Here is a 55,277-nt window from a genome sequence, read left to right as displayed (position 1 = left end):
CGTCCTTCCAGGAATTGCCGTCGAAAACCTCCGTCTGCGGAACGATTTGTTTGGCGTTCTGCCCGCCCATCGCGACCAGCTTGTCGCCTACCACCGCTGCGGCCGGCGCCGCACGCGCATGCGTCAGGTGGGGCAGCTCGACCCAATTGCCGCCGCGCAGAGCGAACATCTTGTCGGATGCGTCGGCGAGCTGATCGCTCGCGCCGCCGAGGACCACCACCTCGCCGCGGTACGTCGTCGCCGCCGCGTGATGCAGCGGGATGGGCAATGGCGGCCCGGTCTGCCAGGTGCCCGTGTGCGGGTCATAGCTCTCGACGGTCTGCAGCGCGACGCCGTTCCGCAGGCCGCCGACGATCCAGATCTTGTCGTTGACCACGGCCCATGCCGTCATCAACCGGGGCGTCGGCGCGTCCGGCAGCGACCGCCACTGCGACGCCGGCTGGATCCGGCGGGCCGGCAGCTTCAGCGCTTCGGCCGACGACGTCAGCTGGCCGTCGCCCACGGCGGTCGACCCGCCGATCGCGTACACAGACTTCTCCACCGCGTCGACGGCCATGCCGTGCCGCGCGGTGGTCATGTCGGGCAGGGCGGACCACGCCTTGGTCATGAGGTCGAAGGCGGAGACGCTCTTGAGGAGTTGCCCCGCAGACACGCCGCCGACCGCGACCAGGCGCCCGTCGACGATCGCCACGCCGAGGTCGCTGCGCGGCTGGCTCAAGACGGGCAACGGCGTCCACGTCTTCGCGGCCGGGTCGTACGCCTCGACCGTCGCCAGGTCCGTAGTGCCGCTGGTGCCGCCCACGGTGTACACCAGCTTCCCGTCCGAGGCCGCGGCCAGCATCTGACGCGGCGTCGGGATGGGCGCGCCGAGGGTCCAGGTGTTGCCGTCGAACACCTCGGTTGTGTTCAGCAGCGCGCCGCTCGCGTCGACGCCGCCCGTGACGATCAGCCGGTCGCCGACCACGGCCGCCGCCGCGGCCGCCCGGGGCTGCAACAGGTGCGGAAGCTCGACCCAGCGGCTGTTGATGACCCGCCAAACCTGATCGCTCGCAACGTTTTTGCCGCCCTCGGACCTCCAGCCGCCGAGCACCACCGGGTTGCCCTGCCAGGTGACCGCCATCGCGTGCGAAACGGGGACCGGCAGGTCGTCGCCGCCCTTCCAGCTGTCGATGACGGGGTCGTAGCCCTCCTGCAGTCCGGTCAGGCCACCGTCGCTGCGGATGCCGCCGAAGATCCAGATGGTGCCGTCGGCCTGCGTGGTGGCCGCGGCGTCCCGCGAAATGCGCGCGTTGGTGATCGGCTTCCATTGCATGGGTGGCTGCGCGGTCGGTTGCCCGGACGCGCTTTTCGACCCGGCGTTGTTATCCGGCGAGAGCGCTAAAAATGCGCCGCCGATGATTAACAGCACGACCGCGGCGACCGCTCCGGCCACCAGCGCGATGCGGTTTCGCTTCTTCCCCGGCTCCGCGAACCACGCGGCGGCCCGGTCCCGGGGACTGCGCGGCGGGCCCTGGGCGCCGCCGGTTCGGCCCGACGGCGGGGCAGCGTTGGGCGGCCGCACCTTCGGTTGCGTCGCCGACCCCTGTCCGCCACGCAGCAAGCTCGCCAGCTCAGCGGGTGCCGACCGTGGAAGGGCCGCCGTTTCCAGCGCATGTTCGTGCCCGAGCGGGGCGCTGATCGCGGAGGTCGGGTCGTCGTGCCCTCTCGGCCCACGCGTCGGTGCGGGCATGCTCGACGTGTTGGGGAGGGGTGGGTGCGCCACCTCGCTGTGGCCGCCGGGCGGGACCGGCGGGACCAACGGGGCATCCGCCGCCACGGCCGAGGGCCGTCCGGTGATGGCCATCGCGTCGGGTTTCAGCCCGTTGCGGCGCTGGGCGGCCTGTAACTCGCGGCCGAACTCCTCGGCCGACGCGGGTCGCTCGGCGGGGTCGATCGACATCGCCCTCTCGATCGCCGAGCACACCGCGTCCGGGATGCCGTCGGGCCGCATGTCCGGGATCCCGGTGGTGCTGATGCGCAGATATTGCGCGATCAGATCCTCGCCCTTCTTGCGCTCGTGGGCGGCGTTACCCGCGATGAGCGCATACAGCGTGGCGCCCAGCGAATACATGTCGGAGGCGACGGTCGCCGGGTTGCCCGTCATGACCTCGGGCGCGGTGAAATCGATCGTCCCGGAGAAGAACCCGGTCGCGGTCTCATACCCGCCTTCGATGTGGGCGATGCCGAAATCGCTCAGTTGCGGCTCGCCATAGTCATTGACGAGGATGTTGGCCGGCTTGATGTCGCGGTGCAGGGTCCCGGTCCGGTGCGCGGTTTCCAGTGCGCCGCAAAGCTTTACGCCGATGTGCAACGCCTCGGGCCAGGCGACCGGCCCTTCTCGGCGCAGCCGGACTGCCAGCGAGTCCGCCGAGTGGTAGGGCATCACGATGTAGGGCTTGCCGCTCGGGGTCACGCCGACCCGCAGGATGTTGACGATGTTCGGATGGCCGGATAGTCCGCCCATCGCGTAGCCCTCGCGCAGAAACCGTTCCCTGCTGTCGTCGTCGATGTGGGACGGCAGCACCTTCACCGCGACGCTTCGCCCGAGCGCGGTCTCATAGGCGCAGTAGATGACGCCCGCTCCGCCGCGGGCTACCTGGCGCGCATCCTCGAACCCCGCGGCCGCCAGCTCCGCGGCGATGCCACTCGGTACCGGTGCGGCATTGTCGGAATGGGGCTCTTCAGGCATTTGCTGGCGCTCAACCCTCCGCGAAATATGTGATAGGCGAGCTCAAGGTTAAGCGCTCGGGACCTCGCCCGGTGTCTCTTTCGCCAACCTTCGTTCACCCGGCCAGGGCCGGGGCCGGGAGAGTTAGCCGACGACGCGCGTCGGCCGCGCTCAGGCGTCGATGGTCGGCGGGCCCTCATAGGGCCGTTGCAGCGCGGCGAATTCGGGCATGTCGGCGATCGTGAGCACGGCCTCCAGCAGCCGGACACCGTCCTGCGCGCTGGGCGCCCGGGTCAGGACAGGGCCGGAGAACGCGTGTCCGTCAATCGCGATGATCGGGCTGCCTGCCTCGTCGCCCAACGCGTCCTGACTGGCTTGGTGTGCCTTTCTGACCGCTTCGTCGAAGCCGCTGTCGTCGAGCGCTTCGGCGAGTCGTTCCTCGAGGCCGTTCGCGGCGAGAGCCTCCCGGATCGTGGCCGGGGTGGGTTCCTCCCGGCGCACATGAATGCGCCGGCCTATCGAGTCGTACAGGCCTGAGAACGCGTCGGGCCCCCGCTCGGCGACGGCCGCGGCGAACAGGCGTCCCAGCCGCGTCGACCGCTCCATCATGTGTCGCTGTTTTTCGTCGTCGGCGTCCTGACCCTCGTTGAGCACCGCCAGGCTCATCTGGCGCAGGGCGACCGGCGTGTGCGTCGATTCCGCGGCGTCGCGCAGCCAGCGCGCCGTCACCCAGGAGAACGGACAGACGGGGTCGAGGTAGAGGTCGACGTGGGTCATGTGTTCCTCCTTCGTGCCGGGGCCTGGGCTAGGGAACGGCATACCCGCTAGCGGCCGTCGCACGCCTGCAGACGGGGTTGGCAGCAGAATGGCCCTATGATGCTGAACTTGGGCGAGTACTTCGATCGCATCGGCTATGGCGGCGACGCGGCGCCCAACCTCGACGTACTGCGGGCCCTGGTGAGCGCGCACACCAAGGCGATTCCCTTCGAAAACCTCGATCCGGTGCTGGGGGTGCCGGTCGACGACCTGAGTCCCGGCGCGCTCGCAGGCAAGCTGGTTCACCGGCGCCGCGGCGGCTACTGCTACGAGCAGAACGGCTTGATGGGATATGTGCTGACCGAGCTGGGCTTCCGCGTGCGGCGCCTGGTCGGCCGGGTGGTGTGGATGCGGGCGCTCGACGCGCCGTCACCGCCGCAGACGCACACCGTGCTGGCGGTGACGTTCCCGGGCTCGCACGGTTCATACCTCGTCGACGTGGGCTTCGGTGGCCAGACGCCCACCTCGCCACTGCGCATCGAGACGGGCAGCGTCCAGCAGACGACGCACGAGCCCTACCGGCTGGAGGACCGCGGCGACGGCCTGGTCCTGCAGGCCCAGGTCCGCGGCGAGTGGCAACCGCTCTACGAGTTCAGCACCCGGACCGCGCCGGAGGTCGACCTGGAAGTGGGCAGCTGGTTCGTCTCAACGCATCCCTCGTCGCACTTCGTCACCGGACTGACAGCCGCGCGCGTGACCGACGACGCCCGGCTCAACCTGGCCGGCCGGAACCTTGCCATCCACCGCGCCGACGCCAGCGAGAAGATCCGCCTGGACGACGCGGCCGCGGTGGTCGACGCCCTCGTCGGCCGGTTCGGCATCAACGTGTCCGACATCGGTGACCGCGGCGTGCTCGAGGCCCGCCTCGACAAGATCCTGGACGCCTAAAGCCAGGGCCCGATCCGCTGCAGGGCCTCTTCGATGTCGCCCGTCGGCCCGGCGAACGACAGCCGGACGAACGAATTGCCGTGCACGGTGTCAAAATCGATCCCCGGGGCGATGGCAACGCCGGTGTCGTCCAACAGTTTCGAACAGAACGCGATCGAGTCATTGGTGCGGTCCGACACGTCGGCGTACACGTAGAACGCGCCGTCGGTGGGCGCAAGCCGGTCAATGCCGATCTGGCGCAGCCCATCCAGCAGCAACGCGCGATTGGTCGCGTAGTGGTGCAGGTTGCCGTCGGCTTCGGCGATCGACTCGGTGGTGAAGGCAGCCACCCCGGCGAGCTGCGACAGCACCGGCGGGCAGATGGTGAAGTTGCCGGTCAGGCGGTCCACCGCTCGCAGCAGCGCCGGCGGCACCAACATCCAGCCCAGCCGCCAACCCGTCATCGCCCAGTACTTCGAAAAGCTGTTGACCACCAAGGCATCTCGTGATGTCTGCCAGGCGCAGCTGGTCTGCGGTGCCCCCTCGTACACCAGGCCGTGGTAAACCTCGTCGCTGATCAGCCGCACCCCCGACGTCTCGCACCAGGACGCGATCGCGGCCAGCTCCGACGGCGCGATGACGGTTCCGGTGGGATTGGCCGGGCTGGCGACGATCACGCCCTGTACCGGCGGATCTAGTTCTGCCAGCATCTGCACGGTGGGCTGGAAGCGGGTCTGTGGTCCGCAGGGGATCTCAACCACCTCACATCCCAGCGCGGACAGGATGTTTCGGTAACACGGGTAACCTGGACTGGCCAGCGCCACCCGGTCGCCCGCGTCGAAGCATGCCAGGAAGGCGAGCAGGAATCCGCCGGACGAACCGGTGGTGAGCACCACGTCGTCGGGTTCGACCCGGAGCCCGTGCAGGCGTTGATAATCCGCCGCTATCGCCGCGCGCAGCTCGGGGATGCCCAGTGTCACGCTGTAACCCAGCTCGTTGAGGTGGAGGGCGGCGGCCGCCGCCGCCCGCACCGGCTCCGGCGCTCCCACGCTGGGCTGGCCGGCCGACAGGTTCACCAAGTCGCCGTGGCTGCGTTGGCGTTCCGCGGCGGCCAGCCACACGTCCATCACATAGAACGGCGGGATGGCGGCGCGCCGCGCGACATGGTCGTTCACGACGGTTCGAGCACCTCGGCTTCCAGTCGCGCGAGCAGTTCGTGCGGTGTGCTGAGCAGATGCGCGCTGCCGTGGGCGCGTTTGAAATACAGGTGCATGTCGTGTTCCCAGGTGATCGCGATCCCGCCGTGCAGCTGGATGCCTTCGGCGGCCGCGGCGCACAGCGCTTCGGTGGCGGCCAGGCGCGCAGTGGCCGCGTTGGTCGGGGTGGGGTCGTCGCACGCGTCCGCAACGACGGCCTTCGCCGCGGCGATCGTGACGTACAGGTCGGCCATCCGGTGTTTGAGGGCCTGGAAACTGCCGATCGGGCGGCCGAATTGCACCCTGTTCTTGGTGTATTCGACGGTGAGTTCCAGGCAGCGTTCGGCCGCGCCGACCTGCTCGGCGGCCAGCAGGATTGCCGCGGCGTGGGCGATGCCGGGGTCGGTGCCGATCGGTTCGGCCTCCTCCGGCCGTAGCCGCGCGAGCCGCCGGGTCGGGTCCATCGTGGTGACCGGCTGCGCGCCGAATCGGGTCCACCGGCTGAGCTCACCGTCGTCGACGGCGACCACGACGTCAGCGATATCGCCGTTGACCACGTAGTCGGCGTCGAGCACCAGCGCGCCTATCGAGGTGCCCTCGGCGAGGCCGCCCAGCATCTCGGCGTCGGGCTCGGGCGCGGCCAGCACCGCCAGCTCCGCCAGCGTCGTGCCCAGCAGCGGCGAAGGGACCAGGGCCCGGCCCAGCTCCTGCAAAACGGTTGCGGCATCGGCCAGTTCGCCGCCCGCGCCGCCCAGCTCCTCGGGGATGACCAGCGCCGCGGCCCCCACCTGCTCGCACAACAGCTGCCACAGCGACTCGTCGTAGCCGCGTTCGGACTCCATCGCCGCGCGCACCGCCGCCGGGGTTGCGTGCTTGGCCACCAGCGCCGCGACGGTCTCCCGCAGCATCTCCCGTTCTTCAGTCATCAGAGCGCCGCTCCTCTCCCCCGCAAGCGGGTGGTGCCCCCACATCGTTACGTTCTGCATCGTCGCGGCGCATCAGAGCGCCTCCAGCACTCGCCGCCGATGCGCCTCGGGGGTACCCCAGGCCGATCGCAATGCTTGCACCCGCAGCAACCATAGGGAGAGGTCGTGTTCCTGGGTGAACCCGATCGCACCGTGGGTCTGCAGCGCCGACCGCGCGGCCAGGAGGCCCGCCTCGGACGCCGCCGCCTTGGCCGCGCTGACGTCGCGGTTCTTTAGCGTCAGGGCCGCGCCGTACAGCAGCGGCCGGGCCAGCTCGATCGCGATGTGCACGTCGGCGAGCTTGTGTTTGATCGCCTGATAAGAACCGATCACCCGGCCGAATTGCGACCGCTGCTTTGCGTATTCGACGGTGTCGCGCAGCAGCGCCTCGGCCGCGCCGACCAGCTGCGCGGCGGTGGCCAGCGCTCCGAACGCGTAGGCGCGCTCGCGATCCCCCTGCCAGACCTGGCCGGTCGCGGTCACGTCGTAGAGGGGCCGGCTCGGATCGACCGACTCGTGCCGGTCACCCGGGGTGGCTTCGGCGACGCCCTGCTCGGTGGCGACCAGCACCAGCCCGGCCGTGTCGGCGTCCACCGCGCGCGGCGTGTGCGGCGGCAGCGCGACGGTGGCGATCAGCTCACCGGAGGCCAGCGCGGCGCAACGCTCGGCCTGATCATCGGAGGCGAGCAAAACCGGTGCCACGGCAATGGATTCGGCCACAGGCCCGGGCACACACCAGCGCCCCAGCCTTTCGAGCGCGACCACCAGGTCGACGGGGTGCGCCTCGATGCCGTCGAACTTCTCGGGCACCGCCAGCGCGGTGACGCCGAGGTCGGCCAGCTGCCCCCACACCTTGCGGCCCGGTGCGGTATCACCCGCGGACCACGCGCGGACCACGCCGGGCAGGTCGGCCGCGCCCAGGGCGGCGTCGATGCTCGCCGCGAAGTCGCGCTGCTGTTCGTCTAATGCGAAGTCCATTACCGCTTCTCCCGGGGCAGGCCCAGCAATCGTTCCGAGATGATGTTGCGCTGAATCTCGTTGGTGCCGGCATAGATCGGCCCGCCCAGCGCGAACAGCAGGCCATCGGTCCAATTGCCGGCGAGCTCGCCGTCGGCGGCGAGGACGTCGAGCGCTGTCTGGTGCAGCTCCACGTCGAGGTCCGACCAGAACACCTTGGTCACCGATGATTCGGCACCCAGCTCACCGCCGGCGGCCAGCCTGGTCACCGTGCCGAAGGTCTGCAGCCGGTAAGCCTGCGCCTTGATCCAGCCGTCGGCGACGCGGTCGGCGAACGCCGGGGGCGATCCGTTGTCCTTCCAGAGCTTCACCAGCCGCTCGGCGGTCGCCAGGAAGCGGGCCGGGCTGCGCAGCGACATGCCGCGCTCGTTGCTCGATGTGCTCATGGCCGCGCGCCAGCCCTCGTTCGGGGCGCCGATGACGTCGTGGTCGGGGACGAACACGTCGTCGAGGAAGATCTCGCCGAAGCCGGTGTCACCGCCCAGCTGGACGATGGGACGCACGGTGACGCCCTTTGCCTTCAGGTCGAACATGAAGTAAGTCAGGCCGTTGTGCCGCTCGGCCGCCGGGTCCGACCGGAACAGCCCGAAGCCCATTTCCGCGAACGGCGCGCGGGAACTCCAGATCTTCTGCCCGTTGAGCAGCCAACCGCCGTCGGTTCTGGTCGCGGTGGACCGCAGCGAAGCCAGGTCGCTGCCGGATTCCGGCTCCGACCACGCCTGTGCCCAGATCTGTTCGCCGCTGGCCATTTTCGGCAGGATGCGGTCGAGCTGTTCTTCGGTGCCGTGCGCGAAAAGCGTCGGCGCCAGCATCGAGGTGCCGTTGGCGCTGGCGCGGCCCGGGGCGCCGGCGCGAAAGTACTCCTCTTCGAACACCACCCAATGCAGCAGCGGCGCGTCGCGGCCCCCGTACTTCTTCGGCCAGGTGATCACCGACAGCCCGGCGTCGAACAGCACGCGATCCCACCGCCGGTGCTGGGCGAAACCTTCGGCGTCGTCATAAGACTTCGTCGGGATCGATGCGGCGTTGGCCGACAAAAACTCCCGCACCTCGGCCTGGAAGGCCAGAGTCTCTTCGTCTAGTTGCAGATCCACGTCAGGTCCACTCTCGCAGTTGTGGTTTGAGCACCTTGCCGCCCGGATTGCGCGGCAACGCGTCGATGAACCGCACCGACCGCGGCGCCTTGAAGTTCGCCAAATGTTCGCGGGTGTAAGCGATCACGGATTGCTCGTCGAGCTCGGCGCCGGGCCGGGCCACCACGAACGCCCGGCCCACTTCGCCGAGGCGCTCGTCGGGGACACCGATCACCGCGGCGTCGGCCACCCCCTCCATCCGGGCCAGCACCTGCTCGACCTCGGCGGGGTAGACGTTGAACCCGCCGCAGATGTACATGTCCTTGAGCCGGTCGGTGATGCGCAGGTTGCCCGCCGCGTCGACGGCGCCGATGTCACCGGTGTGCAGCCAGCCGTCGGCGTCGATGGCGGCCGCGGTGGCGGCCGGGTCGTCGAGGTAGCCCCGCATCACGTTCGGCCCGCGCAGCAGCACCTCACCCGCTGCTCCGGAAGTGCTTGAGTCGATGCGCAATTCGAAGTCGGCGAACGGGCGCCCGCAGGTGGTGGCGACGGTGACCGCGTCGTCGTCGGCGCGGCACATGGTGCCCATGCCGTTGGCCTCGGTCAGCCCGTAGGCCGTCAGGACGATGTCGATGTCGAGCTCGGACTGCATGCGTTCGACCAACACGACCGGCACCGTGGCCGCGCCCGTCACCGCGAACCGCAGCGAGCTGAGGTCGTAGTCCTTGCGCTGTGGGTGGTCGAGCAGGGTCTGGTAGATGGTGGGCGGTCCGGGCAACACGGTGATGCGGTGCCGCTCGATCGCCTGCAGCGCGCGCAGCGGGTCGAAGGTCAGGTGCGGGATCAGCGTCGCGCCGGTCTGCAGGCAGGCGAGGATGCCGGCCTTGTAACCGAAGTTGTGGAAGAACGGGTTGATGCAGAGGTAGCGGTCATCGCTGGTGATCTTGCCGTTGGCGGCCCACGACGCCGAGGCCGACAACGACTGCCGATGGGCGCAGAGGACGCCTTTGCTGCGGCCGGTGGTGCCCGAGGTGAACAGGATGTCGCTGACGTCGTCGGGCATGACGGCCGCGGCGCGGGCGGCGACCGTGCTGGGGTCGGAGCCGCGAGCCATGAAGTCGTCCCACGTCCCGTCGTCAGCCTCGATCGGGATCCTCACGACGTGCCGCAGCGCGGGCAGGGCTTCGGGGCCTAAGCGCTCCAGGTCGGCGACGCGGTCGTGGCCCAGGAACTTACCCATCCCGAACAGCACCGGCGCGCCGGTGCGGGCCAGGATGTCGGCGGCTTCCTCGGCGGTATAGCGGGTGTTCAGGGGCACCATGGCGGCGCCGGCATGGTGGATCGCCAAACACGCGACCACCCAGTGCCAGGTGTTCGGCGACCAGATGGCCACGCGGTCGCCGGCTGCCACGCCGAGGCTGATCAGTGCCGCGGCGGCCCGGTGCACCTCGTCGCGCAAGGCGGCCGCCGTGAACGACCTCTCGTCGGTGATCAACGCGTCGTCACCGGGAAATTGCTGCGCCAAACGATCCAGCGCCGCCGGTATGGTGCGCGGATCGACGGTCATCGAGATGCTCCTAACAAAGCAAGTGCTTGGTAGGTTAGCCTACAGGGCATGCAGGACGTCGAGGAGTTCCGGGCGGAGGTCCGCCAGTGGCTCGCCGACAATCTGGTCGGCGAATTCGCAGCTCTCAAGGGTCTGGGCGGACCGGGGCGCGAGCACGAGGCGTTCGAGGAGCGCCGGGCGTGGAATCGGCATCTGGCCAAGGCCGGCCTGACCTGCCTGGGCTGGCCGGTGGAACACGGCGGCCGCGGGCTCTCGACCGCGCACCGGGTGGCGTTCTACGAGGAGTACGCCAAAGCCGACGCCCCGGACAAGGTGAACCACTTCGGTGAGGAGTTGCTCGGCCCGACGCTGATCGCCTTCGGGACGCCCGAGCAGCAGCAGCGGTTCCTGCCGAAGATCCTCGATGTCACCGAGCTGTGGTGTCAGGGCTATTCCGAACCCGGCGCCGGCAGCGACCTGGCCAACGTCGCCACCACCGCCGAGTTGGACGGTGACCAGTGGGTGATCAACGGCCAAAAGGTGTGGACGTCGTTGGCGCACTGGGCGCAGTGGTGCTTCGTGGTCGCCCGCACGGAGAAGGGTTCCAAGCGGCACGCCGGGCTGTCGTATCTGCTGGTGCCGCTGGACCAGCCGGGTGTGCAGGTCCGCCCGATCATCCAGCTGACCGGCGACTCCGAATTCAACGAGGTCTTCTTCGACGACGCCCGCACCGAAGCCAATCTGGTGGTCGGCCAGCCCGGCGACGGTTGGCGGGTCGCCATGGGCACGCTGACCTTCGAGCGCGGCGTGTCCACACTGGGCCAGCAGATCCGCTACGCCCGTGAGCTTTCCAATCTGGCCGACCTGGCGCGGCGCAACGGCGCCGCCGACGACCCCTTCATCCGCGAGCGGCTGACCCGCGCGTGGACGGGGTTGCGGGCGATGCGTTCGTATGCGCTGGCCACCATGGATGTCGAGCAGCCCGGGCAGGACAATGTGTCGAAGTTGTTGTGGGCCAACTGGCATCGCGCGCTGGGGGAGCTGGCGATGGACGTGATCGGCAAGCCGGGGCTGACCCTGTCCGACGGTGAGTTCGACGAATGGCAGCGGCTGTTCCTGTTCACCCGAGCCGACACCATCTACGGCGGCTCCAACGAGATCCAGCGCAACATCATCGCCGAGCGGGTGCTCGGCCTGCCCCGGGAGGTAAAGGGATGAGCCTGTCCGAAGCTCCGAAAGAGGTTGCCGGGCATGGGCTTTTGGAGGGCAAGGTCGTCGTCGTAACCGCGGCGGCCGGCACCGGCATCGGCTCGGCGACGGCGCGACGGGCGCTCGTCGAGGGCGCCGACGTGGTGGTGTCCGACCACCACGAGCGGCGGCTGGGGGAGACGGCCGACGAACTGTCTGCGCTGGGCCTGGGCCGGGTCGAGAGTGTGCTGTGCGATGTGACGTCCACCGCGCAGGTCGACGCGCTGATCGCCTCGACCACCGCCCGGATGGGCCGGCTCGACGTGTTGGTCAACAACGCGGGGCTGGGCGGCCAGACGCCGGTGGTCGACATGACCGACGACGAGTGGGACCGCGTCCTGAACGTGACGCTGTCGTCGGTGTTTCGGGCCACTCGGGCGGCACTGGGCTACTTCCGCGAAGCGGACCACGGCGGCGTGATCGTCAACAACGCCAGCGTTCTGGGCTGGCGGGCGCAGCATTCGCAGTCACACTATGCTGCCGCCAAGGCGGGGGTGATGGCGCTAACCCGCTGCAGCGCAATCGAAGCCGTCGAGTATGGGGTGCGGATCAACGCTGTGTCCCCGAGCATCGCCCGCCACAAGTTCCTGGACAAGACGACCTCGGCCGACCTGCTCGATCGGCTGTCGGCCGGTGAAGCGTTCGGGCGGGCGGCCGAGCCGTGGGAGGTGGCGGCCACCATCGCATTTCTGGCCAGTGACTACTCCAGCTATCTGACCGGGGAAGTCATCTCGGTGTCCAGCCAGCATCCGTGAGAGCTTCGCTGGCCAAGCAAGCGCTTGGTTGATATCCTGACGCGGTGGACCGAATGGCCGGTCAGGCAAACAGTCGCCGCGACGAGTTGTTGGAGCTCGCCGCGACCATGTTCGCCGAACGCGGATTGCGCGCGACCACCGTGCGCGACATCGCGGACAGCGCCGGCATCCTCTCGGGCAGCCTCTATCACCACTTCTCCTCCAAGGAGGAGATGGTCGACGAGGTCCTGCGCAGTTTTCTGGACTGGTTGTTCGCCCGCTACCGCGAGATCGTCGACAGCGAGGCCAACCCGCTGGAGCGGCTCAAAGGGCTGTTCATGGCGTCGTTCGAGGCGATCGAGCATCGGCACGCACAGGTCGTCATCTATCAGGACGAAGCCCAGCGGTTGTTGTCGCAGCCCCGGTTCTCCTACATCGAGGACATGAACCGTCAGCAGCGCAAGATGTGGGTCGAGGTGATCAACCAGGGCATCGACGAGGGCTACTTCCAGCCCGACCTCAACGTCGACCTCGTCTACCGTTTCATTCGTGACACCACGTGGGTGTCGGTGCGCTGGTATCAACCCGGCGGACCCCTCACCGCGCAACAGGTGGGTGAGCAATACCTCGCCATCGTTCTTGGTGGGATTACCAAAGAAGGAGTCTGACAAATGGCTCGTGTCGGCGACGATGCAAAGCGAAGCGATGTGGGGGTACCGCCCGCTTGCGGGGGAGAGGAGCGACACAATGGCTGAGGCGTACGTCATCGACGCTGTGCGGACCGCGATCGGCAAGCGCAACGGATCGCTGGCCGGGGTGCACCCGGTGGACCTCGGCGCCCTGGGGTGGCGCGGCCTGCTCGACCGGGTGGACGTCGACCCCGCCGCCGTCGACGACGTGATCGCCGGCTGCGTCGACGCCATCGGCGCGCAGGCGGGCAACATCGCCCGGCTCTCGTGGCTGGCCGCGGGCTACCCCGAAGAAGTTCCCGGCGTCACCGTTGACCGGCAGTGCGGCTCCAGCCAGCAGGCGATTTCCTTTGGCGCACAGGCCATCATGGCCGGCACGGCCGACCTCATCGTGGCCGGCGGGGTGCAGAACATGAGCCAGATCCCGATCTCGTCGGCCATGACCGTGGGCGAGCAGTTCGGGTTCACCTCGCCGACCAACGAGTCCAAGCAGTGGCTGCACCGGTACGGCGATCAGGAGATCTCTCAGTTCCGCGGCTCGGAGCTGATCGCCGGGAAGTGGAACCTGTCGCGCGAAGAGATGGAGCGCTACGCGCTGACCAGCCACGAGCGCGCGTTCGCCGCGATCCGGGGCGGTCACTTCGACAACGAAATCATCACCGTGGAAACGGAATCCGGCCCGTTCCGGGTCGACGAGGGTCCGCGCGAGTCGTCGCTGGAGAAGATGGCCGGCCTGAAGACGCTCGTCGATGGCGGCCGGCTGACGGCGGCGATGGCCAGCCAGATCTCCGACGGTGCCAGCGCGGTGCTGCTGGCTTCCGAGCAGGCCGTCAAGGATCACAAGCTGACCCCTCGCGCGCGAATCCACCACATCAGCGCCCGCGCCGCCGACCCGGTCTTCATGCTGACCGGGCCCATCCCGGCCACCCGCCACGCCCTGGAAAGGACCGGGCTGTCGATCGAGGACATCGACACCGTCGAGATCAACGAGGCGTTCGCGCCGGTGGTGATGGCCTGGCTCAAGGAGATCAAGGCCGATCCGGAGAAGGTCAACCCGAATGGCGGCGCGATCGCGCTTGGGCATCCGCTTGGCGCGACCGGCGCCAAGCTGTTCGCCACCATGCTCAACGAACTCGAGCGCGTCGGCGGCCGCTATGGCCTGCAGACGATGTGCGAGGGCGGCGGCACCGCGAACGTGACCATCATCGAGCGGCTGTAACGGCGCCTCGGCGCTTGGTCGGGTCGCCCGGCCACGACACTTAAACGACGCACACGGCACGCCGAAAAAGCCGTGCGCGGTTCATGTCTCGACGAACGGCGTCGCACTCAATTCGGCGGCGAAGCGTCCCGAACTCTGAGGTAGTGGGGGATGCCGAGTCGGGCGAACGTGCGTTTCCGGTCGGCCGACAGCATGGGTAGGGCCGCGTCCGCGTCGATCACCTGGGGCTGGGCCACGTCGTAACTCTCGCCCTGGGAGGAGATAGTCGCTCGCCCCGCGGCAAGGACGTTTTGCAACCAGTCCACTCCGGTGCCGTAGGGCAGCGGTATGACGAACCCGTCGGCCGTCCGGTCGGCGACGACCGGCGTGGCGTATTGCTTGCCCGACCGTCGCCCGGTGTGGCGGATGGCCGACGCGTACCAATGTTTGTGCCCGGCCAGGCGCAGCATCAGCGGGTTGAGCAGGTATCTGTTGGAAACGCGGACCGCGCCCAGCAACGGCTTGGGCCACGTTTCAGGTAGCAGCGCACTCATGGCTCCACGATGATCCCGGGACCCGGGCGAGGCCAGGGTCTTTGGTCGCCTGTTTACGTCTCGTCGATCAGCGCGGACGCCGCCCGCAGATGCTCGATCGCACCGCGCACGATCGAGTCGATCAGCTCGGCGCACGACGGCAGGTCCTCGAGAATGCCGGCCACCTGGCCGGAGGCGAGCACCCCGGCCTCGGTATTGCCCTCGACCAGCCCCGCCTTCAACAGCATCGGGGTGTTGGCCGCCATCACCACCTGCGACCAGGTCAGCTCCTTGCCGTGGCGCATCGCCATGCCGTCGCGGATCATCGACCGCCAGGTCATCTGCGACATGTGCTTGAACTTCGCCGCATTGCGCACGGCTGCAGTGAGGCCCCGCACCGGCGACCCGCTTTCGAGTCTCTCGACCAGGCCGGTGCGCAGCACCCGGTGCGGCATCCCGTCCACACGCGTGGTGACCACCGTGCCGTCCAGCGCCGCCTCCAGGTAGCGACGCTTGACCGCCTCCGGCACGGTCGAATCGGAGGTCAGCAGAAAGCGCGTGCCCATCGCCACACCCGCGGCGCCGTAGCTCAGCGCGGCGGCCAGCCCGCGCCCGTCGAAGAATCCGCCCGCCGCGATCACCGGGATTCCGGTGCCCTGCACGGCATCCAGCACCGACGGCAGCAGCAGCGTCGTGGCGACGGGGCCGGTGTGTCCACCGCCCTCGCCGCCCTGCACGATCATCGCGTCGGCGCCCCAGGCCGCAACCTTGCGCGCATGCTTGGCGGCGCCGATCGATGGAATCACCACGGCGCCGGCCTCTTTCAGCCGTGCGATCAGCTCCTGCTTGGGCGCCAGGGCAAACGACGCCACCTTCACACCCTCACGGATCATCAGATCGACGCGGTCGCCGGCGTCCGCGGCGTCGGCGCGGATGTTCACGCCGAACGGTTTGTCGGTGGCGGCCTTGACCTTGCCGATGGCCGTCGCCAACTCGTCCAGCGTCATGGTGGCCGAAGCCAGGATGCCCAGCCCGCCCGCGTTGGCCGTGGCGGCCACCAGCCGGGCGCCGGCCACCCAGCCCATCCCGGTTTGAACCACGGGGTGCTCGACACCGACCAGCTCGGTCAGCGGCGTGCGCAACTTCATAGCCACCGCCGACGATGCGGTGGGGGTACGTCCCGCTTGCCGGGGAGAGGCGGAATGACCATCAACGTATCTCTCTGTCGCGCAGGGACTTCGGGTCGATCACCTCGCGGATCAGGTGGAGCTCTTCGTCCGTCGGCAGCCGGGTCTCGCCGGCCTCGTCCAGCTCATGCACCTCGAACGACGTGGCCTGGCGAACGTCGTCGGGTGACACCCCGGGGTGCAGGGACACGGCGCGCATGCTGTGGTCCGGCCCGCCGAAGTCGAACACGCCCAGGTTGGAAACCACCCGGTAGGTATTGGCAAAGCGGAACGCCGGATTTTCCGCGTCCACCTTGTCCCAGCCGATGCCGCAGACCACGTCGACGGCCTCGCAGAACACCCGCTTCGAATGGTTGCCCACCCAGTAGCTGGTCGCGTGGTTGATCGCGTTGCCGGGCGCGCCCCTCAGGCCGAACATCTGGCGGGTCGGGTGTTGCAGTGGACCGAACGCCGAGATGTTCTGATTGCCAAAGCGGTCAACCTGATTCGCGCCCATCACCACGTGCCGCCGACCCCAGGCGAGGGTCTCGAACACCCGGCCGAACGGCATCCAGCCCTCGACCGGTCCGGTCTTGCCCAGGGCCGGGGTGTCCGCCAGCAGCTGCGCCTCGCCGTCCGTCAGCAAGATGTCGGGCGAAAAGGTCAGCCGAGCGAGCCGCGCGCCGACCGAGGCCATGTTGGTCATCGGGCTGACCATGATTTCGCCGGCATCCCTGAATAATTCGGCGCAGGCGACTGCGCACACTTCGGCGCGGGTGCTGGTCACTTTTCAGGCCTCCTCTGCGAATGCGCGAACCGCCGCCTGGTAGTCGTCCTCGCTGCCCGACAGGTAGGTCTGGACGAACTCCCGCCAGCCCTCTTCGGTCGAGGCCGCCTCCGCGTAGTGCCGCTGGAACTTCTCGTCGCGTCCGTAATCCGGTGCGGCCGTAGTGAAGTGGGCGCCGCCGGGCGCCTCCACCACGGCGTCGACCATCATCCGGTTCACCAGCAGGGCCTGCGGGGGAACGGCCTTGACCAGTTCCTCCGTCGAGACGACGCGCTCCACCGACAGGAAGCGCTTTTCGGCCGACATCAGAAACAGGTCGTCGAAGTAGGGATCGATTCCCGTGTAGGCCGCATTGCCCCGGCAGTCACCGAGATTGAGGTGCACGAAGGCCGCGTCCAGGCGCAGCGCCGGCGTGGCGATCAGCGTCTCGTGGCCGCCCTCGGGTGCGGGGTAGGGGCTGGTCACGGTCTGCAGCTCGCCCTGCCAAAAGTCGGGGACCGAGCTGCCCAGCCCGGCCCGAATCGGCAGGAACGGCAGGCGCTGGGCGGCGGCCTGCAGGCCACAGCGCAGCATGCCCTCATCCATCTCCCGGGCCTCGATGGCGCCGCTGGTGCGGGCCTTGGCGAACCATGGATCGTAGAAGGGCGGAGAGTCCAGTGAGACGAACCCGTAGTAGACGCGCTTGACCTTGCCGGCCGAGCACAGCAATCCCAGATCGGGCCCACCGTAGGTGACCACGGTCAGGTCGGTTACGTCGGTGCGCAGCAGCGCGCGCACGAACGCCATCGGCTTGCGCCGCGATCCCCAGCCACCGATGCCGATGGTCATGCCGCTGCTGACTTGGGCGGCGGCCTCGTCGAGCGTGGTCCGCTTGTCGCTCACTTCTTGCCCTTCTCCGTGCCGGCGAACGCATCGCGGTGCTCGTCGGCGACCCCGGCGAGGTTCAGCTCGAACGTAAAGCCTTGCTCCATGCGGTAACTCGAGTTGACGCGCTGCACGTCGATGAGGTTGAGCGCCTCCTTGGCCGCGCGGATGACGCGGGTGTCCTTGGCGGCGATGTCTCTCGCGACGCGCAGTGCGGCCTCGTCCAGCTGGTCGCGCGGCACCACCTCGTGCACCGAACCGAAGTGGTGCAGGGTGGCGGCATCCACGGTCGCGGCGGTGAAGAAGAGCCGCCGCATCAGGTGCTGCGGCACCAGCCGGGACAGGTGGGTGGCCGCGCCCAGGGCGCCGCGCTCCACCTCGGGCAGCCCGAAGGTGGCGTCGTCGGAGGCGACGATGACGTCGGAGTTGCCGACCAGGCCGATGCCACCGCCGACGCAGAACCCGTTCACGGCGGCGACTACGGGTACCGCGCACTCATAGACCGCGCGGAAGGCGGCGAAGCAACCGCGGTTGGCGTCGATCAGCGCGGTGAATCCCTCGGTGCGCTGCATCTCCTTGATGTCGACCCCGGCATTGAAGCCGCGGCCCTCGGCCCGCAGGATGACGACGTGGGTCCCGAGGTCCTGGCCGGCGGCCGTGATGACGTCGGCCAGTTCGAACCAGCCGCGCGACGGGATGGCGTTGACCGGGGGAAAGTCGACGGTGACCGCGACGATGCCCGGTTCGGTGGTTTGGGATGTGATGGGCAAGGCGCCACTTCCTTGTGGGGTAACTACCTAAGCAAGCACTTGCTTGGTACGCTAGCACAGTGACTCGCGCCGAAGCACCCGACGCCATCAACTTGGGGCTGGCCGGGCGGGTGGTTCTGGTCACCGGCGGGGTCCGCGGGGTGGGCGCCGGCATCAGCTCGGTCTTTGCCGGGCAGGGCGCGACCGTCGTCACCTGCGCACGGCGGCCCGTCGAGGGCCTGCCCTATGAGTTTCACTCCTGCGACGTCCGCGACGACGACGCCGTCAAGACCCTGATCGAATCCATCGTCGACGAACACGGCCGGCTCGACGTCGTGGTCAACAATGCCGGCGGTTCGCCGTACGTGCTGACCGCGGAGTCCAGCGCGAAGTTCAACCGCAAGATCATCGAGCTCAATCTGATTGGCGCGCTATCGGTTTCGCAACACGCGAACGACAAGATGCAGAAGCAGGACCGCGGCGGGTCGATCATCAACATCTGCAGCCTGAGTGGCCGGCGGCCGTCGCCCGGCACCGGTGCGTATGGGGCGGCCAAGGCCGGCCTAGAAAGCCTCACGCAGACACTGGCGGTGGAGTGGGGGCCGAAGGTCCGGGTCAACGCGTGCGTGGTCGGCATGGTGGAGACCGAGCAATCCGAGCTTTTCTATGGTGACGCCGAGTCAATCGCCGCGATTTCAAAGACCGTGCCACTGGGCCGGCTGGCCAAGCCCGAAGACATCGGTTGGGCCACAGCGTTTCTGGCGTCGGATACGGCGTCGTACATCAGCGGCGCATCGCTGGAGGTGCACGGCGGCGGTGAGCCGCCGCACTATCTGGCCACGACCAACGCCAGCGCGATCAAGTAGAGGAGACACGAACAATGGGAGTGGTTGACGGCCGCGTCGTCATCGTCACCGGAGCGGGCGGCGGTATCGGCCGCGCGCATGCGCTGGCCTTCGCGGCCGAAGGCGCGCGCGTGGTGGTCAACGACATCGGCGTGGGCTTGGACGGTTCACCGGCCGGCGGCGGCAGCGCCGCCCAGGGTGTGGTCGACGAAATCACCGCGGCCGGTGGGGAAGCCGTCGCCAATGGGTCCAACGTCGCCGACTGGAACGAAGCGGCGGGCCTGGTCCAGACCGCCGTGGACACCTTCGGTGGCCTGGACGTTCTGGTGAACAACGCCGGCATCGTGCGCGACAGGATGATGGCCAACACCAGCGAGGAAGAGTTCGACGCCGTCATCGCCGTGCATCTCAAGGGTCACTTCGCCACGATGCGGCACGCGGCGTCGTACTGGCGCCGGCTGTCCAAAGAGGGCAAGACGGTCGACGCGCGGATCATCAACACCAGTTCGGGTGCCGGCCTGCAGGGCAGCGTCGGCCAGGGCAACTACAGCGCCGCCAAGGCCGGCATCGCGGCGATGACGCTGGTCGGCGCGGCCGAAATGGGCCGCTACGGCGTCACCGTCAACGCCATCGCGCCGTCGGCCCGCACCCGCATGACCGAGACCGTCTTCGCCGAGATGATGGCAACGCAGGACCAGGATTTCGACGCGATGGCGCCAGAGAACATCTCACCGCTGGTGGTGTGGCTGGGCAGCGCCGAATCGCGTGACGTCACCGGGAAGGTGTTCGAGGTCGAGGGCGGCAAGATCCGGGTCGCCGAGGGCTGGGCGCACGGACCGCAGATCGACAAGGGCGCGAAGTGGGACCCCGCGGAACTGGGGCCCGTCGTCGCCGACCTGCTCGCCAAGGCGCGTCCGCCGGTTCCCGTTTACGGGGCCTAGCGCGGTTCGCACACCACGAGCGGGATGACCCGGTCGGTGACTTCGCGGTACCTGCGGTAGGGCGGGTACATCCGCATCAACGGCGGCCAATAGCGTTGCCGCTCATCGTCGGTGGCGTCGCGCGCCACCAGATCCAATAACTGGTCCCGGATCTGGACCCGCACCCCGGAATGCTCCTTGAGGTTGAGGTACCACAACGGATGCTCCTGCCGCCCGCCGAAAGAGGCCGGCAGAATGACCCGATCGCCATCGCGCAGGTACAGGGTCGCGGTGGTCCGCGGCTCGTCGGACTTTCGTCCGGTCGTGGTCAGCAACGCCACCGGAAATCGCAACAGCCGCGCGCCGATCCTGCCGTCCGTTCGGCGATACACCCAGATGTGTGCGCGCGCGAAGTATTTGAGCAGCAGACCGATCGGCCGGGAGTTGCGAATCCTGTTCGGCATCTTCCTCAGGATGATTCCCAACCTGAGCCAAGGGAAACGTCAGGGATCGCAGATCACGATGGGGATGACCCGATCCGTCCAGGACCGGTAGTCATCGAACGACGGGTACATGGCATCCAGCTTCGGCCAGTACTCCGCGCGTTCGGCCTCGGTCGCTTCGCGGGCCTGTAGTTGCAACACCTCGTCCTTGATCTGCACGGAGACTCTGGGATTGGCCTTGAGGTTCAGGTACCACTGCGGGTGCTTGTCGCCGCCGCCCTTCGATGCGACCAATACCACCCGGTTCTCTTCGCGGAGGTAGAGCAGCGGGCTCACCCGCGGTTCACCCGTTTTGCGGCCCGTCGTGGTGAGCAGCGCGACCGGAGCGTTCTGGAAGGTGCCGCCGAACCTTCCGTTGCTGCGCTTGTAGATCCATGTGTTGCCCTTGGCCATCCACTTGATGATGAGACTGACCCAAGGCGCATTCAAAGCGCGTGGCTTCGGTTTGGGCATGACGGTCCTCTGTGCTGGATCTGGCCGGCGTCTCCGCACCCCGCGTTGCGGGCTGCGTCGTTACCGGCGCTGCTGAATAAACGGTTGAAAGCGAACCTTGATGTGGTGGATCTCGGCTTTGCCGCTTGAGCTTTCGGCGGGAATCACGAACGTCTCGTCGACCCGTGCGGCCAGCCGCCGACCCCCGAACGCGGCCTTGGTCAGCACGACGTACGCCGCGTGCACCCGGTCACCGTCGATCCGGTAGTCCGGCGGCGTCGTTGCCGCGAGCAGTCGGTACTGAGCTCCGCGATTGAGACTGCGGCGCAGGTGGTTTCCGGAGAAGCCGTTCTTGATGCCTTGCTCGATGCGGGTGCAGCCGGCAGCGAACGGAACGGAGTCGCCGTCATGGCTGACGAGCGCGTCGATGTAGGACTGCGCCGCGGCGATGCGGCTGGATTCAGAGACGATCAAGACGAGCTAGATGCGCTCGATGATGGTGCCCGTCGACAGGGCGCCCCCCGCGCACATGGTGATCAGCGCGGTGCTCTGGTCGTTGCGCTCCAGCTCGTGCAGCGCGGTGGTGATCAGCCGGCTGCCGGTGCTGCCCACGGGGTGGCCCAACGCGATGGCACCGCCGTTGACGTTCACCTTGTCCATGTCGGGATTGTGCACCCGGGCCCAGGACAGCACGACCGACGCGAACGCCTCGTTGATTTCGGTGATGTCGATGTCGCCCATCTTCATGCCGGCCTTTTCCAGCACCTTGGCCGTCGACTGCACCGGGCCGTCCAGGTGGTAGTAGGGCTCGGCGCCGACCAGCGCCTGGCTGATGATGCGGGCCCGCGGCCGCAATCCGAGCGCCTTGGCCTTGTCCTCATCCATCCACAGCACGGCCGCGGCCCCGTCGGAAATCTGCGACGAGGTTCCCGCCGTGTGGATCCCACCCTCGATTACGGGCTTGAGCGCGCTCAGGCCCGAGAGCGTCGTGTCGCGCAGGCCTTGGTCGCGGGAGATGGTGACGCGCTCCGACGTCGGTTGCTTGTTCTCGTCGAGCGCGGGCGCCTCGATCGGGGAGATCTCGCGGTCGAAGCGGCCCTCCTCCCACGCCTGCTTGGCCTTGGCCTGCGACTGGTAACCGAACTCGTCGATGTCTTCCCGGGTGATGCCACGCCGCTTGGCGATCCGCTCGGCCGCGGTGAACTGGTCGGGCAGGTCGATGTCCCACGAGGCGGGCCGCAGGACGGTGCGGTCGGGACCGGCGTTGGCGCCCAGTCCGACACGGCTCATCGCCTCGATGCCGCAGGCGATGCCGATGTCGATGGCACCGGCCGCGATCAGACCGGCGACCAGGCCGTTGGCCTGCTGCCCGCTGCCGCACTGGCAGTCCACGGTCATGGCCCCGACGTGCTCCGGCAGCCCGGCGACAAGCCAGCTAACCCGGCTGATGTTGTTGGACTGCTCGCCGAACTGCGTCACGCAGCCGCCGATGACCTGTTCGACTTGGCCGGCTTCAAAGCCGGAATTGCTGCCGGCCTTCTCAACCAGTGCCTTCTGCACCGCACCAAGCAGCTCGGTGGCGTGCAGGCCTGACAGCCATCCGTTGCGTTTGCCGATGGGGCTGCGGGTGGCTTCGACGATTACCGGGTTACCCATTCCGTCAGGCTAGAACACGTTTCATTAGTCTGACAAGCGAGGATGGTGACCTGCCTTTTATCTGCGCAGGAGCCGTGTTTTACTGGCACTAGAACACGTTGCAATTGAGGAGCGCATACATCATGGCACCCCCCAACATTCCTGCCGACTTCGATTTTCTCGACCCTGACGTCAACCTCGCAGGGTTGCCCGTAGAGGAACTCGCCTGGCTGCGCAAGGCAGAGCCGATCCACTGGGTCGACATCCCCAACGGCGCGGGCGGGTTCGAGGACCACGGGTATTGGATCGTCACCAAGCACGCCGACGTCAAGGAGGTGTCGAAGCGCAGCGACATCTTCTCGAGCTGGATGAACGGCGCCATCCCGACGTGGCCGCCGGAGATGAAGCGCGAGCAGGTCGAACTGCAGCGCAGCGTCATGCTCAATATGGACGCACCCCACCACACCCGGCTCCGCAAGATCATCTCCCGCGGCTTCACGCCGCGGGCCATCGGACGGCTGGAAGCCGAGCTGGCCCAGCGCGCCCAGAACATCGCCAAGACCGCCGCGAACGAGGGTAGCGGCGACTTCGTCGAGCAGGTCTCGTGCGAGCTGCCGCTGCAAGCCATCGCGGGCCTGCTCGGCGTTCCCCAGGAGGATCGAGACAAGCTCTTCCGCTGGTCCAACGAGATGACCGGTGGCACCGACCCGGAGTACGCCCACGTCGATCCCGCGCAGTCGTCCATGGAGCTGATCACGTACGCGATGGCCATGGCCGAGGAGCGGGGCAAGAACCCCACCGACGACATCGTCACCACCCTCATCGAGGCCGACATCGACGGCGAGAAGCTCTCCGACGACGAGTTCGGTTTCTTCGTGGTCATGCTCGCGGTGGCGGGCAACGAGACCACGCGCAACTCGATCACCCACGGCATGATCGCTTTCGCCAACAACCCCGATCAATGGGAGCTCTTCAAGAAGGAGCGCCCGTCGACCGCCGCCGACGAGATCATCCGGTGGGCCACCCCGGTATCGGCCTTCCAGCGCACCGCCAACGAGGACACCGAGCTGGGCGGCGTGCAGATCAAGAAGGGTCAGCGGGTGGTGATGTCCTACCGGTCGGCCAATTTCGATGAAGAGGTCTTTGAAGACCCGCACACCTTCAACATCCTGCGCGACCCGAATCCGCACGTCGGCTTCGGCGGCACCGGAGCCCACTACTGCATCGGCGCGAACCTGGCCCGCATGACCATCAACCTGATCTTCAACGCGGTCGCCGATCACATGCCGGACCTCAAGCCGATCGGTGAGCCCGAGCGGCTGCGGTCGGGTTGGCTCAACGGGATCAAGCACTGGCAGGTCGACTACACGGGCACAACGCGGTGACGTCCTGATGGACTTCAATCTCACTGCGACGCAACAGGCCGTCGCCGATGTGGTGACGTCGGTTCTGGATCGGGACCTCAGCTGGGACGCGCTGGTCAGCGGTGGCGTGCCGGCACTGCCGGTCCCCGAGCGTTTGGGCGGCGACGGCGTAGGCCTGCCCGAGGTCGCCACGGTGCTCACCGAGGTCGGCCGCCACGGCGCCATCACGCCGGCGCTGGCCACGCTCGGCTTCGGCGTGGTGCCCCTGCTCGAACTGGCGTCCGACGAACAGCAGGACCGGTTCCTGGCCGGCGTCCCGAAGGGCGGCGTGCTGACGGCCGCGCTCAACGAGCCCGGCACCGCGCTGCCCGACCGGCCGTCGACCACCTTCGCCGGCGGCCGGCTGACGGGCACCAAAGTCGGTGTCGGCTATGCCGGACAAGCGGATTGGATGATCGTCACCGCGGACAACGCGGTCGTCGTCGTGTCGCCGAAGGCCGACGGTGTGCAGCTGATCGAGACCCCGACTTCCAGTGACGCCGACGAGTACACGGTGACCTTCACCGACGTCGCGGTCGGGGACTCCGATGTGCTGGCGGGCGGCACGGCGCACCGGGTGAACCAGTTGGCGCTGGCGGCAATCGGCGCCTACGCCGACGGGTTGGTGGCCGGAGCGCTGCGCCTCACCGCCGACTACGTGGCCAACCGCAAGCAGTTCGGCAAGCCGCTGTCGACGTTCCAGACCGTGGCCGCCCAGCTCGCCGAGGTCTACATCGCCTCGCGCACCATCGATTTGGCGGCGAAGTCGGTCGTGTGGCGACTGTCCGAAGGGCGGGACGCGGACGACGACCTAGATGTCCTGGGGTACTGGGTCACGTCGCAGGCGCCGCCGGTGATGCAACTCTGCCACCACCTGCACGGCGGCATGGGAATGGACATCACCTATCCGATGCACCGGTACTACTCCACGATCAAAGACCTGACCCGGTTGCTGGGCGGGCCTTCTCATCGTCTCGACCTGGTGGGAGCGCAATGTTCATAGACCTGACTCCGGAGCAGCGTCAGTTGCAAGCGGAACTACGGGAATACTTTTCGAACCTCATCTCCTCCGACGAGATGAAGGCGATGGAGCAGGACCGTCACAACGAGGCCTATCGTGCGGTGATCCGGCGGATGGGTCGCGACGGCAAGCTCGGGGTCGGATGGCCAAAGGAGTTCGGCGGCTTGGGTTTCGGCCCGATCGAGCAGTCGATCTTCGTCAACGAGGCGCATCGGGCCGACGTGCCGCTGCCCGCGGTGACGTTGCAGACGGTGGGTCCCGTCCTGCAGCAGTTCGGCAGCGAGGCGCAGAAGAAGAAGTTCCTGCCCGCGATCCTGGCCGGTGAGGTCCACTTCGCGATCGGCTACACCGAGCCCGAGGCGGGAACCGACCTGGCTTCCCTGCGGACCACCGCCGTGCGTCAGGGTGACGAGTACATCGTCAACGGGCAGAAGATCTTCACCACCGGCGCCCATGACGCGGACTACATCTGGCTGGCCTGCCGTACGGATCCCGAAGCCGTTAAGCACAAGGGCATTTCGATCCTGATCGTCGACACCAAGGATCCCGGCTACTCCTGGACGCCGATCATCCTGTCCGACGGCGCCCACCACACGAACGCCACGTATTACAACGACGTGCGCGTGCCCGCCGACATGCTGGTCGGCGAGGAGAACGGCGGCTGGCGGCTGATCACCACCCAGCTCAACAACGAACGGGTCATGCTGGGCCCCGCTGGCCGTACGGCGGGCATCTACGACCGGGTGCACGCCTGGGCGTCCAAGCCCGGCGCCGACGGGGTCACGCCGATCGACCACGCGGACGTCAAGCGGGCGCTCGGGGAGATCCACGCGATGTGGCGAATCAACGAGCTGCTGAATTGGCAGGTCGCCGCAGCGGGTGAGGACATCAACGTGGCCGATGCCGCCTCTACGAAAGTCTTTGGCACGGAGCGCATTCAGTACATCGGCCGGCTCGCCGAGGAGATCGTCGGCAAGTATGGCAACCCTGCCGAGTCGGAGACCGCCGAGCTGCTCAACTGGCTGGACTCGCAGACCAAGCGGAACCTGGTGATCACCTTCGGTGGAGGCGTGAACGAAGTCATGCGAGAGATGATCGCGGCCGCCGGCCTCAAAGTGCCGAGGGTGCCCAGGTGACCGACATCCAGGAAGCGATCGCGGAGATCAAGGCGGCCGGCGGTCCGAAGCCGCGCGCCGGCCGAGACCCGGTGAACCAGCCGATGATCAACAACTGGGTGGAGGCCATCGGCGACGGCAACCCGATCTACGTCGACGACGCCGCCGCCCGCGCCGTCGGTCACCCGGGGATTGTGGCCCCACCGGCCATGATTCAGGTCTGGACCATGTTCGGCCTGAGCGGGGAACGGCCGAAGGACGACCCGATGGGCCCCATCATGCAGTTGTTCGACGACGCCGGCTACATCGGCGTGGTCGCCACGAACTGCGAGCAGACCTATCACCGTTACCTGCGGCCCGGCGAGCACGTCAGCATCACCTCGGAGATGGGTGACGTCGTCGGACCCAAGCAGACCGGCTTGGGTGAGGGGTATTTCATCAACCAGCACATCATCTGGCGGGTCGGTGACGAGGACGTCGCCGAGATGAACTGGCGCATCCTCAAATTCAAGCCGCGTGAGGCCGCTGAGCAGACGTCGTCGGTGCCCGACGACCTCGACCCCGATGCCATGATGCGTCCCTCGTCGTCACGCGACACGGCCTTCTTCTGGGACGGTGTCAAGGAGCACGAGCTGCGGATCCAGCGGCGGCCCGACGGCAGCCTGCAGCACCCGCCGGTTCCGGCTGTGTGGCAGGACAAGTCCGCCCCGATCGACTACGTGGTGACCAGCGGTAAGGGCACGGTCTTCAGTTTCGTGGTGCACCACGCGCCGAAGGTGCCCGGGCGCACGCTGCCCTTCGTGATCGCGCTGGTCGAACTCGAGGAGGGTGTGCGGATGCTGGGCGAGCTGCGCGGGGTTGACCCGGGCTCGGTGGCGATCGGAATGCCGGTGCGCGCAACCTATATCGACTTCCCGGCCGGTGACACCGGCCCTGAGTGGACCCTCTACGCGTGGGAGCCGGACGCATGAGTGCCCCGACCATCGAAGTGGGCACTGTATTGCCGGAGCTCAAGCTGCACGGTAGCCCCACGTTCATCATCTCGACGGCCCTGGCCACCCGGGACTTTCAGGACGTGCACCACGACCGCGATCTGGCGCAGGCCAAGGGGTCGAAGGACATCTTCGTCAACATCCTGACCGACACCGGGCTGGTGCAGCGCTATGTCACCGACTGGGCGGGCCCGTCGGCGCTGATCAAGTCGATCGGGCTGCGGCTCGGGGTGCCGTGGTACGCCTACGACACGGTGACCTTCTCCGGTGAGGTGACCGCCGTGGACGACGGCCTGATCACGGTGAAGGTGTTCGGCCGCAACAGCCTTGGCGACCACGTCGTCGCGACCGTGACCCTTCGGATGGGGGACTCCTGATGTTGTCGGGTAAAGCCGCGATCGTCGGCATCGGCGCCACCGACTTCTCGAAGGACTCCGGTCGCAGCGAGCTGCGGTTGGCGGCCGAGGCGGTGCTGGACGCGTTGGACGACGCCGGTCTTTCGCCGTCGGATGTCGACGGGCTGACCACCTTCACGATGGACACCAACAACGAGACCGCGGTTGCGCGTGCGGTCGGCATCGGGGATCTGAAGTTCTTCTCGCAGATCGGATACGGCGGCGGCGCAGCGTGCGCGACCGTCCAGCAGGCGGCGATCGCCGTCGCCACCGGGGTGGCCGACGTCGTGGTGGCGTACCGGGCGTTCAATGAGCGGTCGGGGATGCGGTTCGGTCAGGTGCAGACCCGGCTCGTGGGAGATGCCCGCGCACAGGCCGATTCGACCGCTGCGGACAATTCCTTCTCCTACCCGCATGGCCTCTCCACGCCCGCCGCACAGGTCGCCATGATCGCCCAGCGCTACATGCACCTGTCCGGTGCGACCAGCCGCGACTTCGGCGCCATCTCGGTAGCCGACCGTAAGCACGCCGCCAAGAATCCGAAGGCGTACTTCTACGAAAAGCCGATCACCATTGAGGACCACCAGAATTCGCGGTGGATCGCCGAGCCGCTGCGGCTGCTGGACTGCTGCCAGGAAACCGACGGCGCGGTCGCGATCGTGGTGACTTCGCCTGAGCGCGCGCGTGACCTCAAGCAGCGGCCGGCCGTCATCGAGGCGGCATCGCAGGGCTCGAGCCCCGACCAGTACACGATGGTCAGCTACTACCGGCCGGAACTGGGTCTGCCCGAGATGGGCGTGGTTGGGCAACAACTGTGGCAGCAGTCCGGTCTGCAACCGTCGGACATCCAGACCGCGATTCTGTACGACCACTTCACCCCCTTCACACTGATTCAGTTGGAGGAGTTGGGATTCTGCGGCAAGGGTGAGGCCAAGGACTTCATCGCCGACGGCGCTATCGAAATTGGTGGGCGGCTCCCCATCAACACGCATGGCGGTCAACTCGGTGAGGCGTACATCCACGGCATGAACGGCATCGCCGAAGGCGTGCGGCAATTGCGCGGGACTTCGGTGAACCCGGTCCCCGACGTCGAGCACGTCCTCGTCACCGCCGGAACGGGCGTGCCCACGTCGGGCCTGATCCTGGGCTAGGGCTTTCTCCTCTTCGCCTCCGCGAACGTGAAGTCAGTTTCACGCTCGCCGGGGAAGGCGAGCCCTAGGCCGGCACCAACTCGACGCCGCTCAAAACCACGGCGTTGTCGCGCGAGGGCGCGACCACGCTGGCCAGCAATCGCCCGTCTTCCTTCCAGATGCCGACTTTTAGCGTCTCGCCGGGAAACGCCACACCGGCGAAGCGCGCGCCGTAGGCGGCCACGGCGCCGGCGTCGCCGTCGAGCAGCGTGTCGACGATGGCCTTGCACGTCATGCCGTACGTGCACAGGCCGTGCAGGATGGGCTGCGAAAAGCCAGCGGCCGCAGCGAATTCCGGGTCGGAGTGCAGCGGGTTGCGATCCCCGCAGAGCCGGTACAGCAGGGCTTGCTGCGGCAGGATCGGCACCGCGACCTCGACATCGGGCGCGCGGTCGGGTGCCGCGTCCGAAGTCGACGGCCCACGCTCGCCGCCGAAGCCACCTTCGCCACGGGCGAAGATGGAGCGCCGTTGGGTCCACAGCAGCGTGCCGTCGGGCGCGCTGACCGCCGTCTCACTCCAGATCACCGCGGCCTTGCCCTTGTCCCAGATGTCGGTGAACCGGGTGACGGCGCGGGCGGATCCCGACGGCGGCAGTGGCCCGGGCGCCTCCACCCGCTCGCTGGCGTGCAGCACCTTGCTCAGTCCGATGTCGATACCGGGGAATTGCACGGTCGGCGGCCTGGTCAGGTGAAACGTGGCCGCCACGTTGCCGAACGTCGGCAGGACCTGCGGCGTGTCGTCAACGAGGTAGCGCAATTCGCGCGGGTCCATCGGATCCTTGCCTGCCCCCAACGCCAAGTGGTAGAGCTGCACATCGCTGCTCGTCCAAGCGAATTCGATGGGTTCCAGCTCGGCGGCCAGCGCGACGTCTACATCGATGGGCATATCAGTTCTCCCCCGCAATGTGCAGTGCGGCCAAGTAGCCGAAGGTCATCGCCGGGCCAATCGTGCCGCCCGGACCCGGGTAGGTGTGACCCATCACCGGGGCGCTGACATTGCCTGCGGCGTAAAGACCCTCGATGATCGTGCCGTCGTCGCGCAACGCACGGCCGTGGACGTCGGTGCGGACGCCGCCCTTCGTGCCCAGGTCTCCGGGCACCATCTTGGCGGCGTAGTACGGCGCGTGCGTGAGCTCGCCGAGGTTGGGATTGGGTTTGTTGGTCGGGTCGCCGTAGTAGCGGTCGTACGCGCTCTCGCCGCGGTGGTAATCCTCGTCGACACCAGACCGGGCGAAACCGTTGAATCGCTGCACGGTAGCCAAAAACTCGGCCGCCGGGAGGCCGGCCTTCTGGGCGAGCTCCTCGAGTGTGTCAGCCTGGATGATGACCCCGGACTCGAGCCATTTGCGGGGAATGCGTTGCCCCGGTTGCAATCCCGCGAAAATGTAGCGGTCCCGGTACTGCTGGTCGAACACCAGCCACGCCGGAATGTTCTCGCCCGGCCCCGAGCCCTGGCCGAATTCCCCGCCGTACATGTGGTGGCAAGCCTCGACGTAGGGCATCGACTCGTTCATGAACCGCTTGCCCGACATGTTGACGATGATCGATCCCGGCGAATTGCGTTCCGACAACGCGAACCACGGGGCACCCACCAGCGGAACGGTCGGGCCCCACCAGGCGTCTTCCATCAGTTCCAGTGCGGCACCCAACTTTTCGGCGGCCACGATGCCATCGCCGGTATTGGCCTTGGCGCCGACGGTCCACTCCGTGGTGATCGGCGCGCGCTGGTACTTCACCCGCATCTGCTCGTTGTGCTCGAAGCCGCCGGAGGCGAGGATGACCCCGCGCCGGGCGCGAATCAGGCGCGGCTCCGATGACTCCGATGCGCCGGTGTCGCGGACGTAGACGCCGCGCACCACGCCGTCCTCGACGTAGAGATCGGTCAGCGCGGTGTTGAGCAGCACCGGAACGCCGGCTTGCTGCAGCCCGATCCGTAGCGGGCCGATCAACGCCCGGCCCATGCCGACGAGGTTCTTACCGGTCGCCTTCGCCCACATGGTGCGGGCGCCGACCTTCAGGCTGCGCAGCACTCCGCGCGGGTGTCGCTTCAGCTGGTTCAGCCGCACGTAGTCCTGTTGCATCACAACCACGTTGAGCGGCACCTTGCCGTATGCCGGCTCCAGGCCGGGCATGTCGGCACCCAGCTTGCGGGCGTCGAACGGCTTCGGCTCGATCGAGCGACCTTCCGCACGACCGCCCGGCGCCTCCGGGTAGTAGTCGGAGTAGCGCGGAACCCAGCACATCTTCAGCGGCGTGTGCTTCAGCACGAACGACAGCATCTCGGGTCCGCGGTCGAGGTAGGTGTCGATGCGTTCCGGCTCGACGATGTTGCCGATGATGCCGTGCAGGTACGTCCGGGCCGCCTCGGGGTTGTCGCGGACGCCGTCACGCTTGAGCACCTCGTTGTTGGGAATCCACACGCCTCCACCTGAGCGGGCGGTCGAGCCACCATAGTGCGCGGCCTTCTCGATGACTACTGTGGAAAGGCCCCGGTGAGCGGCGGTAAGGGCAGCCACCATGCCGGCTCCGCCGCTCCCCACCACGACGACGTCGAGCTCCTGTGCTGTCATGTAGAACACGTTATAGAATTGCCCGGGCCGGGCGCTACTGGGCCGGTCACACGAACGAGGGGACTTCTGCAGATGCTCAGTGTTGCGACGCGAGACGAGCTCGCTGCCGAGCTGGCACAGGCTGAGCGGAGCCGCGAACCGATCGCGCCGCTGACTGCCGCCCACCCCGACATCGACGTCGTCGACGCCTACGAAATCCAGCTGATCAACATCCGTCAGCGGGTCGCCGAGGGAGCCCGCGTGCTGGGCCACAAGGTGGGCCTGTCATCGAAGGCGATCCAGCAGATGATGGGGGTCGACGAGCCGGACTACGGGCATTTGCTGGACGAGATGCAATTGTTCGAGGACACGCCGGTCAAGGCGAGTCGCTACCTGTGGCCGAGGGTCGAGGTCGAGGTCGGCTTCATCCTGAACGCCGACCTGCCGGGAGCCAGCTGCACTGAGGAAGACGTGCTCGCTGCGACCGAGGCGCTGGTCCCTTCGATCGAGTTGATCGACACCAGGATCACCGACTGGAAGATCGAGTTGTGCGACACGATCGCCGACAACGCCTCGTCCGCGGGCTTCGTTCTCGGCGGGGGGCGCGTCTCGCCGCGCGACATCGACGTCAAAGGAATCGACGCGGTGCTCAGCTGCAACGGCGAGGTCGTCGCCAAGGGCCGCACCGACGCGGTGCTGGGCAACCCGGTCACCGCGGTGGCTTGGCTGGCCCGCAAGGTGGAGGGCTTCGGCGTACGGCTGCGCAGAGGCGACCTGGTGCTTCCCGGATCGTGCACGCGAGCGATCGACGCGCACGCCGGTGACAAGTTTGTGGCCGAGTTCGCGGGCCTGGGTTCTGTTCAATTGTCGTTCGAATAGTCTCGAATTAAATCGTCGGACTTAAATATCGAGAGCTTCGCAAAGGAGCGTCATGCCGGCTAAGGCGAGTGTGGCCATTGTCGGGTCGGGAAACATCAGCACTGACCTGCTCTACAAACTGCTGCGGTCCGACTGGCTGGAGCCGCGCTGGATGGTCGGCATCGACCCGGAAAGCGAAGGGCTGGCGCGGGCCCGCAAGCTGGGTCTGGAGACCACGCACGAAGGGGTGGACTGGCTGCTGGCCCAGTCCGAGAAGCCCGACCTGGTGTTCGAGGCGACCAGCGCCTACGTGCACCGGGACGCGGCGCCGAAGTATGAGGCCGCCGGTATTCGGGCGATCGACCTGACGCCGGCCGCGGTGGGCCCCGCGGTCATCCCGCCGGCGAACCTGCGACAGCACCTGGATGCGCCGAACGTCAACATGATCACCTGCGGGGGGCAGGCGACCATCCCGATCGTTTACGCGGTTAGTCGCGCGCTGGTCGATCAGGGCGGGGTGCCCTACGCCGAGATCGTGGCGTCGGTGGCGTCGGTCTCCGCGGGGCCGGGCACCCGCGCCAATATCGACGAGTTCACCAAGACCACCAGCAAGGGCGTGGAAACCATCGGCGGCGCCAAGCGCGGCAAGGCGATCATCATCCTCAACCCCGCCGACCCGCCGATGATCATGCGCGACACCATCTTCTGCGCCATCCCCGAGGACGCCGACCGGGACGCGATCGCCAAATCCATCCACGACGTGGTGGCCGAGGTGCAGACCTATGTGCCGGGCTACCGCCTGCTCAACGAGCCGCAGTTCGACGAGCCGTCGATCAACTCCGGCGGCCAGGCGGTCGTCACCACCTTTGTCGAGGTCGAAGGTGCCGGCGATTATCTGCCCCCATACGCGGGCAATCTGGACATCATGACCGCCGCGGCCACCAAGGTCGGCGAGGAGATCGCGAAAGAATCCTTAGCGGCGGCCGCTGGTCGGACGGCGGGAGGAATGCAAGCATGAGCACTCAGGAGATTTTCTTCAACCCGATCTGGGACGTGCGACTTACCGACACGTCGTTGCGGGACGGCTCGCATCACAAGCGCCACCAATTCACCAAAGAAGAGGTGGGTGCCATCGTGGCCGCCCTGGACACCGCGGGTGTGCCCGTCATCGAGGTCACCCATGGTGATGGGCTGGGCGGGTCGAGCTTCAACTACGGGTTCTCCAAGACGCCCGAGCAGGAGCTGATCAAGCTGGCCGCCGAGACGGCCAAGGAAGCCAAGATCGCCTTTTTGATGCTGCCCGGCGTGGGCACCAAGGAGGACATCAAGGAAGCCCAGAACAACGGCGGCTCGATCTGCCGGATCGCCACCCACTGCACCGAGGCCGACGTCTCCATTCAGCACTTCGGCCTGGCGCGCGAGCTGGGGCTGGAAACCGTCGGATTCCTGATGATGAGCCACACCATCCCGCCGGAAAAGCTCGCGCAGCAAGCCCGCATCATGGCCGATGCGGGCTGCCAGTGCGTCTACGTGGTCGACTCGGCCGGCGCGCTGGTTCTGGAAGGGGTGCGCGACCGGGTGGCCGCCCTGGTCGACGAGCTCGGCGACGACGCCCAGGTCGGTTTCCACGGGCACGAGAACCTCGGCCTCGGGGTGGCCAACTCGGTGGAGGCCGTCCGCGCGGGTGCCAAGCAGATCGACGGCTCGTGCCGCCGGTTCGGCGCCGGCGCCGGCAACGCGCCCGTCGAGGCGCTCATCGGTGTGTTCGACAAGATCGGCGTCAAGACCGGGATCGACTTCTTCGACATCGCCGACGCCGCCGAAGAGGTGGTCGCCCCGGCGATGCCCGCCGAGTGCCTGCTGGACCGCAACGCGCTGATCATGGGCTACTCCGGGGTGTACTCGAGCTTCCTCAAGCACGCCATCCGCCAGTCCGAGCGCTACGGCGTGCCCGCCCATCAGCTACTGCACCGGGCAGGTCAGCGCAAGCTCATCGGCGGCCAGGAAGACCAACTCATCGACATCGCGCTGGAAATCAAGCGCGAGCAAGAAAGCGGCGCCGCGGCCTCGCGCTGACTACCGCTTCACGAGCGACGGAACGCACAGGTTCCGCAAAGCTGTCGCGAGTACGCTGGCGCGCATGAGCACATCCAACACAGTCGGCGCTCGCCGCCGCGGGCTGTACGGCCTGCTCGCCGGGGGGCTATTGACCGCTACCGCCGCCACGATGATCGCGGTGCCCCTGGCGGGCACAGCAAACGCGGCTCCCCAGTGCGATCAGACCGTAGGTAATTCCATCGACTCCTACCTGAAGCGGCATCCCGACCTGCACGCGCAGCTGCAGGCCAGGTCGGAGGCGGAAGGCGGCGGCCCCAACGTCATCGACTACCTGAATCGGCATCCGGACGTGCGACAGCATCTGATCGATCTGTCGCAGCAGTGCGCACCCTAGCGAGTCGGCCTCGTATTTGAACGTGCGGCCGACGCGGGGGAACGTTCGCCATTGACGAAAAAGTAGAACACGTTCTAGCGTCTAGGCGTGTTCGCAGATTCTTTTTCCCGCCCGCTCACCCAAGCGATCGCCGAAGCCGAGAAACTGGTCGCCGACGCGCCCCACATCGAGACCGAGGCCGACCTGCTCGAAGGGCTGCAGTATCTGGCGGGCTGCGTTTCGGCCTGCATACACCTGGCCTTCGACTACGACCGCGACCACCCATTCCTGCAGTCGGGCACCGGGCCGTTCACCAAGATGGGCCTGGACAATCCCGACACCCTCTACTTCGGCACCCGGGTGCACGCCAATCACGACTACGTCGTCACCGGCCGGCGCGGCACCACGACCGACCTGAGCTTCCAGCTGCTCGGCGGTGAATACACCGATGACAACGTGCCGGCCAGCCAGGCCGCGTTCGATGACCGTGAACTCGAGATCGCCGCGGACGGCAGCTTCGAGTGGCGGGTGCGGCCCACCAGCCCCGGGCAGCTGGTCATCCGCGAGGTCTACGGCGACTGGTCCGCACAGCGCGGCACCCTGGCCATCTCGCGGCTGGACACCGCGGGCACCGCTCCGCCGCCGCTGACTCGCGAAACCATCGAGAAGCGTTACGCCACAGCCGGAAAGCAACTTGTCAACCGGGTGAAGACGTGGCTGCAATTCCCGCAGTGGTTCTATCTCGACCTCCCGGTCAACACGATGGTGGCGCCCCGGCTGACGCCGGGTGGCTTGGCGACGCAATACTCGTCGGTGGGCCACTACGACCTGAGGCCGGATCAGGCCCTGGTGATCACCATCCCGGTCTCCGACGCGCCCTACCTCGGCTTCCAACTGGGCAGCCTGTGGTACATCTCGCTGGACTACATCAACCACCAGACCTCGCTGAACAATACTCAGGCGCAAGCGGATCCGGATGGGAAGGTGCGCATCGTCGTGGCCGACCAGAACCCGGGCGTGACCAACTGGGTGGAGACGCTGAACCATCGGCGGGGCTTCTTGCAGTTCCGCTGGCAGCGGGTGTCCCGTCAGCTCACCGAGGCGGACGGCCCCAGCGTGGAATTGGTCGACTTCGACGCCATACCGGCCACGTTGCCCTACTTCGAGCACAACAAGATCTCCGACGACGAATGGCGCGCGCGAATCGCGCTGCGTCAACAACAAATTGCGGCCAGGATGCTGGGGTGACGATGTCAGAATTGCTCAACGACAAGGTTGTCGTGATCAGTGGCGTCGGACCGGGGCTCGGTACCACCCTGGCGCACCGGTGCGCACAGGATGGAGCCGACCTGGTGCTGGCGGCGCGGACCGTGGAGCGGCTGGAAAACGTCGCCAAACAGATCAACGACACCGGGCACAAGGCGTTGGCGGTGCGTGCCGATATTACCGACGACGACGAGGTCAACTACCTCGTCGAGACCACGATGGCGACCTACGGCAAGGTCGACGTGCTGATCAACAACGCGTTCCGGGTGCCATCCATGAAGCCGTTGGCGGGCACCAGTTTTCAGCACATCCGCGACGCGATCGAGCTCAGCGCGCTCGGTGCGTTGCGGCTCATCCAGGCTTTCACGCCCGCGCTGGAGAAGTCGCACGGATCGATCGTCAACGTCAACTCCATGGTGTTGCGGCACTCGCAGGCCAAGTACGGCGCCTACAAGATGGCAAAGTCGGCGCTGCTGTCCATGTCACAATCGTTGGCCACCGAGCTGGGCGAGAAGGGGATCCGCGTCAATTCCGTTGCCCCCGGCTATATCTGGGGCGAAACATTGCAGGCTTATTTCGAACACCAGGCCGGCAAGTACGGCACCACGGCGGACCAGATCTACGCGGCCACCGCGGCGAACGCCGACCTGAAGCGCTTGCCCACCGAAGACGAGGTCGCCTCGGCGATCCTTTTCCTGGCCAGCGATCTGTCCAGCGGCATCACCGGACAGACCCTGGACGTCAACTGCGGGGAGTATCACCACTGATGTCCGATCGCACCGATATCGGCACCGTCGACGAACTGCACGCATCGGCGACCAAGCTGACCGGCCTCGACGACTTCGGGTCCAACGACGACAACTACCTCGAAGCGCTGGAGGTGCTGCTGGACTCCTACCGGCGGGAAGCCGGGCTTACGGTGTTGGGCAGCAAGATGAATCGGTTCTTCCTGCGCGGCGCGCTGGTGGCCAGGTTGCTGTCCGAGGCCTCGTGGAAGCAGTATCCGCAGCACGCCGACGTGGCGATCGAACGCCCGATCTTCGTCACCGGCCTGGTGCGCACCGGGACCACCGCGCTGCACCGCCTGCTGGGCGCCGACCCCGCACATCAGGGCCTGCACATGTGGCTGGCCGAGTTTCCGCAGCCGCGCCCGCCACGTGAGACCTGGGAGTCGCACCCGCTTTATCGTCAACTCGACGCGCAATTCAACCAGCACCACCAGGACAACCCCGGCTACACCGGCCTGCACTTCATGGCCGCATACGAGCTCGAGGAATGCTGGCAGCTGCTTCGGCAGTCGCTGCATTCGGTGTCCTACGAGACGTTGGCGCACCTGCCCACTTATGCGCAGTGGCTGTCGCAACAGGACTGGACGCCGTCCTACCAGCGGCATCGCAGGAACCTCCAGCTCATCGGACTCAACGACGCCGAAAAGCGTTGGGTGCTGAAGAATCCCAGCCACTTGTTTGCGTTAGATGCCTTGATGGCGACGTACCCCGACGCGCTGGTGATTCAGACGCATCGGCCGGTCGAGACGATCATGGCCTCGATGTGCTCGCTGGCCCAGCACACCGCGGAAGGATGGTCGACGACGTTCGACGGGGCCCAAATCGGTGCTGACGCAATGGATACCTGGTCGCGTGGGTTGGAGCGCTTCAATACGGCCCGGGCCAAGTACTCGCCGGCCCAGTTCTACGACGTCGACTACAAGGAGTTGATCGCCGATCCCATCGGCACGGTGGCCGACATCTACCGGCACTTCGGTTTGGCGATGACCGAGGACGCGCGGGCGGCGATGGAGAAGGCACACTCCGACAGCCAGTCCGGCGAGCGGGCTCCGAAACATAAGTACTCGCTGGCCGATTACGGGCTGACCGCCGAAACCGTCAGGGAGCGCTTCGCCGGGCTGTAATCAGTCGTCGATCCGCCGCGGCCCTAACCACACACCGTCCGGAGGGCCGATCGCGCCGGCCCGCTCGCGCGCCGAGGCGAGTTCCGACGATGCCGCGAATTGCCTTGCAGCACCGATATTTTCCATCTCCATGACGACGATGACGGTGCTGGAGTCGTCGTCGTCGATGTAGGTTCCCGTCACCACCAGGCCATGGTGGCGGCGCGTTTCGTCGAGCTTCGGGTCGCGAAACACAGCGTTCCACCGGTCGATGCTGGCGACTCGCTGTTTGACGAGCATGACCCCGGCCATGACAACCTCCACTCTGCTGCATTATGTCTACACATGTAGACATAATCCCCACCCTAGCTGCGTCGCGGCAGATATGTCTACAGTTGTAGACGATGCGAAGGAGTGACATGAACACCGTGACGCCCCGCCGCCGTGACGCCGGCGCCACCCGGACCCGTCTGCTGGAAGCGGCTCGCGAGCTCTTTCTGGCCCGGGGATACAGCGCCGTCGGTCTACGCGAGGTGGCGTCGAAGGCGGGTGTGGACGTCACGTTGGTTCGCCGCTATTTCGGTTCTAAGGAAAGGCTTTTCACGGAGGCAACGGATGTTTCGGAGAATGTAGAGGAGGTCCTGGGTGCCGCCGACGACGCGCTGGGAGATCGGCTGATTGCCCGCGTCCTGCAGGCCCGTAATGATGTCGATGCGCCGTTGTTTGCGCTGTTGCGGTCGAGCGGCGACCCCTCCGTGGTGGCGCGCCTCAATGACCAGCTCAACGAGGGCCTTACGCGCAACCTGGCGAAGCGGATAACCGCGGACCGGCCCCGGATTCGCGCGGACATGGTCACGGCCCTGTTGTTGGGCATCGGCGTGCAGCGCGTCCTATTGCAGAAGAAGCCGATGGCCAGCGCTCGGGACGGCGACATCGCGGCGGTATTCCTCGAGGCGTTCGAGGCGATAACCAAATTGCCTCAAGGACAGTGATTCAGCCGGCGTCCGGATTGTCGGCGTCGCCCAAATAGCCTTCCGCGACGGCGTGCTCGATGCTGTCGCTCAGTTTCGGGCACGACCGCGTGCGTGCGGTATCGCCACCGGAGTTACGCACCTCCGTGAAGTGCGCGCAGCGCTGCCAGGCTTCGGTGTCCCACTGCACGGCCGTGTGGCCCGGGCCCAGCCTTCGCACGGTGACCGTGACGTGGCAGAACCGGCAGTCCACCGGGAGCAGCCCCGAGCTGAGGTAGCGCTCGCGGTCGGCGCGGCTGGCCTCGGCGACGGCGGCGGCGCGTTGCGGGTCGTTGGCGAAATCCCCTGATTTCGACGCTAAACCAGAACGAGCTCCGCCGGTGCGTTCGGTGCTGGGCGGCCGTTCGTCGTGGTCGTGCTGGTCGCCGTGCAGCAACAACATCGACCGAGCGAGCCGATCGACGTCAGGAACCGGATCGTCGGGCATGTCCGTCAGTGTTGCTCCGCGGGAACGTCTTCGGCCTCTTTGACCTTGAGGTTCTCTTCGACTTCGGAGTTCCAGTACTCGTTGGCGCGGGTGGTGTCGACTTCGATCTCGAAGCGTTCCACCATTTCCGGCTGGATGTCGGCGACGTCGACATAGAACTGCTGATACCAGCGGCGCAGCTGGTAGACGGCGCCGTCCTCCTCGACCAGCAGCGGGTTGTCGATGCGGGTCTTGTGCTTCCAGATTTCGACGTCCTGCAGGAAGCCCTTGCTGACGCCTTCGGTGAAGACTCGCGACAGCTTCTCGGTCATCGCTTCGTCCATGCCCTTGGGCTTTTCGACGATGACGCCCCACTGCAGCACGAACGAGTTCTGGGTCACCGGGTAGTGGCAGTTGATCAGGATCGACTCGGCTTTATAACCGCCGTAGCTGTTGTGCAGCCAGTTGATCATGAACGACGGCCCGAAATAGGACGCCTCCGAATCAAGGTGCGCCTCGCCGTACGATGTGCCCAGGTCGTTGACGTCCGGCCGGCCCACATTGTGCAGGTACTGCGAGGCGATGTGACCTTCGAAGACGTTCTTGAAGTACGTCGGCAAACCGAAATGGATGTAGAAGAAGTGCGCCATGTCGGTGACGTTGTCGATGATGTCGCGGCAGTTCGATCCCTCGATGAGGATCCGGTTCCACCGCCATTCGGTCCACTCGTCGCTGGCCGCTTCCGGGATGTCGGGAATCCGCACCGCGGGGTCCGGCGGGTTCTGCTCGTGGTCGTGCCAGACGAACAGCAGTCCGCCGCGCACATCGGTCGTCCACGAGCGGGTGCGCGCCGTCTTGGGCGTGCGCTTGGCGTACGGCACCAGCTTGCAGCGCCCATCACCACCCCAGCGCCAGTCGTGGAACGGGCAGGCCACCTCGTCGCCCTTGATCGTGCCCTCCGACAGGTCGCCACCCATGTGCCGGCAGTAGCCGTCCAGCACCTTCAGGTCCCCATTTGAGTCGGCGAAAACCACCAGCTTGGTACCGAACGCCTCGACGGAGTGCGGCTTGCCGTCCTGGAAGTCTTTTGCGACGCCCAGGCAGTGCCAGCCCCGGGCATACCTCGTCGGCAACGCGCCGGGATCGATTTCCCGGATGCCGACCGCTTTGGTGTCGGTACTCACCAGTCACCTCCAACTCACGACCCCTCTAACTAGAACACGTTACAGTTTTGCGGCGGGGGCGCGCAACGACGGCGAGTCTGGCTGGGCTTTCCCGCGGCGTATGCGCACTCGGGGTATATCTAGACGATGCCGCTGTTTGCTTTCGAAGGGCGCGCGCCGCGGGTCGATCCCACCGCGTTCGTGGCCCCGACCGCCACCCTGATCGGCGACGTCGTCGTCGAGGCCGGTGCCTCGGTGTGGTTCAACACCGTGCTGCGTGGCGATTACGGGCCCATCGTGGTGCGGGAGGGCGCGAACGTGCAGGACGGGTCCGTGCTGCACGCGCCGCCGGGCATCCCGGTCGACATCGGCCCCGGCGCCACGGTGGCGCACCTGTGCTGCATCCACGGGGTGCACGTCGGGTCCGAGGCCCTGATCGCCAACCATGCCACCGTCCTCGACGGCGCGGTCGTCGGCGCGCGGAGCCTGATCGCGGCCCACTCGCTGGTGACGGCCGGCACTCAGATCCCGGCCGGCATGCTGGCGGTCGGCGCGCCGGCACAGATCAAGGGCCCGGTCGCCGGAACAGGCGCGGAGATGTGGGTCAAGGTGAATCCCCAGGCCTACCGCGAACTGGCGCAGCGGCACCTGGCCGGACTCGAGCTGCTCTAGACCTTCCGGACCGACGCGGCGGCGCGGTCCATCTCCCAGTACGCGCGCAGGGCGGTCATCTTGCCCTCGTCGTTGGCCTTGTACGTGAACACGCCTTCCGCGGTCACCTGGTAGTCACCGTGGGTGATGAGGATATGCCCGACGTTGGCTTCCTCGTTGCCGCATTGGTAGGTGTCGCGGAAGACAAACTCGATTTTGGTGGTGGGGGCAATGGCCTTGTCCCAGAAGGCCGAGATCGCGTCGCGGCCACGGCGCCCCTTGCCCTCCGGGTCGAAGGCCGACGGCCCGATCGGATCCTCCACGATGGCGTCATCGGCGAACACCGCCAGCCACGCGTCCTTGTCCCTGGCTATGACCGCCTCGCGCGAGCGTCGACCGGCCTCGTGCGCCGGGTGGTCGCTCACCCGCCGACTTTCTCGGGCGTGGGCTTGGCGGGCTTTTCAGAGCCGACCACCCACATGGAGTAGTACTGCGAGCCGCCACCGTAGGCATGGCCCAAGGCCTTGCGTGCGCCCGGAACCTGGTGATCCCCACCCTTGCCCATCACCTGAATCGCCGCTTCGGCGAAGCGAATCAGCCCGGAGGCGCCGATCGGGTTAGAAGACAGCACACCGCCCGATGGGTTGACCGGTAGCCGCCCGCCGATCGCCGTCTCGCCGGCTTCGGTGAGCTTCCAGCCCTCGCCCTCGGGCGCAAACCCGAGGTTTTCCAACCACATCGGCTCGAACCACGAGAACGGCACGTAGATTTCTGCGGCGTCGATCTCGTCGATCGGGCTGGTGATGCCGGCCGCCTTCCACAACGCGGCGGCCGCGTCACGACCGGCCTGCGGGCTGACCTGATCGCGGCCCGAGAACTGCAGCGGCTCGGTGCGCAGCGCGGTTGCATGGATCCACGCCACCGGTTGTCCTTGCGCCAGACGGTCTTCCGCGGCCTCCTCGTTGCCGATCACGACCGCGGCGGCACCGTCGGAAGACGGGCAGGTCTCGTCGTAGCGGATCGGGTCCCACAACATCGGCGACTCCATCACCTTCTCCAGGGTGATGTCGGGCTGGTGCAGGTGGGCCAGCGGGTTGCGGGCCCCGTTCAGCCGGTCCTTGACCGCGACCATGGCGCCGATGTTGAGCGGGGCACCCGACCGGCGGATGTACGACCGCACGTGCGGGGCGAAATAACCGCCTGCTCCGGCGCCGACCGGCTTGATGAAGGGAATCGGAATGGACAACGCCCACATGGCGTTTGACTCCGACTGCTTTTCCCAGGCCATCGCCAGCACACGTCGGTATTTGCCCGACTGGACGAGGCTGGCGGCCACCACACCGGTGGATCCGCCGACCGAACCCGCGGTGTGCACCCGGATAAGCGGCTTGCCGGTGGCTCCCATGGCGTCTGCCATGAACAGCTCGGGCATCATGACGCCCTCGAAGAAGTCGGGAGCCTTGCCGACGACCACGGCGTCGATGTCGTCGAAGGTGGAGCCGGAGTCGGCGAGCGCGCGGTCGATCGCCTCGCGCACCAGGCCGTTCATCGAGACGTCTTGTCGCTTCGCGACGTACTTCGTCTGCCCGGTACCGAGTACCGCGGCAAGGTTCGGTCCTGCACCGGCCATCAGTTCTTTCCTTCCATGACCGCGACCAGGTTCTGTTGCAACGCGGGCCCACTGGTGGCGTGCGCGAGCACCCGCTTCGCCGATCCGTTCCAGATGTGTTGTGCGGCAAAGCCGATACGCTCGAGGCCGGCGACGAACATGGGGTTCGCGGCGAGCGCGCCGCCGGACGGGTTGACCTTGGTCGGCCCCGGTATCCGGATGGCCTCCTCGATGATGAGGTGCTGATGGGTGAAGGGCGCGCAGATCTCGGCCACGTCGAGGTTGCTGGTCTTGCCCCCCGTGGCCACGTGGGCCGCCGCCTTGGTCGACGGGGATTCGGTGAGGTCGCGCGCGCCCAGGGCGGGGGTTTCGATGCGGTGCTCGATTCCCGTGATCCAGGCGGGGTTTTCGCGCAGCTCACGCGCCCGATCGTCGGCCGCGAGCACGATGGCGGCGGCGCCGTCGGTGATGGGCGCGATGTCGTGGCGCCGCAACGGCTCGGCGAAGAACGGCCGCTCGAGCAGTTCGGCCACGCTGATCGACCCCTCCACTTTGTCGACCCGGCGCGCATTGGCGAAGGAGTCGAACGCGACACGCGCCATTTGCTCTTCGCTCCACTTGCCGTTGTCGAGCCCCATCCGGGCCTGCAGCCCGGCCATCGAGATCGAGTCCGGCCACAGCGGCGCGACGGTGTAGGGGTCGGTCTGCCGCGACAGGATCTGGCGCAGGATTCCGGCCGAGGACTTGCCGAACCCGTACACCAGCGCGGTGTCGACCTCGCCGGTCAGGATCTTGATGTAAGCCTCGTAGAGGGCCCAGGCCGCGTCCATCTCGACGTGTGACTCGTTGATCGGCGGGACGGCGCCGATCGAGTCGATCGCCGAGATGAACGAAAACGCACGTCCGGCAAGGTAATCGGACGAGCCCGAGCACCAGAAGCCGATGTCGGCCTTGGTGATTCCGAGGTCCTCGTAGAGCTGGGCGAAGCATGGCATCAACATCTCGACGCCGTTGGTGGTGCCGTCGGTGCGGCGTACGTGTGGGGCGTGGGCGAAGCCGACAACCGCAACGTTGCGAGCGCTCATTTACAGGTGGGCCCTTTACAGGTGGTGCTTGTAGGTGTCGTAATCGGCGTCGGGTTCCCCTGTCGGCCGGAAGTACTCGATGTTGTCGATGCCAAAGCCCCACTCCTCGCGGGGCTTCCACACCGCTTCCACGCGCATCCCCATCCGCACCTCGTGCGCGTCGACGTCGGCGACCAGATGCAGGAAGGGGATGTCCGCCCCGTCGAGTAGCACATAGGCCGCCACGTAGGGCGGTTTGATGCGCTGTCCCTGGAACGGGATGTTGATGATGGCGAACGTCGTGACCGTGCCCTTGTCCGGCAGTTCGACGAACTCGGTGGTGGGCTGGCCGGTGGCCGGGTCCGCGCCGTGCGGCGGGAAATAGACTTTTCCCTGCGCGCCGGTGCGCGCGCCCAGCAGCTTGCCCTGGGCGATGGCGCGCAGGTACGCACTCTCCTCGTGGGAGGCGGTGTGCTGAATTGTCAGCGAGATCGGCGTGACGATCATCGTGACCGGATCCTGTTCGCCCGCGGGCTGTTCGGACACCGGTTCGGCTTCCTCGCCGAGTGCGAAGTAGGCGATGTCGGTGATGGCGCCCACCGGCTCGTCGGCCCAGTGCACGTGCACCCGGGAGCCGGTCTTGATGGCCTTGGGCTCACCCGCATCCACGGCGTGCATCAGCGGGGTGTCCGCACCGTCGAGCTTGATAAGCGCCCAGGCGAACGGGCGGTCCAGCGGCTGGCCCTCCAGCGGTTCGGGCTGCCACGTCCAGGAAACGACGGTGCCGACGCTGGACACCGGCACCATCTCGCCCAGCGGCTCGTAGGTAACCGGGTCATATTCCGTCGGCGGTACGTGTACCCGGCCATCGGATCCGCGCACCCCGAGGACGTGGCGCTCACGCAGTGCGGTGAAGAACTTGCTTAGCGTGGGGCCGACCGAACGGGTGTAGTCGAAAGACAACGTCAGTGGCGCGGAGAGCGGTGGCTCAGGGTGATCCGTCAAGGTCGGGCTGCTCGAGCTGGCTGTCACGCCATCGAGTAGAACAGGTTCTAAGAACGGTTTCAAATTTTTTGGTTTCGGGACGGCCTCGGAAGGGTTTGGTGACTATGAAGCTGGGGTTGCAGCTCGGGTATTGGGGCGCTCAGCCGCCGGAGAATCACGCGGAGCTCGTCGCCGCTGCCGAGGAAGCCGGATTCGACGCCGTGTTCACCGCCGAGGCGTGGGGGTCCGACGCTTATACGCCGCTGGCCTGGTTGGGATCGTCGACGCACCGGCTGCGGCTCGGCACCTCGGTGATCCAGCTGTCGGCGCGCACCCCGACGGCGACCGCGATGGCCGCACTGACGCTCGACCACCTGTCCGGGGGCCGGCACATCCTGGGGCTCGGCGTCTCCGGCCCGCAGGTGGTCGAGGGCTGGTACGGCAGGCCGTTCCCCAAGCCGCTGGCCCGCACCCGCGAGTACATCGACATCATGCGGCAGGTGTGGGCGCGGGAGAAGCCGGTGACCAGCGACGGCCCGCACTATCCGCTGCCGTTGGCGGGGGAGGGGACGACCGGCCTGGGCAAGGCGCTCAAGCCCATCACCCACCCGTTGCGTCCCGACATTCCGATCATGCTGGGGGCCGAGGGGCCGAAGAACGTGGCGCTGGCCGCCGAGATCTGCGACGGCTGGCTGCCGATCTTCTACACGCCGCGGATGGCGGATACCTACAACGAATGGCTCGACGAGGGGTTCGCGCGGCCCGGGGCGCGGCGCAGCCGCGAGGACTTCGAGATCTGCGCGACCGCCAACATCGTCATCACCGATGACCGCGCGGCGGCCTTCGCGGCGATGAAGCCCTACCTGGCCCTCTACATGGGCGGCATGGGCGCCGAGGACACCAACTTCCACGCCGACGTGTACCGCCGGATGGGCTACGCCGAGGTGGTCGACGAGGTGACCAAGCTCTTCCGCAGCAATCAGAAGGACAGGGCCGCGACGATCATCCCGGACGAGGTCGTCGACGACGCCGCGATCGTCGGCGATATCAACTACGTCCGTGAGCAGGTCAAGGTCTGGGAGGCCGCCGGCGTCACCATGATGGTGGTGAACGGGCGCAACGAGGCGCAGATCAGGGAGCTCGCCACGCTGATCTGACCCGCTCCCGAAGAAGCTTGCCCAACGAATAGAACACGTTCTAGATTGGCCCGATGACAGCCTCGCAGCACACCATCGCGGGCACCGTACTCACCATGCCGGTGCGGATTCGCAAGGCGACTCAGCATATGGCGATGTTCTCCGTCGACGCCGACGCCGCGCAGCGATTGATCGACTACAGCGGCCTGCAGGTCTGCCGCTACCTTCCCGGCCGCGCGATCGTGGTGCTGATGTTGATGCAGTACATCGACGGCGACCTGGGCCAGTATCACGAGTTCGGCACCAGCGTGATGGTCAACCCACCCGGATCGAACGCGAGCGGGCCGCGTGCCATGCAGTCGGCCGGCGCCTTCATCCACCACCTCCCCGTCGACCAGGCGTTCACCCTGGAGGCGGGAACCAAGATCTGGGGATACCCGAAGGTGATGGGTGACTTCACCGTTTGGGAAGGCCGCCGGTTCGGTTTCGACCTCAGCATCGACGGCCAGCCGGTGATCGGCATGGACTTCCGTCCCGGCCTGCCGATTCGGCTGATGCCGCGGCAGCAGGCGCAGCGCAGCTACTCGCACCGCGACGGGACTACCCGGGAAACCGCTTTCGAGCACACCCTCGACGGCGTGCGGACCAGGCTTGGCGGTGCGCGTGTCCGGCTGGGCGACCACCCCTACGCCAAAGAGCTTGCGTCGCTTGGCCTTCCGAAGCGTGCGCTGTTGTCCAGTTCGGCCGACCAGGTACAGATGACATTCGGTGATGCCCAGGAGATCTCATGACCACTAGCGAGTTGAAGACCAAACCCGACGTCGACCTCACCGACGGGACTTTCTACGCCGGTGACTCTCGGCCCGTCTACAAGTGGATGCGCGAGAACGAGCCAGTCTTTCGGGACCGCAACGGATTAGCCGCCGCCTCGACGTATCAGGCCGTGATCGAGGCCGAGCGCAACCCGGAGTTGTTCTCGAACGCCGGCGGCATCCGCCCCGACCAACCCGGGGTCGAGATGATGATCGAGATGGACGATCCGCAACATCTGTTGCGCCGCAAGCTCGTCAACTCCGGGTTCACCCGCAAACGCGTGAAAGACCTGGAATCCAAGATCGTTTCGTTGTGTGACACGCTGATCGACGCGGTGTGCGAGCGCGGCGAGTGTGACTTCGTCTGGGACCTGGCCGCGCCCCTGCCGATGGCGGTCATCGGCGACATGCTGGGCGTGCGTCCCGAGGAACGCACGATGTTCCTCAAGTGGTCCGACGACCTGGTCGGCGCGTTGAGCAGCACGGCCGCCGAAGCGGACGTCCAGGTCACCATGGACGCCTTCGCGGCCTACAGCCAGTACATGATGGGGATGATCGAGACCCGCAAGAAGGAGCCGACCGACGACCTGGTCAGTGTGCTCGTGCACGCGGAAGTCGAGGGCTCGCGCCTCGAGGACCACCAAATCGTCACCGAGGTCCTGCTGCTGTTGATCGGGGGCGACGAGACCACGCGCCACACGCTCTCCGGCGGGACGAGGCAGCTGCTGTTGCATCCCGATCAGCACCGCCGCCTGGCGGCCGATTTGAGCTTGCTGCCCAACGCGATCGAAGAGATGCTCCGCTGGACCGCGCCCGTTAAGAACATGGCGCGCACGATCACCGCCGACACCGAATTCCACGGCACCCAGCTGCGCCAGGGCGAGAAGATGATTCTGCTGTTCGAGTCGGCGAACTTCGACGAGAAGGTCTTCGACGACCCGGAGACCTTCAACATGGAGCGCTACCCGAACAATCACCTCGCCTTCGGCTTCGGCACGCATTTTTGTCTCGGCAACCAGCTCGCGCGGCTGGAGCTGTCAATCATGCAGACCCGGCTGCTGCAACGGCTGCCGGACATGCGGCTGGCCTCGGACGCCGACCTGCCCTTGCGGCCGGCGAACTTCGTGTCGGGCCTGGAGAAAATGCCGGTGGCGTTCACGCCGAGCGCGCCGCTCGGCTGAGCGGCCTCCCGCTGTCCCTCGCGGCGTTGCGCCGAGCGTGATCTGAGGGCGAGAAAACCGGCCGAAACCAGCCATGCGTTCACGTTCGGCGGGTCCAAGCGGCGGCCACGCGTCCGAGGATGCCACCCCGCGTGTCGTCGGCCGTGACCCGGATGGCCACCCATCCGAGGTCGGCCAGCGCTTCGTAGCGGGCGATATCCCGGTTGAACTGCCTGCGATCGGTGCGATGGTGGTCGCCTTCGTATTCGACGGCCAGTTTGCCGTCCTCCCAACCCATGTCGAGGACCGCGACGAGCTCGCCGTATTCGCCGTAGACCGGAATCTGGGTACGCGGCCGCGGATAGCCGGCCTCGATGAGCAGCAGCCGCAGCCACGTCTCACGCGGCGATTCCGCGCCCGCGTCGACGAGTGCCAGCGCGCGCCGCGCCCGCCGGATGTTGCGATGACCTTTGTAGCGTTCGGCGAGTCGTTGGGCCTGCTCGACATTCAGCCTGGTTGCCCGGGCCAGCGCGTCGATGGCTGCGACCGCCCTTCCGGTCGGATTCCGGCAGGCAAGATCGAAAGCGGTGCGTGCCGAGGTGGTTGCCGGTATTCCGCCGATCAACTGGATCTCGTCAGGGGAGACGCTCTCCGACCAGGTGCGGATGCCCGGCGGTGGACGACGGTGTTCGTACACCAACTGAGCCGGGCCGCGGTGGTCGACCCACTTGGCGTCGTGCAATGCCGCAGCGGACTGTCCCGCGACCACGCCGCGCCGCCGTGACCACAACCATGCGGCGTGGGCGCACGTGACGGCGGTGAGATCCGTGTCGCGTCGGACGTAGACGTCCGGATGCAGCGCGACGAATCGGCTGCGCAACCGGTATCGCGTCAGTGCGCCCGATTTCAGCGCCTCGCTGCCGATGAATGGTTCGCGCATGCCGGCAGTGTGGCGCGGGGGACTGACATGCGCCGAACGTGACGTCAGGGCGAAAAATCGGCCGAAAAGTGACCCTCAGTTCACGCTCGGCGCAGAGAAGAGGGCTACTTGTTCTGGAAGTTGGGCTTGCGCTTTTCGGCGAATGCCCGGGGGCCTTCCTTCGCGTCGTCGGACAGGAACACCTTGATGCCGATCTGGGTGTCGATCTTGAAGGCCTCGTTCTCGTGCATGCCCTCGGTCTCGCGGATCGCCCGCAGGATCGCCTGCACGGCGAGGGGTCCGTTGTTCTCGATGATCTCGGCGATCTCGAGCGCCTTGGTCAGCGCCTGCCCGTCCGGCACCACATGCCCGATCAGGCCCATCTCCTTGGCCTCGGCGGCGGTGATGTGCCGGCCGGTCAGCAGCAGGTCGCACGCGACCGTGTAGGGGATCTGCCGCACCAGCCGCACGGCCGACCCGCCCATCGGGTACAGGCTCCACTTGGCCTCCGAAATGCCGAACTTGGCGCTCTCGCCCGCGATGCGGATGTCGGTGCCCTGCAGGATCTCGGTGCCGCCCGCGATCGCGGGCCCCTCGACGGCCGCGATGAGGGGTTTCGTCAGTCTGCGGCCCTTGAGCAGAGCGTCGATTCGCGACGGGTCGTAGCTGCCGTCCTTGAACGACTCACCCGGCGGCTTCTTGGTTGCCGCCTTGAGGTCCATCCCGGCACAAAAGTAGCCACCGGCCCCGGTCAGGATGCAGCAGCGGATGTCCGGATCGTTGTCGACGCGGTCCCAGGCCTGCACCATGATTTCCATCATTTCGGTGCTCAGGGCGTTGCGGGCGTGCGGCCGGTTCAACGTGACGATGAGGGTGTGACCCCGCTGTTCGACCAGCGCGTCAGGTCCGGACTGCTCGTTTGCTGGGGCCTCACCATTTTGCAAAGCCACGGCTACCGCCTTTCCGTCGACGAGGGGCATGAGCTTGTCAAGAAATGTAACACGTTCTAATTTGGTGGCCGTGGCCCTGAATATTGCCGATCTCGCAGAGCACGCCATCGACGCTGTGCCGGACCGTGTCGCCCTGATCTGCGGCGACGAGAAGCTGACCTACGCCCAATTAGAGGAGAAGGCCAACCGCCTGGCCCACTACCTGATCGATCAAGGGGTGAAAAAGGACGACAAGGTCGGGCTGTACTGCCGGAACCGCATCGAGATCGTCATCGCGATGCTTGGGATCGTGAAGGCGGGCGCCATCCTGGTGAACGTCAACTACCGCTACGTCGAGGGCGAGCTTCGCTACCTGTTCGACAATTCCGACATGGTCGCCCTGGTCCACGAGCGCCAGTACTCCGACCGGGTGGCCAACGTGCTTCCCGACACCCCCAACGTCAAGACGATCCTGGTGATCGAGGACGGCAGCGACAAGGACTTCCAGCGCTACGGCGGCGTCGAGTTCTACTCGGCGATCGCCCAGGGTTCGCCCGAACGCGACTTCGGCGAGCGCAGCGCCGACGACATCTACCTGCTGTATACGGGTGGCACCACGGGCTTTCCCAAGGGCGTGATGTGGCGCCACGAGGACATCTACCGGGTGCTCTTCGGTGGAACCGACTTCGCGACAGGCCAATTCGTTGAGGACGAGCACGACCTGGCCAAGGCCGCCGCCGCCAATCCCCCGATGGTGCGCTACCCGATTCCGCCGATGATCCACGGCGCCACCCAGTCGGCCACCTGGATGTCGATCTTCTCGGGCCAAACCACCGTGCTCGCACCGGAATTCAATGCCGAAGAGGTGTGGCGCACGATTCACGAGCACAAGGTGAACCTGCTGTTCTTCACCGGCGACGCGATGGCGCGCCCGCTGCTGGACGCGCTCGACACCGATCACGACTACGACCTCTCGTCGCTGTTCCTGCTCGCCAGCACCGCGGCGCTGTTCTCGCCGAGCATCAAGGAAAGGCTGCTCGAGCTGCTGCCCAACCGGGTCATCACCGACTCGATCGGCTCCTCGGAGACCGGATTCGGCGGCACCAGCATCGTCGCGAAGGACGCGCCGCACGCCGGCGGCCCGCGCGTGACGATCGACCACCGCACTGTCGTCCTGGACGAGGAAGGCAACGAGGTCAAGCCTGGCTCCGGTGTGCGCGGCTTCATCGCCAAGAAGGGCAACATCCCGGTCGGGTACTACAAGGACGAGAAGAAGACCGCCGAAACGTTCAAGACCATCAACGGGGTGCGCTACGCGATCCCGGGGGACTGGGCGCTCGTCGAGGAGGACGGCACCGTGACGATGCTGGGCCGCGGCTCGGTGTCGATCAACAGCGGCGGCGAGAAGATCTACCCCGAAGAGGTCGAGGCGGCGCTCAAGGGGCACCCCGACGTGTTCGACGCGCTGGTGGTCGGCGTTCCCGATCCCCGCTACGGCCAACACGTGGCCGCCGTCGTCCAGCCGCGCCCGGGTACGCGGCCGACGCTGGCCGAGCTGGACCGCTTCGTGCGCTCCGAGATCGCCGGATACAAAGTGCCCCGCAGCCTTTGGCTGGTCGACGAGGTGAAGCGGTCACCGGCCGGCAAGCCCGACTACCGCTGGGCCAAGGAGCAGACGGAGGCGCGTCCGGCCGACGACGTGCACGCCGCCCACGCGACCGCTTGAGTGACTTCGTCAAGCAACACCCGGGCGCTCCCAGCGGCTACTTCGCGTGGGAGGCCGCCGGGTTGCGGTGGCTGGCCGGCGTCGACGGGGGCGTGCCCTGCGCACACGTTGTCTCCGTCGACGCGACGAGCCTGACCCTGCGGCGGCTTGACTCGGCGACCCCGACGCCCGAGGCGGCGCTCGCGTTCGGCGGCCGGCTCGCGGTGACGCACGACGCCGGTGCCCCCGCCTTCGGCGCCGGGCCCGACGGGTGGGACGGACCCGGGTTCTTCGGGCCGCTGTCCCAGCCGCTGCCGATGTCGTTGCGGCGGCACCGCCGCTGGGGCGACTTCTACGCCGAGGAGCGGCTGATCCCAATGGCCGAGCTGGCCGCGGCGCGGCTCGACGCCTCCACCCGCGGCGCGATCGATTCCGTCGTAGCTCGTTGCCGCTCGGGCGATTTCGACGACGACGACCGGCCCGCGCGGTTGCACGGCGATCTGTGGGGCGGCAACGTGATGTGGACGCCCGACGGGGTGGTGCTGATCGACCCCGCCGCGCACGCCGGTCACCGCGAGAGCGACCTGGCGATGCTCGCGCTGTTCGGCTGCCCGCACTACGAGGCGGTCCTGGAGGGCTACCAGCGCGTGCGGCCGCTGCGCGCCGGCTGGCGCAACCGCATCGGGCTGCACCAGCTCTTCCCCCTGCTGGCGCACGTCGTGCTGTTCGGCGGCGGGCACGCCCAGCGGACGCATGCCTGCGCCCGCGCCGCGCTGGCCCTCTGACACCGCGTCTACTCTTGATCGCGATGACGGTCGATGTGTGGATGCAGCACCCGACTGCGCGGTTCCTGCGCAGCGACATGCTGGCATCGCTGCGGCGCTGGATTGGTGACTCCATACCGGACGCGGGCGTCCCGATCGAGGCGAGCATCGCGGCCATGGACGCGGCCGACGTCGGCTTCGGCCTGCTCAGCGCGTGGCGCGGCCCCAACGGCCAGGACCTGATCTCCAACGACGAGGTCGCGGAGTGGATCCGCCTGCATCCGAAGCGATTTGGCGGGCTGGCCACCGTCGACCTCGATCGCCCGATGGAAGCTGTCCGTGAACTGCGGCGCCGCGTTCGAGAGGGATTTCTGGGCCTGCGGGTCGTGCCGTGGCTGTGGAACGCGCCGCCCACCGACCGCCGCTACTATCCGCTGTTCGCCGAATGCGTGGAGCTTGGGGTGCCGTTCTGCACCCAGGTGGGCCATACCGGTCCGCTGCGGCCATCGGAAACCGGCCGCCCCATCCCCTACATCGATGAGGTGGCCCTCGACTTTCCCGAGCTGGTGATCGTGTGTGGCCACGTCGGGTATCCGTGGACCGAGGAGATGGTTGCGGTCGCCCGCAAGCATCCGAACGTCTACATCGACACGTCGGCCTACACGATCAAGCGACTTCCGGACGAGCTCGTCCGGTTCATGAAAACCGGTACCGGACAACGCAAGGTCTTGTTCGGCAGCAACTATCCGATGATGACCCACGCGCACGCGTTGGCAGGATTACCGGACCTGGGCCTGGCCGACGAAGCCCGCCGGGACTTCCTGCAGGGCAACGCCGAGCGCGTTTTCAAACTGGAGGCAATCAGGTGAACGGTGCCCAAGCCCTGATCAACACCCTGGTCGACGGCGGCGTCGACGTGTGCTTCGCCAACCCGGGCACCTCGGAGATGCACTTCGTGGCCGCGCTCGACACCGTCCCGCGCATGCGCGGCGTGCTGGCGCTGTTCGAGGGTGTCGCGACCGGCGCGGCCGACGGCTACGCTCGCATCGCGGGCCGGCCGGCTGCGGTGCTGCTGCACCTGGGGCCCGGCCTGGGCAACGGCCTGGCGAACCTGCACAACGCCCGGCGCGCTCAGGTGCCGATGGTGGTGATCGTCGGCGACCACGCCACGTATCACAAAAAGTTCGACGCCCCACTGGAATCCGACATCGACGCGCTCGCCGGCACGGTCTCGGGGTGGGTGCGTCGCACCGAACACACCGCGGAGGTCGCGTCCGACGCCGCCGAGGCCATCGCAGCCAGTCGCGCGGGTTCGCAGATCGCGACGCTGATCCTGCCCGCCGACGCGTCCTGGTCCGACGGGGCGCAAGCCGCCGGCACCGTGCCCGCGGAACCCGCGGGGGCCGAGCCGCGGTTGGCGTTCGAGGTGATCGAGGTGCTGCGGTCCGGCGAACCCACGGTGCTCATGATCGGCGGTGACGCCACTCGCGGTCCGGGGCTTGCCGCCGCCGGTCGGATCGCTCAGGCGACGGGGGCCCGGGTACTTTGCGAGACGTTCCCGACTCGGCTGGAGCGGGGCGCGGGCGTCCCCGCCATCGAGCGGCTGGCCTATTTCGCCGAGGCCGCCACCGCCCAATTGGACGGCGCCAAGCATCTGGTTCTGGCCGGCGCCAAGTCGCCGGTGTCGTTCTTCGCCTACCCGAACATGCCCAGCGACCTCGTCCCGGCCGGCTGCGAGGTGCATCTGCTCGCCGGGCACAGCGGCGCCGCCGAGGCGCTCGCCGCGGTGGCCGACGAGTTGGCCCCCGGAACCGTTGCCCCCGTGGCGGCCGCGGCGCGGCCGCAGCTGCCGGCGGGCGCCCTGACATCGGCATCAGCGGCCGACGTGATCGGCGCGCTGCTGCCCGAACGGGCGATCGTCGTCGACGAGTCGAACACATCGGGGGTGCTGCTCGCCCAGGCCACCGCCGGGGCGCCGGCCCATGACTGGCTGACGCTGACCGGCGGGGCGATCGGGTACGGCATCCCGGCCGCCGTCGGCGCCGCCGTGGCCGCCCCCGATCGCCCGGTGCTCTGCCTGGAATCGGACGGGTCCGCGATGTACACGATTTCGGGTTTGTGGACCCAGGCGCGGGAGAACCTGAACGTGACCACCGTGATCTACGACAACAGCGCCTACGACATCCTGCGGATCGAGTTGGCGCGGGTGGGCGCCGGATCTGCTCCCGGGCCCAGGGCGCTGGACCTGCTCGACTTATCGCGCCCCGCAATGGATTTCGTCAAGATGAGCGAGGGGATGGGAGTGCCGGCCCGTCGCGTCACCACCGCGGAGGAACTCGCCGACGCGCTGCGTCACGCCCTGAGCGAACCCGGGCCGCACCTGATCGACGCCGTGGTGCCGTCAATAGCGGGCTAACCCGGGAAGCCGGCTGAGGACCCACTCGGACATGGCGTTGAGGACCTCGACGCCCGTCTCAAAGACCCCGTCGTGAACCTTGGCCGCCAGCGCCACGCCCCACTGACCCGATGGCGTGGGCACGATGCCGAACTGCCGCACCAAATAGTCGCCGTGCATGCCGGGCCCCCAACCGCCCTTGGCCGCAAGCCCTTTGGCGGCCAACCCCCAGCGATGGCCGCTGGTGAGGCGCTGCATCAGCTCGATGACGTCGGCCGAATCGGGGATTGAAGGCAGCTCGGCCGCGAACCGGGCCTGCCGCTGCAGGGTCCACTGCGTCTGGCCGAACGCCGTATACCCACGCCGAAGCCGACGCGATTCGACCACGGTGGCGGTGTCGCCGCCCTCGGCGATCACCCTCTGCACCCGCCGCGCCGCTTCCTTCGGATCGCCCAAGCGAGACCACAATTGCTCCGACGCGTGATTGTCCGACTCCGTGATGGCCAGGACGGCCAGGTCCTTTGCGTGCAGCCAGTCGCAGCGCAGCGCCGCGATCGCCAACGGCACCTTGATCGTCGACCATGCGACGCCGGACCACCACCGACCCAACGAGTAGGTGCGATCCGGCCGGGCGATCGCAATGCCGACGTCCGCCGGTACCGCGGCGGACAGCTGCTCAAAGCTCGCTTCGAGCGCGGTCTCCAGAGGCCGGGAAGTCATGCGCTGATCGGACCAACCATCGCGTCTCCTTCGACGACATATCTGTGCAGTGTCGCATTATCGTCGACCGTCTTAATGCCCACGCGACAACGGTGACGGCGCGCTAACCCGGCGGCGGCGGGGGTGCCTCCTCCTGCGGGGGAGGCTGCCACGGATCCCGTTCGGGGTCTGCGGTGCAAACACCAGCGGCGGCGCTCGGGCTGGGGGCCGGTTTCGCCGTGGCGGATC

The 55,277-nt window shown here is 67.3% G+C and carries 57 protein-coding genes (1 of these 57 running past the window's edge); 29 read left to right on the top strand and 28 right to left on the bottom strand.

Features of this window, described 5'->3' with window-relative positions:
* Both A5678_RS15280 and A5678_RS15275 read right to left on the bottom strand, forming a co-directional pair.
* On the bottom strand, window positions 1-2,728 hold the 5' portion of the coding sequence (locus A5678_RS15280) for a serine/threonine-protein kinase (protein WP_068043755.1). 422 nt of this gene lie to the left of the window's left edge; only the first 2,728 of its 3,150 coding nucleotides appear in the window; its start codon is at window positions 2,726-2,728; the stop codon falls past the left edge of the window.
* Between the two features lie 150 nt (window positions 2,729-2,878).
* Window positions 2,879-3,484, bottom strand: coding sequence for a DsbA family protein (locus A5678_RS15275; RefSeq protein ID WP_068043753.1), 606 nt, complete (start codon window positions 3,482-3,484; stop codon window positions 2,879-2,881).
* Window positions 3,485-3,580: 96 nt separating this feature from the next.
* On the opposite strand from A5678_RS15275, the gene A5678_RS15270 reads away from it, so the two are divergent.
* A complete protein-coding gene (locus A5678_RS15270; protein WP_068043751.1) occupies window positions 3,581-4,411 on the top strand; it encodes an arylamine N-acetyltransferase in 831 nt (276 codons plus the stop codon).
* Here A5678_RS15270 and A5678_RS15265 read toward each other — a convergent pair.
* The 5 genes from A5678_RS15265 to fadD3 all read right to left on the bottom strand — a co-directional run bounded on the left by A5678_RS15265 (window position 4,408) and on the right by fadD3 (window position 10,208).
* Complete coding sequence (locus A5678_RS15265) at window positions 4,408-5,565, bottom strand: pyridoxal phosphate-dependent aminotransferase (RefSeq protein WP_068043749.1); 1,158 nt, start codon at window positions 5,563-5,565, stop codon at window positions 4,408-4,410. The two genes, A5678_RS15270 and A5678_RS15265, sit on opposite strands and share 4 nt — an antisense overlap.
* Entirely contained in the window at window positions 5,562-6,512 is a 951-nt protein-coding gene (locus A5678_RS15260) for an acyl-CoA dehydrogenase family protein (protein WP_068043747.1), read from the bottom strand. The genes A5678_RS15265 and A5678_RS15260 overlap by 4 nt, the downstream gene beginning before the upstream one ends.
* 72 nt (window positions 6,513-6,584) lie before the next feature.
* Window positions 6,585-7,529: an acyl-CoA dehydrogenase family protein gene (locus A5678_RS15255; protein WP_068043745.1), complete on the bottom strand. Its 945-nt coding sequence runs from the start codon at window positions 7,527-7,529 to the stop codon at window positions 6,585-6,587.
* Complete coding sequence (locus A5678_RS15250; RefSeq protein WP_068043743.1) at window positions 7,529-8,662, bottom strand: acyl-CoA dehydrogenase family protein; 1,134 nt, start codon at window positions 8,660-8,662, stop codon at window positions 7,529-7,531. The genes A5678_RS15255 and A5678_RS15250 overlap by 1 nt, the downstream gene beginning before the upstream one ends.
* 1 nt (window position 8,663) lies before the next feature.
* On the bottom strand, window positions 8,664-10,208 hold the full coding sequence (gene fadD3, locus A5678_RS15245; protein ID WP_068043741.1) for a 3-((3aS,4S,7aS)-7a-methyl-1,5-dioxo-octahydro-1H-inden-4-yl)propanoate--CoA ligase FadD3: 1,545 nt from the start codon (window positions 10,206-10,208) through the stop codon (window positions 8,664-8,666).
* 48 nt (window positions 10,209-10,256) lie between these two features.
* Here fadD3 and ipdE1 point away from each other — a divergent pair, with 48 nt between their 5' ends.
* From ipdE1 to fadA6, 4 genes are all read left to right on the top strand, one after another.
* Window positions 10,257-11,405 carry an acyl-CoA dehydrogenase IpdE1 gene (gene ipdE1, locus A5678_RS15240; protein ID WP_068043739.1) on the top strand — a complete coding sequence of 383 codons (1,149 nt, stop codon included), beginning with the start codon at window positions 10,257-10,259 and terminating at the stop codon, window positions 11,403-11,405.
* Window positions 11,402-12,190: a (5R,7aS)-5-hydroxy-7a-methyl-1-oxo-2,3,5,6,7,7a-hexahydro-1H-indene-carboxyl-CoA reductase gene (gene ipdF / locus A5678_RS15235; protein ID WP_068043736.1), complete on the top strand. Its 789-nt coding sequence runs from the start codon at window positions 11,402-11,404 to the stop codon at window positions 12,188-12,190. Before ipdE1 ends, ipdF begins: the two co-directional genes overlap by 4 nt.
* A 44-nt stretch (window positions 12,191-12,234) precedes the next feature.
* A complete protein-coding gene (kstR2, locus tag A5678_RS15230) occupies window positions 12,235-12,837 on the top strand; it encodes a TetR family transcriptional regulator KstR2 (protein ID WP_156746924.1) in 603 nt (200 codons plus the stop codon).
* A 79-nt stretch (window positions 12,838-12,916) separates the two neighbouring features.
* Window positions 12,917-14,077, top strand: coding sequence for a steroid 3-ketoacyl-CoA thiolase FadA6 (gene fadA6 / locus A5678_RS15225; protein WP_068043732.1), 1,161 nt, complete (start codon window positions 12,917-12,919; stop codon window positions 14,075-14,077).
* Between the two features lie 107 nt (window positions 14,078-14,184).
* On the opposite strand, the gene A5678_RS15220 is transcribed toward fadA6, so the two are convergent.
* The 5 genes from A5678_RS15220 to echA20 all read right to left on the bottom strand — a co-directional run bounded on the left by A5678_RS15220 (window position 14,185) and on the right by echA20 (window position 18,176).
* A complete protein-coding gene (locus A5678_RS15220; RefSeq protein ID WP_068043729.1) occupies window positions 14,185-14,610 on the bottom strand; it encodes a nitroreductase in 426 nt (141 codons plus the stop codon).
* A 53-nt stretch (window positions 14,611-14,663) separates the two neighbouring features.
* Entirely contained in the window at window positions 14,664-15,737 is a 1,074-nt protein-coding gene (ipdC, locus tag A5678_RS15215) for a (3aS,4S,5R,7aS)-5-hydroxy-7a-methyl-1-oxo-octahydro-1H-indene-4-carboxyl-CoA dehydrogenase (RefSeq protein ID WP_068043727.1), read from the bottom strand.
* Window positions 15,738-15,798: 61 nt separating this feature from the next.
* Complete coding sequence (gene ipdB / locus A5678_RS15210) at window positions 15,799-16,542, bottom strand: cholesterol ring-cleaving hydrolase subunit IpdB (protein ID WP_068043724.1); 744 nt, start codon at window positions 16,540-16,542, stop codon at window positions 15,799-15,801.
* A gap of 3 nt (window positions 16,543-16,545) precedes the next feature.
* Window positions 16,546-17,424, bottom strand: a complete 879-nt coding sequence (gene ipdA / locus A5678_RS15205; protein WP_068043722.1) for a cholesterol ring-cleaving hydrolase subunit IpdA — start codon at window positions 17,422-17,424, stop codon at window positions 16,546-16,548.
* Complete coding sequence (echA20, locus tag A5678_RS15200; RefSeq protein WP_068043720.1) at window positions 17,421-18,176, bottom strand: (7aS)-7a-methyl-1,5-dioxo-2,3,5,6,7,7a-hexahydro-1H-indene-carboxyl-CoA hydrolase; 756 nt, start codon at window positions 18,174-18,176, stop codon at window positions 17,421-17,423. The genes ipdA and echA20 overlap by 4 nt, the downstream gene beginning before the upstream one ends.
* 59 nt (window positions 18,177-18,235) lie before the next feature.
* On the opposite strand from echA20, the gene A5678_RS15195 reads away from it, so the two are divergent.
* Window positions 18,236-19,021: an SDR family oxidoreductase gene (locus A5678_RS15195; protein ID WP_197502150.1), complete on the top strand. Its 786-nt coding sequence runs from the start codon at window positions 18,236-18,238 to the stop codon at window positions 19,019-19,021.
* 14 nt (window positions 19,022-19,035) lie between these two features.
* The gene (locus A5678_RS15190; protein ID WP_068043718.1) at window positions 19,036-19,941 is read left to right on the top strand and encodes an SDR family oxidoreductase; all 906 of its coding nucleotides are present in this window, start codon (window positions 19,036-19,038) and stop codon (window positions 19,939-19,941) included.
* Here the strand turns inward: A5678_RS15190 and A5678_RS15185 are convergent.
* The 4 genes from A5678_RS15185 to A5678_RS15170 are packed head-to-tail and all read right to left on the bottom strand — an operon-like array spanning window position 19,938 to window position 22,511.
* Window positions 19,938-20,384: a nitroreductase family deazaflavin-dependent oxidoreductase gene (locus A5678_RS15185; RefSeq protein WP_068043826.1), complete on the bottom strand. Its 447-nt coding sequence runs from the start codon at window positions 20,382-20,384 to the stop codon at window positions 19,938-19,940. The genes A5678_RS15190 and A5678_RS15185 overlap by 4 nt on opposite strands.
* Before the next feature lie 39 nt (window positions 20,385-20,423).
* Window positions 20,424-20,876, bottom strand: coding sequence for a nitroreductase family deazaflavin-dependent oxidoreductase (locus A5678_RS15180; protein ID WP_068043716.1), 453 nt, complete (start codon window positions 20,874-20,876; stop codon window positions 20,424-20,426).
* A 60-nt stretch (window positions 20,877-20,936) separates the two neighbouring features.
* Window positions 20,937-21,329, bottom strand: coding sequence for a hypothetical protein (locus tag A5678_RS15175; protein ID WP_068043715.1), 393 nt, complete (start codon window positions 21,327-21,329; stop codon window positions 20,937-20,939).
* Between the two features lie 6 nt (window positions 21,330-21,335).
* Window positions 21,336-22,511, bottom strand: coding sequence for a steroid 3-ketoacyl-CoA thiolase (locus tag A5678_RS15170; protein WP_068043712.1), 1,176 nt, complete (start codon window positions 22,509-22,511; stop codon window positions 21,336-21,338).
* Window positions 22,512-22,633: 122 nt separating this feature from the next.
* Here A5678_RS15170 and A5678_RS15165 point away from each other — a divergent pair, with 122 nt between their 5' ends.
* Genes A5678_RS15165 through A5678_RS15140 form a run of 6 tightly spaced genes read left to right on the top strand, consistent with a single transcriptional unit; the run spans window position 22,634 to window position 28,567 of the window.
* Complete coding sequence (locus A5678_RS15165; RefSeq protein ID WP_068043709.1) at window positions 22,634-23,875, top strand: cytochrome P450; 1,242 nt, start codon at window positions 22,634-22,636, stop codon at window positions 23,873-23,875.
* A gap of 7 nt (window positions 23,876-23,882) precedes the next feature.
* Window positions 23,883-24,896: an acyl-CoA dehydrogenase family protein gene (locus tag A5678_RS15160; protein ID WP_068043707.1), complete on the top strand. Its 1,014-nt coding sequence runs from the start codon at window positions 23,883-23,885 to the stop codon at window positions 24,894-24,896.
* Window positions 24,887-26,050, top strand: coding sequence for an acyl-CoA dehydrogenase FadE29 (gene fadE29, locus A5678_RS15155; RefSeq protein WP_067740203.1), 1,164 nt, complete (start codon window positions 24,887-24,889; stop codon window positions 26,048-26,050). The genes A5678_RS15160 and fadE29 overlap by 10 nt, the downstream gene beginning before the upstream one ends.
* A complete protein-coding gene (locus A5678_RS15150) occupies window positions 26,047-27,000 on the top strand; it encodes a bifunctional MaoC family dehydratase N-terminal/OB-fold nucleic acid binding domain-containing protein (RefSeq protein WP_068043705.1) in 954 nt (317 codons plus the stop codon). Before fadE29 ends, A5678_RS15150 begins: the two co-directional genes overlap by 4 nt.
* Window positions 26,997-27,398: a MaoC family dehydratase gene (locus A5678_RS15145; RefSeq protein ID WP_068043703.1), complete on the top strand. Its 402-nt coding sequence runs from the start codon at window positions 26,997-26,999 to the stop codon at window positions 27,396-27,398. Before A5678_RS15150 ends, A5678_RS15145 begins: the two co-directional genes overlap by 4 nt.
* Window positions 27,398-28,567 (top strand): lipid-transfer protein, encoded by a 1,170-nt coding sequence (locus tag A5678_RS15140; RefSeq protein WP_068043701.1) that lies wholly within the window; start codon window positions 27,398-27,400, stop codon window positions 28,565-28,567. Before A5678_RS15145 ends, A5678_RS15140 begins: the two co-directional genes overlap by 1 nt.
* 64 nt (window positions 28,568-28,631) lie before the next feature.
* On the opposite strand, the gene A5678_RS15135 is transcribed toward A5678_RS15140, so the two are convergent.
* On the bottom strand, window positions 28,632-29,492 hold the full coding sequence (locus A5678_RS15135; RefSeq protein ID WP_068043699.1) for a MaoC family dehydratase: 861 nt from the start codon (window positions 29,490-29,492) through the stop codon (window positions 28,632-28,634).
* A gap of 1 nt (window position 29,493) precedes the next feature.
* Window positions 29,494-31,176 (bottom strand): 3-oxosteroid 1-dehydrogenase, encoded by a 1,683-nt coding sequence (gene kstD / locus A5678_RS15130; RefSeq protein WP_068043824.1) that lies wholly within the window; start codon window positions 31,174-31,176, stop codon window positions 29,494-29,496.
* A gap of 72 nt (window positions 31,177-31,248) precedes the next feature.
* Between kstD and A5678_RS15125 the strand changes: the two genes are divergently transcribed.
* The 7 genes from A5678_RS15125 (at window position 31,249) to A5678_RS15095 (ending at window position 37,622) form a co-directional block, all read left to right on the top strand.
* Window positions 31,249-32,034, top strand: a complete 786-nt coding sequence (locus tag A5678_RS15125) for a 2-keto-4-pentenoate hydratase (RefSeq protein ID WP_068043696.1) — start codon at window positions 31,249-31,251, stop codon at window positions 32,032-32,034.
* A 52-nt stretch (window positions 32,035-32,086) separates the two neighbouring features.
* On the top strand, window positions 32,087-33,031 hold the full coding sequence (locus A5678_RS15120) for an acetaldehyde dehydrogenase (acetylating) (protein WP_068043694.1): 945 nt from the start codon (window positions 32,087-32,089) through the stop codon (window positions 33,029-33,031).
* Window positions 33,028-34,089 (top strand): 4-hydroxy-2-oxovalerate aldolase, encoded by a 1,062-nt coding sequence (gene dmpG / locus A5678_RS15115; protein ID WP_068043692.1) that lies wholly within the window; start codon window positions 33,028-33,030, stop codon window positions 34,087-34,089. The genes A5678_RS15120 and dmpG overlap by 4 nt, the downstream gene beginning before the upstream one ends.
* 64 nt (window positions 34,090-34,153) lie before the next feature.
* Window positions 34,154-34,465, top strand: coding sequence for a hypothetical protein (locus tag A5678_RS15110; protein ID WP_068043690.1), 312 nt, complete (start codon window positions 34,154-34,156; stop codon window positions 34,463-34,465).
* An 87-nt stretch (window positions 34,466-34,552) separates the two neighbouring features.
* Window positions 34,553-35,692, top strand: a complete 1,140-nt coding sequence (locus tag A5678_RS15105) for a hypothetical protein (RefSeq protein ID WP_068043688.1) — start codon at window positions 34,553-34,555, stop codon at window positions 35,690-35,692.
* Between the two features lie 2 nt (window positions 35,693-35,694).
* Window positions 35,695-36,477: an SDR family oxidoreductase gene (locus A5678_RS15100; RefSeq protein WP_068043685.1), complete on the top strand. Its 783-nt coding sequence runs from the start codon at window positions 35,695-35,697 to the stop codon at window positions 36,475-36,477.
* The gene (locus A5678_RS15095; protein WP_068043683.1) at window positions 36,477-37,622 is read left to right on the top strand and encodes a sulfotransferase; all 1,146 of its coding nucleotides are present in this window, start codon (window positions 36,477-36,479) and stop codon (window positions 37,620-37,622) included. Before A5678_RS15100 ends, A5678_RS15095 begins: the two co-directional genes overlap by 1 nt.
* Here A5678_RS15095 and A5678_RS15090 read toward each other — a convergent pair whose 3' ends face one another.
* On the bottom strand, window positions 37,623-37,913 hold the full coding sequence (locus A5678_RS15090) for a hypothetical protein (protein ID WP_231983677.1): 291 nt from the start codon (window positions 37,911-37,913) through the stop codon (window positions 37,623-37,625).
* A gap of 107 nt (window positions 37,914-38,020) precedes the next feature.
* Here A5678_RS15090 and A5678_RS15085 point away from each other — a divergent pair, with 107 nt between their 5' ends.
* On the top strand, window positions 38,021-38,593 hold the full coding sequence (locus tag A5678_RS15085) for a TetR/AcrR family transcriptional regulator (RefSeq protein ID WP_231983676.1): 573 nt from the start codon (window positions 38,021-38,023) through the stop codon (window positions 38,591-38,593).
* Between the two features lies 1 nt (window position 38,594).
* On the opposite strand, the gene A5678_RS15080 is transcribed toward A5678_RS15085, so the two are convergent.
* A complete protein-coding gene (locus A5678_RS15080) occupies window positions 38,595-39,059 on the bottom strand; it encodes a hypothetical protein (RefSeq protein WP_068043679.1) in 465 nt (154 codons plus the stop codon).
* Window positions 39,060-39,064: 5 nt separating this feature from the next.
* Window positions 39,065-40,222: a Rieske 2Fe-2S domain-containing protein gene (locus A5678_RS15075; RefSeq protein WP_068043677.1), complete on the bottom strand. Its 1,158-nt coding sequence runs from the start codon at window positions 40,220-40,222 to the stop codon at window positions 39,065-39,067.
* 126 nt (window positions 40,223-40,348) lie between these two features.
* Here A5678_RS15075 and A5678_RS15070 point away from each other — a divergent pair, with 126 nt between their 5' ends.
* Complete coding sequence (locus tag A5678_RS15070) at window positions 40,349-40,873, top strand: gamma carbonic anhydrase family protein (RefSeq protein ID WP_068043675.1); 525 nt, start codon at window positions 40,349-40,351, stop codon at window positions 40,871-40,873.
* On the opposite strand, the gene A5678_RS15065 is transcribed toward A5678_RS15070, so the two are convergent.
* From A5678_RS15065 to A5678_RS15050, 4 genes are read right to left on the bottom strand one after another with little or no spacing between them, the layout of a single operon-like run.
* Window positions 40,870-41,277, bottom strand: coding sequence for a nuclear transport factor 2 family protein (locus tag A5678_RS15065; protein WP_068043673.1), 408 nt, complete (start codon window positions 41,275-41,277; stop codon window positions 40,870-40,872). The genes A5678_RS15070 and A5678_RS15065 overlap by 4 nt on opposite strands.
* Window positions 41,274-42,482 (bottom strand): thiolase domain-containing protein, encoded by a 1,209-nt coding sequence (locus A5678_RS15060; RefSeq protein ID WP_068043671.1) that lies wholly within the window; start codon window positions 42,480-42,482, stop codon window positions 41,274-41,276. The genes A5678_RS15065 and A5678_RS15060 overlap by 4 nt, the downstream gene beginning before the upstream one ends.
* Entirely contained in the window at window positions 42,482-43,546 is a 1,065-nt protein-coding gene (locus tag A5678_RS15055; protein WP_068043668.1) for a thiolase domain-containing protein, read from the bottom strand. The genes A5678_RS15060 and A5678_RS15055 overlap by 1 nt, the downstream gene beginning before the upstream one ends.
* Before the next feature lie 15 nt (window positions 43,547-43,561).
* Entirely contained in the window at window positions 43,562-44,557 is a 996-nt protein-coding gene (locus tag A5678_RS15050) for a Zn-ribbon domain-containing OB-fold protein (RefSeq protein ID WP_068043666.1), read from the bottom strand.
* A 77-nt stretch (window positions 44,558-44,634) separates the two neighbouring features.
* Here A5678_RS15050 and A5678_RS15045 point away from each other — a divergent pair, with 77 nt between their 5' ends.
* Genes A5678_RS15045 through A5678_RS15035 form a run of 3 tightly spaced genes read left to right on the top strand, consistent with a single transcriptional unit; the run spans window position 44,635 to window position 47,638 of the window.
* Entirely contained in the window at window positions 44,635-45,666 is a 1,032-nt protein-coding gene (locus A5678_RS15045; RefSeq protein ID WP_068043665.1) for an LLM class F420-dependent oxidoreductase, read from the top strand.
* A 53-nt stretch (window positions 45,667-45,719) separates the two neighbouring features.
* A complete protein-coding gene (locus A5678_RS15040) occupies window positions 45,720-46,436 on the top strand; it encodes an acetoacetate decarboxylase family protein (RefSeq protein WP_068043663.1) in 717 nt (238 codons plus the stop codon).
* Window positions 46,437-46,447: 11 nt separating this feature from the next.
* On the top strand, window positions 46,448-47,638 hold the full coding sequence (locus tag A5678_RS15035) for a cytochrome P450 (RefSeq protein WP_197502151.1): 1,191 nt from the start codon (window positions 46,448-46,450) through the stop codon (window positions 47,636-47,638).
* Between the two features lie 79 nt (window positions 47,639-47,717).
* Here A5678_RS15035 and A5678_RS15030 read toward each other — a convergent pair whose 3' ends face one another.
* Together A5678_RS15030 and A5678_RS15025 are read right to left on the bottom strand one after the other, a co-directional pair.
* Window positions 47,718-48,557, bottom strand: a complete 840-nt coding sequence (locus A5678_RS15030; protein ID WP_068043660.1) for a hypothetical protein — start codon at window positions 48,555-48,557, stop codon at window positions 47,718-47,720.
* A 104-nt stretch (window positions 48,558-48,661) separates the two neighbouring features.
* Window positions 48,662-49,516 carry a crotonase/enoyl-CoA hydratase family protein gene (locus A5678_RS15025; protein WP_068043658.1) on the bottom strand — a complete coding sequence of 285 codons (855 nt, stop codon included), beginning with the start codon at window positions 49,514-49,516 and terminating at the stop codon, window positions 48,662-48,664.
* A 34-nt stretch (window positions 49,517-49,550) separates the two neighbouring features.
* On the opposite strand from A5678_RS15025, the gene A5678_RS15020 reads away from it, so the two are divergent.
* From A5678_RS15020 to A5678_RS15005, 4 genes are read left to right on the top strand one after another with little or no spacing between them, the layout of a single operon-like run.
* Window positions 49,551-51,191 (top strand): acyl-CoA synthetase, encoded by a 1,641-nt coding sequence (locus A5678_RS15020; RefSeq protein ID WP_068043656.1) that lies wholly within the window; start codon window positions 49,551-49,553, stop codon window positions 51,189-51,191.
* Window positions 51,188-51,955, top strand: a complete 768-nt coding sequence (locus tag A5678_RS15015; RefSeq protein ID WP_068043655.1) for a fructosamine kinase family protein — start codon at window positions 51,188-51,190, stop codon at window positions 51,953-51,955. Before A5678_RS15020 ends, A5678_RS15015 begins: the two co-directional genes overlap by 4 nt.
* Before the next feature lie 23 nt (window positions 51,956-51,978).
* Complete coding sequence (locus A5678_RS15010) at window positions 51,979-52,803, top strand: amidohydrolase family protein (RefSeq protein ID WP_068043653.1); 825 nt, start codon at window positions 51,979-51,981, stop codon at window positions 52,801-52,803.
* Window positions 52,800-54,350 carry an acetolactate synthase large subunit gene (locus A5678_RS15005; RefSeq protein WP_068043651.1) on the top strand — a complete coding sequence of 517 codons (1,551 nt, stop codon included), beginning with the start codon at window positions 52,800-52,802 and terminating at the stop codon, window positions 54,348-54,350. Before A5678_RS15010 ends, A5678_RS15005 begins: the two co-directional genes overlap by 4 nt.
* On the opposite strand, the gene A5678_RS15000 is transcribed toward A5678_RS15005, so the two are convergent.
* The gene (locus A5678_RS15000) at window positions 54,336-55,049 is read right to left on the bottom strand and encodes a serine hydrolase (RefSeq protein WP_068043649.1); all 714 of its coding nucleotides are present in this window, start codon (window positions 55,047-55,049) and stop codon (window positions 54,336-54,338) included. The genes A5678_RS15005 and A5678_RS15000 overlap by 15 nt on opposite strands.
* Between the last annotated feature and the right edge of the window lie 228 nt (window positions 55,050-55,277).

Origin of the sequence: Mycobacterium sp. E2733, from assembly GCF_001667585.1 — a bacterium.
Taxonomy (GTDB): domain Bacteria; phylum Actinomycetota; class Actinomycetes; order Mycobacteriales; family Mycobacteriaceae; genus Mycobacterium.
This window is presented reverse-complemented; position numbering and strand designations above follow the sequence as displayed.

Coding starts and splice junctions, on each gene's coding strand:
- fadE29 (WP_067740203.1), top strand. CDS start 24,887: ATGTTCATAGACCTGACTCCGGAGCAGCGTCAGTTGCAAGCGGAACTA.
- A5678_RS15100 (WP_068043685.1), top strand. CDS start 35,695: ATGTCAGAATTGCTCAACGACAAGGTTGTCGTGATCAGTGGCGTCGGA.
- A5678_RS15165 (WP_068043709.1), top strand. CDS start 22,634: ATGGCACCCCCCAACATTCCTGCCGACTTCGATTTTCTCGACCCTGAC.
- A5678_RS15040 (WP_068043663.1), top strand. CDS start 45,720: ATGACAGCCTCGCAGCACACCATCGCGGGCACCGTACTCACCATGCCG.
- fadA6 (WP_068043732.1), top strand. CDS start 12,917: ATGGCTGAGGCGTACGTCATCGACGCTGTGCGGACCGCGATCGGCAAG.
- A5678_RS15125 (WP_068043696.1), top strand. CDS start 31,249: ATGCTCAGTGTTGCGACGCGAGACGAGCTCGCTGCCGAGCTGGCACAG.
- A5678_RS15190 (WP_068043718.1), top strand. CDS start 19,036: ATGGGAGTGGTTGACGGCCGCGTCGTCATCGTCACCGGAGCGGGCGGC.
- A5678_RS15275 (WP_068043753.1), bottom strand. CDS start 3,484: ATGACCCACGTCGACCTCTACCTCGACCCCGTCTGTCCGTTCTCCTGG.
- fadD3 (WP_068043741.1), bottom strand. CDS start 10,208: ATGACCGTCGATCCGCGCACCATACCGGCGGCGCTGGATCGTTTGGCG.
- ipdC (WP_068043727.1), bottom strand. CDS start 15,737: ATGAAGTTGCGCACGCCGCTGACCGAGCTGGTCGGTGTCGAGCACCCC.
- ipdE1 (WP_068043739.1), top strand. CDS start 10,257: ATGCAGGACGTCGAGGAGTTCCGGGCGGAGGTCCGCCAGTGGCTCGCC.
- A5678_RS15160 (WP_068043707.1), top strand. CDS start 23,883: ATGGACTTCAATCTCACTGCGACGCAACAGGCCGTCGCCGATGTGGTG.
- A5678_RS15030 (WP_068043660.1), bottom strand. CDS start 48,557: ATGCGCGAACCATTCATCGGCAGCGAGGCGCTGAAATCGGGCGCACTG.
- A5678_RS15185 (WP_068043826.1), bottom strand. CDS start 20,384: ATGCCGAACAGGATTCGCAACTCCCGGCCGATCGGTCTGCTGCTCAAA.
- A5678_RS15090 (WP_231983677.1), bottom strand. CDS start 37,913: ATGGCCGGGGTCATGCTCGTCAAACAGCGAGTCGCCAGCATCGACCGG.
- kstD (WP_068043824.1), bottom strand. CDS start 31,176: ATGACAGCACAGGAGCTCGACGTCGTCGTGGTGGGGAGCGGCGGAGCC.
- A5678_RS15140 (WP_068043701.1), top strand. CDS start 27,398: ATGTTGTCGGGTAAAGCCGCGATCGTCGGCATCGGCGCCACCGACTTC.
- A5678_RS15085 (WP_231983676.1), top strand. CDS start 38,021: ATGAACACCGTGACGCCCCGCCGCCGTGACGCCGGCGCCACCCGGACC.
- A5678_RS15180 (WP_068043716.1), bottom strand. CDS start 20,876: ATGCCCAAACCGAAGCCACGCGCTTTGAATGCGCCTTGGGTCAGTCTC.
- A5678_RS15055 (WP_068043668.1), bottom strand. CDS start 43,546: ATGAGCGCTCGCAACGTTGCGGTTGTCGGCTTCGCCCACGCCCCACAC.
- A5678_RS15220 (WP_068043729.1), bottom strand. CDS start 14,610: ATGAGTGCGCTGCTACCTGAAACGTGGCCCAAGCCGTTGCTGGGCGCG.
- A5678_RS15135 (WP_068043699.1), bottom strand. CDS start 29,492: ATGCCCATCGATGTAGACGTCGCGCTGGCCGCCGAGCTGGAACCCATC.
- A5678_RS15170 (WP_068043712.1), bottom strand. CDS start 22,511: ATGGGTAACCCGGTAATCGTCGAAGCCACCCGCAGCCCCATCGGCAAA.
- A5678_RS15145 (WP_068043703.1), top strand. CDS start 26,997: ATGAGTGCCCCGACCATCGAAGTGGGCACTGTATTGCCGGAGCTCAAG.
- A5678_RS15260 (WP_068043747.1), bottom strand. CDS start 6,512: ATGACTGAAGAACGGGAGATGCTGCGGGAGACCGTCGCGGCGCTGGTG.
- A5678_RS15045 (WP_068043665.1), top strand. CDS start 44,635: ATGAAGCTGGGGTTGCAGCTCGGGTATTGGGGCGCTCAGCCGCCGGAG.
- A5678_RS15025 (WP_068043658.1), bottom strand. CDS start 49,516: ATGCCCCTCGTCGACGGAAAGGCGGTAGCCGTGGCTTTGCAAAATGGT.
- A5678_RS15010 (WP_068043653.1), top strand. CDS start 51,979: ATGACGGTCGATGTGTGGATGCAGCACCCGACTGCGCGGTTCCTGCGC.
- A5678_RS15120 (WP_068043694.1), top strand. CDS start 32,087: ATGCCGGCTAAGGCGAGTGTGGCCATTGTCGGGTCGGGAAACATCAGC.
- dmpG (WP_068043692.1), top strand. CDS start 33,028: ATGAGCACTCAGGAGATTTTCTTCAACCCGATCTGGGACGTGCGACTT.
- A5678_RS15270 (WP_068043751.1), top strand. CDS start 3,581: ATGATGCTGAACTTGGGCGAGTACTTCGATCGCATCGGCTATGGCGGC.
- ipdF (WP_068043736.1), top strand. CDS start 11,402: ATGAGCCTGTCCGAAGCTCCGAAAGAGGTTGCCGGGCATGGGCTTTTG.
- A5678_RS15080 (WP_068043679.1), bottom strand. CDS start 39,059: ATGCCCGACGATCCGGTTCCTGACGTCGATCGGCTCGCTCGGTCGATG.
- A5678_RS15070 (WP_068043675.1), top strand. CDS start 40,349: ATGCCGCTGTTTGCTTTCGAAGGGCGCGCGCCGCGGGTCGATCCCACC.
- A5678_RS15060 (WP_068043671.1), bottom strand. CDS start 42,482: ATGGCCGGTGCAGGACCGAACCTTGCCGCGGTACTCGGTACCGGGCAG.
- A5678_RS15000 (WP_068043649.1), bottom strand. CDS start 55,049: ATGACTTCCCGGCCTCTGGAGACCGCGCTCGAAGCGAGCTTTGAGCAG.
- A5678_RS15255 (WP_068043745.1), bottom strand. CDS start 7,529: ATGGACTTCGCATTAGACGAACAGCAGCGCGACTTCGCGGCGAGCATC.
- A5678_RS15110 (WP_068043690.1), top strand. CDS start 34,154: ATGAGCACATCCAACACAGTCGGCGCTCGCCGCCGCGGGCTGTACGGC.
- A5678_RS15095 (WP_068043683.1), top strand. CDS start 36,477: ATGTCCGATCGCACCGATATCGGCACCGTCGACGAACTGCACGCATCG.